Annotated in this window: 26 protein-coding genes and 1 pseudogene; 11 read left to right on the forward strand and 16 right to left on the reverse strand. The window is 72.3% G+C overall.

Annotation, left to right across the window (positions count from 1 at the left end; all coding sequences use genetic code 11):
- Nucleotides 1–1,311 (reverse strand): annotated as a pseudogene (locus ABZS54_RS23975) (hypothetical protein); the annotation flags it as partial.
- 470 nt (nt 1,312–1,781) lie between these two features.
- Here ABZS54_RS23975 and ABZS54_RS23980 point away from each other — a divergent pair.
- A complete protein-coding gene (locus tag ABZS54_RS23980) occupies nt 1,782–2,714 on the forward strand; it encodes a GntR family transcriptional regulator (RefSeq protein ID WP_355539614.1) in 933 nt (310 codons plus the stop codon).
- Between the two features lie 456 nt (nt 2,715–3,170).
- On the opposite strand, the gene ABZS54_RS23985 is transcribed toward ABZS54_RS23980, so the two are convergent.
- Entirely contained in the window at nt 3,171–3,902 is a 732-nt protein-coding gene (locus ABZS54_RS23985) for a GntR family transcriptional regulator (protein ID WP_355539617.1), read from the reverse strand.
- A gap of 101 nt (nt 3,903–4,003) precedes the next feature.
- A complete protein-coding gene (locus ABZS54_RS23990; RefSeq protein ID WP_355539620.1) occupies nt 4,004–5,536 on the reverse strand; it encodes a glycosyltransferase family 39 protein in 1,533 nt (510 codons plus the stop codon).
- Between the two features lie 238 nt (nt 5,537–5,774).
- Between ABZS54_RS23990 and ABZS54_RS23995 the strand changes: the two genes are divergently transcribed.
- Entirely contained in the window at nt 5,775–6,029 is a 255-nt protein-coding gene (locus tag ABZS54_RS23995; RefSeq protein WP_355539682.1) for a DUF5360 family protein, read from the forward strand.
- Nucleotides 6,030–6,107: 78 nt separating this feature from the next.
- On the forward strand, nt 6,108–6,590 hold the full coding sequence (locus ABZS54_RS24000; RefSeq protein WP_355539623.1) for a peroxiredoxin: 483 nt from the start codon (nt 6,108–6,110) through the stop codon (nt 6,588–6,590).
- A gap of 23 nt (nt 6,591–6,613) precedes the next feature.
- Here ABZS54_RS24000 and ABZS54_RS24005 read toward each other — a convergent pair whose 3' ends face one another.
- Nucleotides 6,614–7,531 (reverse strand): S1 family peptidase, encoded by a 918-nt coding sequence (locus ABZS54_RS24005; protein WP_355539626.1) that lies wholly within the window; start codon nt 7,529–7,531, stop codon nt 6,614–6,616.
- A 242-nt stretch (nt 7,532–7,773) separates the two neighbouring features.
- On the opposite strand from ABZS54_RS24005, the gene ABZS54_RS24010 reads away from it, so the two are divergent.
- Both ABZS54_RS24010 and fes read left to right on the forward strand, forming a co-directional pair.
- Nucleotides 7,774–8,802 carry an iron-siderophore ABC transporter substrate-binding protein gene (locus ABZS54_RS24010; RefSeq protein ID WP_355539629.1) on the forward strand — a complete coding sequence of 343 codons (1,029 nt, stop codon included), beginning with the start codon at nt 7,774–7,776 and terminating at the stop codon, nt 8,800–8,802.
- Between the two features lie 183 nt (nt 8,803–8,985).
- Nucleotides 8,986–10,209: an enterochelin esterase gene (gene fes, locus ABZS54_RS24015; RefSeq protein ID WP_355539632.1), complete on the forward strand. Its 1,224-nt coding sequence runs from the start codon at nt 8,986–8,988 to the stop codon at nt 10,207–10,209.
- Here fes and ABZS54_RS24020 read toward each other — a convergent pair.
- Genes ABZS54_RS24020 through ABZS54_RS24030 form a run of 3 tightly spaced genes read right to left on the reverse strand, consistent with a single transcriptional unit; the run spans nt 10,189 to nt 19,293 of the window.
- A complete protein-coding gene (locus ABZS54_RS24020) occupies nt 10,189–11,610 on the reverse strand; it encodes a DHA2 family efflux MFS transporter permease subunit (protein WP_355539685.1) in 1,422 nt (473 codons plus the stop codon). The two genes, fes and ABZS54_RS24020, sit on opposite strands and share 21 nt — an antisense overlap.
- Before the next feature lie 56 nt (nt 11,611–11,666).
- Nucleotides 11,667–11,882 (reverse strand): MbtH family protein, encoded by a 216-nt coding sequence (locus tag ABZS54_RS24025; protein WP_355539635.1) that lies wholly within the window; start codon nt 11,880–11,882, stop codon nt 11,667–11,669.
- Nucleotides 11,869–19,293 (reverse strand): amino acid adenylation domain-containing protein, encoded by a 7,425-nt coding sequence (locus ABZS54_RS24030; RefSeq protein WP_355539638.1) that lies wholly within the window; start codon nt 19,291–19,293, stop codon nt 11,869–11,871. The genes ABZS54_RS24025 and ABZS54_RS24030 overlap by 14 nt, the downstream gene beginning before the upstream one ends.
- 143 nt (nt 19,294–19,436) lie before the next feature.
- On the opposite strand from ABZS54_RS24030, the gene ABZS54_RS24035 reads away from it, so the two are divergent.
- Nucleotides 19,437–20,618, forward strand: coding sequence for an amidohydrolase (locus tag ABZS54_RS24035; RefSeq protein WP_355539641.1), 1,182 nt, complete (start codon nt 19,437–19,439; stop codon nt 20,616–20,618).
- A 350-nt stretch (nt 20,619–20,968) separates the two neighbouring features.
- On the opposite strand, the gene ABZS54_RS24040 is transcribed toward ABZS54_RS24035, so the two are convergent.
- Nucleotides 20,969–23,884, reverse strand: a complete 2,916-nt coding sequence (locus tag ABZS54_RS24040) for an endonuclease/exonuclease/phosphatase family protein (RefSeq protein WP_355539644.1) — start codon at nt 23,882–23,884, stop codon at nt 20,969–20,971.
- A gap of 498 nt (nt 23,885–24,382) precedes the next feature.
- Between ABZS54_RS24040 and ABZS54_RS24045 the strand changes: the two genes are divergently transcribed.
- Complete coding sequence (locus ABZS54_RS24045) at nt 24,383–25,615, forward strand: serine hydrolase domain-containing protein (RefSeq protein WP_355539647.1); 1,233 nt, start codon at nt 24,383–24,385, stop codon at nt 25,613–25,615.
- Nucleotides 25,616–25,904: 289 nt separating this feature from the next.
- Here the strand turns inward: ABZS54_RS24045 and ABZS54_RS24050 are convergent, their stop codons facing one another.
- From ABZS54_RS24050 to ABZS54_RS24070, 5 genes are all read right to left on the reverse strand, one after another.
- Complete coding sequence (locus ABZS54_RS24050; RefSeq protein ID WP_355539650.1) at nt 25,905–26,135, reverse strand: phosphopantetheine-binding protein; 231 nt, start codon at nt 26,133–26,135, stop codon at nt 25,905–25,907.
- 6 nt (nt 26,136–26,141) lie between these two features.
- Entirely contained in the window at nt 26,142–26,774 is a 633-nt protein-coding gene (locus ABZS54_RS24055) for an isochorismatase family protein (RefSeq protein ID WP_355539653.1), read from the reverse strand.
- 43 nt (nt 26,775–26,817) lie between these two features.
- Nucleotides 26,818–28,491 (reverse strand): (2,3-dihydroxybenzoyl)adenylate synthase, encoded by a 1,674-nt coding sequence (locus tag ABZS54_RS24060; protein ID WP_355539656.1) that lies wholly within the window; start codon nt 28,489–28,491, stop codon nt 26,818–26,820.
- Complete coding sequence (gene dhbC / locus ABZS54_RS24065) at nt 28,488–29,675, reverse strand: isochorismate synthase DhbC (protein ID WP_355539659.1); 1,188 nt, start codon at nt 29,673–29,675, stop codon at nt 28,488–28,490. The genes ABZS54_RS24060 and dhbC overlap by 4 nt, the downstream gene beginning before the upstream one ends.
- 153 nt (nt 29,676–29,828) lie before the next feature.
- The gene (locus tag ABZS54_RS24070) at nt 29,829–30,608 is read right to left on the reverse strand and encodes a 2,3-dihydro-2,3-dihydroxybenzoate dehydrogenase (RefSeq protein ID WP_355539662.1); all 780 of its coding nucleotides are present in this window, start codon (nt 30,606–30,608) and stop codon (nt 29,829–29,831) included.
- Nucleotides 30,609–30,856: 248 nt separating this feature from the next.
- Here ABZS54_RS24070 and fhuB point away from each other — a divergent pair, with 248 nt between their 5' ends.
- Both fhuB and ABZS54_RS24080 read left to right on the forward strand, forming a co-directional pair.
- Nucleotides 30,857–33,127, forward strand: coding sequence for a Fe(3+)-hydroxamate ABC transporter permease FhuB (gene fhuB, locus ABZS54_RS24075; RefSeq protein WP_355539665.1), 2,271 nt, complete (start codon nt 30,857–30,859; stop codon nt 33,125–33,127).
- A gap of 315 nt (nt 33,128–33,442) precedes the next feature.
- A complete protein-coding gene (locus tag ABZS54_RS24080; RefSeq protein WP_355539688.1) occupies nt 33,443–34,234 on the forward strand; it encodes a SigB/SigF/SigG family RNA polymerase sigma factor in 792 nt (263 codons plus the stop codon).
- 153 nt (nt 34,235–34,387) lie between these two features.
- On the opposite strand, the gene ABZS54_RS24085 is transcribed toward ABZS54_RS24080, so the two are convergent.
- Complete coding sequence (locus ABZS54_RS24085; RefSeq protein ID WP_355539668.1) at nt 34,388–34,822, reverse strand: SRPBCC family protein; 435 nt, start codon at nt 34,820–34,822, stop codon at nt 34,388–34,390.
- A 451-nt stretch (nt 34,823–35,273) separates the two neighbouring features.
- On the opposite strand from ABZS54_RS24085, the gene secA2 reads away from it, so the two are divergent.
- Complete coding sequence (secA2, locus tag ABZS54_RS24090; protein WP_355539671.1) at nt 35,274–37,619, forward strand: accessory Sec system translocase SecA2; 2,346 nt, start codon at nt 35,274–35,276, stop codon at nt 37,617–37,619.
- Between the two features lie 148 nt (nt 37,620–37,767).
- Here secA2 and ABZS54_RS24095 read toward each other — a convergent pair whose 3' ends face one another.
- A complete protein-coding gene (locus tag ABZS54_RS24095; protein ID WP_355539674.1) occupies nt 37,768–37,962 on the reverse strand; it encodes a hypothetical protein in 195 nt (64 codons plus the stop codon).
- A gap of 147 nt (nt 37,963–38,109) precedes the next feature.
- Here ABZS54_RS24095 and ABZS54_RS24100 point away from each other — a divergent pair, with 147 nt between their 5' ends.
- A complete protein-coding gene (locus tag ABZS54_RS24100) occupies nt 38,110–38,487 on the forward strand; it encodes an RNA-binding S4 domain-containing protein (RefSeq protein ID WP_355539677.1) in 378 nt (125 codons plus the stop codon).
- Nucleotides 38,488–38,537: 50 nt separating this feature from the next.
- Here the strand turns inward: ABZS54_RS24100 and ABZS54_RS24105 are convergent, their stop codons facing one another.
- A complete protein-coding gene (locus ABZS54_RS24105) occupies nt 38,538–40,160 on the reverse strand; it encodes an APC family permease (protein WP_355539680.1) in 1,623 nt (540 codons plus the stop codon).
- Nucleotides 40,161–40,393 lie beyond the last annotated feature (233 nt).

Consider the following 40,393-nt stretch of genomic DNA (forward strand, 5'->3'; position numbering starts at 1 on the left):
GCTCGGTCGCGCGGCGGCGGCCGGGCTGTACGCGAAGACCGCCGCGGAGTGCAGCACGCTGCCGTCGGCGCGGGTGATGCTGCCGCGCACGGCCGGACCCAGGCCCGCCGCGGGGGGGAAGCCGGCGCTCGACGCGCCGCTCGGTATGGTGCCCAACTCCCGCCAGGAGCCCGCCGATCCGTCTGCGGAGGTGCTCACGGTGACCGGCTCGTGGGCGGCCTCGGCCAATACCACGTGCAGCCCCGCGCCATCCGCCCGCGCGCCGAGCAGCACGAGTTCGGCGCCCGCCGCGACGCCGCGCATCGCGTCCAGGCCGGCGGGCGAGCTGGTCCGGCCGTCGCCGAGCGACAGCACCGGACCGCCAGTGGTGCGCACCGCGAGATCGAGACCGCCGCCGGTTGCCGCGGTGCCGGCGAACCCGGCCCGGGTCAGGTCGGCGTTGCCGGTCAGTGCGAACCACCGGTCGCCGATCCGCCACTGCGCGAACCGGCCGTGGACCAGCCGCTGTTCGGGCAGCACGAGCACGTCGGCGGGACGACCGCCGAGCGCGGAGCGCAGCAGTGCGCCGGTGTGGCCCGACCAGTTCTCGTGCACACCCAACAGCACCCGCTCGGGGGCCAGGCGTGCGATCAGCTCGCGCAGCGTGTCGCCCGCCGGATCCACGGCCGGCGCGTACACGTGCAGCTCCTGCACCGGGCCGGCCGGCACCTGGTCCAGCAGCGAGCGGTCGAGGTTGTCCAGCAGTCGCGCGTCGGGGCCGGGGGCCTCGTCGGCCAGGATGTGCCGCTCGGTCAGCAGCACGGCGATCTCGCGCAGGTACTCGCCGGCCCACGGGGCCATCGCGACGCCGTCCAGCTCGGGCAGCTTGTCCAGCCAGTCGGCCACGTCGGCCAGCAGCGCGTTGGACGCGTCGTCCTCGGTCTCGACCACCGTCCACAGCCGGTCGTCCCCGGCCCAGCCGGGCAGTGCCGGGGTGCCGCCGCCGATCGCGATCCGGCACGCGTGCTCGCCGAGCAGTACGACCAGCTTGGCGCGCAGGCCACCGGGACACACGGTGGGCGCATAGAGGTAGTCACGGCCGGCGCCGCGCACCTGGCCCGGGTCGTGCGCCTCCTGCGCGGCGTCCCCGAAGATCGCGACGCGGGCGGAGAGGCCGCGGGCGAGGGGGACGGCGACGCGCTCCAGGAAGGGCAGGTCGACGTTCAGGCCGAGGAACAGGGCCTCGTGCAGGGCGGCGCCGTCGGTGCGCTCGTGCCATTCCCGCAGGAGCGTGACGGGGGATGCGGATCGGGTGTGCTGCGACGCGGTCATATGTCGATGTCCAAGGTCGTTCGTCCCGAGGGGATGGCGTGCGGGTGCGGCTCGCGGATGCGGTCGGTGGAGCCTTCGACACGCTTCCGATGGTAGGCCCGGTCGCGGGTTGCGGGAGGAGGGCCGACCACCGAAGGGGCGCGCCCCGGATCGGCGCCGGTCGGCGTGCGGGCCGCACGGGTCATCCGAAACCACCTTCCTCGTCGCGAGGATCATCGCAGGAGTCGGCGGTGGCGATGGCAAAGGTCCCACGTCGTGGGCACCATCCGGGAGCGGAGCACCCCCACGTCCTTGTCGCCGACCCGGCTGCCTGAGATATTAGTGCCTTCCGGCATGGGAGTCTCCGTTCGCGTCGAGGCGGATGCGCGAGTCGCCGGGTTCCGCGAACCGGTCGTGGCACCGACTTGCCGATCTTCGCCGATCCTCGTCGCCGACCCCGAAGGCGACCGGGATCCGAGGAGAATCCGGACATGACGCCGAGCCCGACAGCGCGCACCAAGAGCCGGACCGCCCTTGCCCGGGAGGCGATCCGAGGCCGCATCCTGCGCCTGGAGATGCCGCCCGGCACGGTGTTCAGCGAAGGGGACCTGGCGACCGCTCTGGGCATGGGCAAGACGCCGGTGCGCGAGGCGCTCAATCTACTCATCCACGAGAGCCTGGTCGCGGTCGCGCCGCATTCGGGCTACCTGGTCATGCCGGTCACCCTGCGCGACATTCGGGAACTGCTCGAACTGCGCCTGACGGTCGAGACGTTGGCGGCCCGACTGGCGGCCGGCCGGCGCGACGCGGAGGGGCTGCGCGGATTGGACGAGGCGGCGCGAGCGTGGCGGCGCACGGCGATGGGTGGGGCCCCGCCGGCGGGCCGGGCAGCCGGTCCGGCTCTCGGGTCACGCCCCGGTCCGGCCCTCGGCGTGGTACCGGGTTCGGCTCTCGGGCCGGCGGCAGGTTCGGCACCGGGTTCGGCACCGGGTTCGGCTCTCGGGCCGTCGGCGGGGGCCGGAGTACGTGTGGGAGCCGGTGTCGCGTCCGTGCCGCTCGGGTGGCTCGGGTTCGGCGCCGCGCTCGCCGAACGGGCCGGCAACGGGCGGGCCGCCGAGGTCGAGGAGTACGTGCTGCGCCACCAACTGCGACACCTGTGTCTGGCCGTTGTACTCGGCGAGCCGACCTGGCCGACACCCGACCACGGGCCGCTGAGCGCCGCTTTGGCGGCGGGTGACCAGGAGGCCGCGGCCGCCGCCGTCGAGCACGGCATCCGGGCGCTGGGCGCGGCCGTGTTCGGCGCGCTGGTGCCGCCGGTCGCCGCGCACCTGGGCCGCGCGGACGGCAACGGATGCGGCGCCGACCTGCCGGCCGACGTGCTCGACTTGGACCTGGGCGCGCTCCTCCGCCCCGGCGCGAACTGACCCGGCCACCGGGTACGACACTGCGCACGGACGCGGGCCGAGCCCGCCGTTTGCGGCCGGGGTGCGGGCCTTTGCTTCGCAGCGGGGCGGGTCGAGCCGGCCGCCGGCCGCCCGGCTGAGCACGGGTGCCGGGCGAGCTCGCAGCTGCGGCCAAGGTGCGGGCCCTTGCTTCGCAGTGGGGCGGGTCGAGCCGGCCGCCCGGGATCGGGCTGCGCACGCGCGTGTACCGAGCCGTCGCTCACGGTTGGGGCGCGGGCCTTTGCTTCGCAGCGGGGCGGGTCGAGCCGGCCGCCCGGGATCGGGCTGCGTACGGACGCTTTCCGAGCCCGCCGCCCAGGCCGGGCGCGCGGGGCCCTTGCTTCGCGCCGAGGCTGGTCGAGCCCGCCCGGGCATGGGCGCCTGCCGCGCCTGTGGCGCGTGGCGCCTGCCGCGTCGCGGTGCGTCGGGCGAGGTCGGTCATGGTCCGGGGGCGGGGCCTGCGATGTTTGCGTCGAGCAGGGCGTCGCTGGACGGGAGTGCGTCGAGTACTCGTTCGCGGCATGCCGTCAGCCGGGTGCGTACCGCGTGCCGGGCCGCGTCCGGGTCGCCCGCCGCGAGCGCGTCCAGCAGTGGCGTGTCGTCACCCGCGATCGAGCACAGGTGCGGCCCGTCCGCGGCCACGCACAGCCGGAGCAGCCGGTGGTGGGCGTGCAGGGTCGCGCCCAGCGCGCGGCGCAGGTGCCGATTGCCCGCCAGCTCGCCGAGCAGCAGATGCAGCCGGGTATACCGGTCCAGCCACGCGTCCGGGCCCTCTACCGGCCGCGCGCTTCGCACCCACGCGCCCTCGCGGGCCACCAGCGCGACGATCTCGGCCGGCCGCCGTGCCACCGCCGCCGCCGCGTCCTGCTCCAGCACCCGGTGCAGGTCGAACAACTCGCGCGCGGAGCGCAGGGTGACCCGGGAGACCCGGTAACCGCTGCGCGGGATCACCTCGACGAAGCCGTCCTCGGCGAGCAGGGCGAGCGCCTCGTGTACGGGCGTCTTGCTCATGCCCAGCTCGCCGGCCACCGCCTTCTCGGTGAATCGTGCGCCGGGCGCGAGTTCCAGGTGCAGTACCCGACGCCGGACCTCCCGGTATGCCGAGCCGGTCAGCGACCCGGGCCGGCCCTCGCCGCCGGTGCGATAGCCGGGCGGACTCGCATTCGCCATGACACTCCTTCCACTGCTCACCGTCCGGCCGCACCCCGGGCGCGGCGCGCGTGCATTCGTGGGCCGGGCCGACCGGGGTACGGCGGGTCGGCCCGGGACGGTCAGTAGAAGTGCCGCAGCTCGGGCCACAGGCGTGACCAGGGCTTGGCCGTGCCCGCGCACAGTTCGACCACCGCGTGCTGCTCCTCGTTGTCGACGCCCTCCCCGTTGTCCACCCGGGCGACCAGCCGGCAGTCGACGAAGTCCCGGAACCGGCCCGTGACTTCGGCCTCACGCACGATCACCACCGGACCGTCGGCGCGATCCGGCGGCGGGCCCCAGTCGGCGAAGGACATGTGGCCCGAATACGGCTTCGGCAGCCCACGGGTGGAGCCGTACCGGTCGAGCGCGCCGGCCTCGCCGTAGTTGCCCGCGAACAACACCGCCCGGTCGCGCTGTTCGGGCGGGATCCGCGCCCAGGCCACCGCCGCCGCGTCGGCCAGTTCGGGCCAGCCGATCTGTTCGCCCTGCTCCGGGTTGATCCCGTTCACCGCGTTCACGCGGCCGGCCGGCAGCAGCGGCAGCGAGATCACCGCGCTGGTGACGGTGGCGACCACGAGCATCGAGCCGACCGGCACCCGCCGACCGGGTCGGGACGCGGCCCACCGCACGGTCGGTTCGCAGCCGGCCGCGACCAGCACCAGGAGCAGCGGCAGCGCGTAGTACGACTTGCCGCCCGAGGCGATCACCAGGGCGCACAGAATCAGGTATCCGGGCAGTATCGAGCGCGCCCAGCGAAGCTGCTCCGAACGCCACAGCCGCACCCCGCCGGCCACCCAGATCGGCACGAAAAGCGGTGACAGGTAAGCGATTTGCAGCGGGACGAACATGATCCGGTTCTCGATACCGTCGTCCGTGCTGATCCCGCCGGCGACGGTGAACTGCGGCCAGCCGTGGCCGGCCTGCCAGATCAGGCCGGGGGCGCTGAGCAGGACGGCGATCGCGATGCCCGCGCCGAGCAGCCGGCTGCGCAACACCTCGCGCGGACCGACCGCGAGCAGGCCGACCAGCAGGGCCACCACGAGATAGCCGACCAGGTACTTGTTCAACATCGCGCCGCCGACGGCCGCTCCCACCGCGAGCCACCAGCGCCCGTTGCCGGTGCGCAGCAGGCGCAGCAGGAACCAAGCCACCATGAGCCAGGCGAGGATGTCCAGCGTCGCGGTGGACCACAGGTGACCGACGCCGAGCACGATTCCGGAGGTGGCCGCGCAGGCCGCGGCGAGCAACTGGCCGGCCCGGCCGGTACCGAACTCACGTGCTATCAGCGTGACGACCAGGACGGTCGCCGCGCACGCGAGCGCGGCGAATATCCGCAGATCCTGCGGCTCGTCCCCGAACAACTCGCCGGACGCGCGGGCGAGCAGCGGAGTGAGCGGAGGTTGGTCGACGTAGCCCCACGCGAGATGCCGGCCGGCCACCACGAAATACAGCTCGTCGCGATGGAAGCCGTAGCGCGCGGAGAGCGCCGCCTGCACCGCGAAGACCGCGATCATGATCAGCGCGATCGGCCGCTTCGCGAGCGGCGGGAGGGCAGCCGGTACGGGTGCGGGCAGCAGCGGTTCGGTCGACGTGCGTTTCTCCACACGGCTCATTACGTCATGGTGCCGGATCCGGGGTCGGTACGGCAGAGACTCGCGCGCGGGTCCATACAAACGAGTCGGGATCGAATTCCGGGGACCACGACATCGATTCGACATCGATCCGGCGAACCCGGGATGTCCGTTTGTGATCCGCACCCGCGGCGGCACGGCGTGATCCCGGGCCTGCTGGTCGGCGGGGCCGATCCGGTCCGGCCTGGGTACGGTCGGCGCGCTGGGCGGCGGTGCGCTGCTGCTCGACCTCGCGGCGGGCGTGACCGGACTGGCCGCGCTACGCCTGGGTCGGCGCACCGGGACCGAGAACGCCCGGCCACTGATGTTGATTTCGCTCGTCCTGACCAGCACCGCCGGTCTCCAGGCCATCGCGTTCTGGGCGCTGCGCGGCGACTTCGCGCTCGAATGGTGGGCGCCGAACCTGTTCCTGCTGCTGTTCCCGCTGCCCGCCATCACGGTGCCGGTGCGGCGGATGGCCCGTCCCCGGCCCTGAGCGATACGGGTAACGTCGCGGTGCGAAGCGCGGCCGGCTTCGCACCGCCACCCCACCCCCGCCCGAGGAGCCCACGACGTGTCCAAGACCCCCGAGATCGGCGCACCGGCACCGGACTTCACCCTCGACGCGGTACACCTGAGCGACGGCGAGGCCCGCCGCGAACCGCTGACCCTGTCCGCGCAGCGCGGTCGTCCGCTCGTGCTGGCCTTCTACCCCGGCGACGACACGGCGGTGTGCACGAAGCAACTGTGCTCGTACTCCTCCGGCTTCGAACAATTCACCGACCTCGACGCCACCGTCTGGGGGATCAGCCCGCAGGACCTGGACAGCCACGAGAAGTTCGCCCGCAAGCACGGCCTGCGCATGCCGCTGCTCGCCGACACCGACCACAGCGTGGTCCGGTCCTACGGCATCGGCCTGGGCGACAACGCGCTGCGCCGAGCCGTCTTCATCATCGACGCCGAGGGCATCCTGCGCTGGAAACACGTAGCCCTCGTCGGCCTCACCTATCGAGGCGTGGACACCCTGACCGCCCAACTGAAGCTCCTGCGCGGCTGAGTGGCGGCGCCCGGGCCGAAGGCTCAGAAGTTCAGTGGTTGAACGAAGGTGGGGGCGCCCTCGGGTGGGCCGCCACTGATCAGGGCGACTCCGGTGTGGCCGATGTGGACCGGGCCGCCGGAGTCGCCGGCGGCGCCGGACTGGGTGCTGCGGGCCAGGCCGGTGACCGCGCCCTCGGGGTAGTTGACGGTGACATCGGTGGCGTCGATGGTGCCGCACCGGGTGCCGCTGGAGGCGCCGGTGCCGCAGACCCGGTCGCGGAGCCGAGGTCGGGCGAAGCCGGTGATCGTGGTGGTGGAGTCGCCGTCGACGATGTCGGTGGCCAGGGTCAGGCCCTCGGCCGCGGGGATGACCGCCCAGTCGGCGCCGGGGAAGCGGGACTGGTCGACGTTGCCGATCAGGGCGCCGGTGTTGTCGTACCAGGTGGGTGCGTCCCGGGCGCAATGGCCCGCCGTGCCGGTCGTGTTCGGGCGGTAGCCGTTGAAGCCTGCGGTGCAGATGAACACCGTGCCGGTGAGCCCGCTGTAGATCGTGCTGCCGCCGTGGAACCCGGTCGCGGCACGGGAGTTCGGGTCGGCGGCCGGTCCCCGGGCCACCCGCGGTCGGATCGCCGCGTCGAGTTCGATGATCTCGGCCAGGGCGGGCACCCGTCGGGCGGTGTTCAGGAAGGCCGAGCCGGCCGGGTCGGCGGCGCCGCGCAGCGTGGCGACGATGAGCGTGCAGCGCCGGTGATCGATGTACCAGTACTGGCTGCCGCCGGCCAGGCCGTCCAGGGCCAGCCCGTCCAACCGGTGCTGGAGTGTGCGCAGTTCGCCCAGTCGATCGACGAGGCAGCCGGCGGCGGGCGGGTCGGACGCGGCCGGGCCGACCTGCGTGGTCAGGACGAGCACGGCCGCTGCGGCCATCGACAACATCGAACGCGTCACGGTGGTCCGCTTCATGCCGGACACCGTACGGACCCATCCCCGGCGCGCGGCGGCCGATCGCGCCGGGGTCACCCGAACGGGCGGACGGGATCCCCCGCCGCGCACCGCGCACCGCCGCCGGGCGTGACGTGCGCCACCCGGGCGGATGGCAGCCCGTTACGTCTTGCGCGACGTATGGAAGGTAAGGCTAACCTAAGTACGACCCTGGGGGTCGTGCCGAGCCCAGCCCCCGTCCTTACTCGTGCCCGGAGCCCCACATGCCCTCATCTCATCGCTCGCTCACGACCGCCCGGCGGCGCGTGGTTCGGCTGCTCGCCGGGGCGGGGGCGGCCGGTTTGCTGCTCACCGGGTGCGGTTCCGACTCCGACTCCAAGTCCGACGCCAAGCCCGCCGCGAGCCAGGGCAACGGCGCGCCGGCAGGCGGCGACTCGGCCGGCGGCACCCGCACCGTCAAGGACGCGACCGGTACCGCGGTCCAGGTGCCGGCGAGCCCCAAGCGCATCGTGGTGCTCACCCAGGAGGACCTGGACGCGGTGCTCGCGCTCGGCGTCAAGCCGGTCGGGATCACCAACGGCCAGGGTCTGGACAAGCCGCCCGCCTACCTGGCCGACAAGGTCAAGGGCATGGAGGTGGTCGGGAACCTACTCCAGCCGGTGATGGACAAGGTGATCGCGGCCAAGCCGGACCTGATCCTGGCCGGCGACATGCAGGATGAGCAGGTGCTCAAGCAGCTGCGCAAGATCACGCCGGCGACGCTGGTCACGATGGCCCCCACGGACGACTGGAAGTTGTCCTTCCGCGGCATCGGCAACGCGGTCAACAAGCTGGACCAGGCGAACAAGGTGATCACCGACTACGAGGCCAAGGCCAAGAAGACCGGCGAGGACCTGACCGCGAACAAGGGCGCCGCGGTGAGCATCGTGCGCTGGAACCCGAACGGCCCGAGCTGGATGGAGAAGCGCCAGTTCGCCAGTGGCGTCGCGCTCGACATGGGGCTGACCCGGCCCAAGGCGCAGGACAAGGACGGCAACGCGCACACTCCCGCGCTCAGCCTGGAGAAGATCGCCGAGATCGACGGGGACTGGCTGTTCCTGGGCACACTCACCGCCGACGGTGCGAGCGCGCTCAAGGAGGTCCAGGAGAAGCCCGCGTACAAGGAGTTGAACGCGGTCAAGAAGAACCACGTGGTCACCGTGGACGGTTCGGTGTGGTCCACCCGGGGCGGTCCGCTGGCTGCCGACGTGGTGCTCGGCGACATCACCAAGGCGCTGTCCGCCACCTCCTGATCCGCCGTCATCGGCAGCGACCGGCCCCGGGACGCCTCGCGCGCCCCGGGGCCGGGCCCGTTTCGGGACCCGGACGCCCCCGGTTCGGCACCGCCGCCCGGACGCCCCGGTTCGATCCGGGCGCCTTGGTTCGACCCCGCCACCCGATCGCCCCTTTCGTCTTCACGCAGAAAGCCGAGCATCATGGACACCCCGATCCTGCACGCGCTGACCGAGGCGGTCGCCGCCGGACGCGCCTACACCCGCGCCGAGTTCTGGGCCCGCGTCGAGGCGGTCGGTGCTCCGCTGGTCGAGCCGGACCCGTCCGACCCCGGACAGCGCCTGGTCACCTTCGTGTGGCGGGACGACCCGGAGGTGCCCGCCGACGACGTGCTCGCGCTGCTGCACACGTTCACCGATCGGGACCGGCACGCGGGCGATCTGACGCCGCATCTGATGCGCCGACTGCCCGGGACCGATGTGTGGGCGCTCACCCATCGGCTGCCCGCTGATCTGCGTGCGTCGTACCAGTTCTTCGTCGGCACCGGTCCGCGCGAGCAGATCCTGCGCACCGACCGTATTGCCTGGCTGGGCGTACTGGATGGCGCGGTGCCCGACCCGTACAACCACGCGCCGACCCTGGCCGCGCGGGACGGCCGCAACCCGTCGTCGGTGCTGGCGCTCCCGGACGCGCCCGTGCAGCCGTGGGTGCGCCGGCGGCCGGGTGTACCGCGCGGGTCGCGGCTGGACACGACGGTGGACGGTCGCCGGGTGAGCGTGCTGGTGCCCGCCGGCATCCCACGAGAGCCCTATCGGGTGGCGGTGTTGCTGGACGGCGAGGTCTGGGGGTCGGTGCTCGACATCGGCGACACGCTGGACAACCTGCACGCCGAAGGCCGGATCCCGCCGACCGTCGCGCTGCTCGTGGACACCATGGGGCGGAATCGGCGGATCGCCGATCTCACGTGCGGCGAGGCGTTCGTGGACTGGCTGGCGGACGTGTTGTTGCCATGGGCCGGTCGGCAGTACGGGGTGGACGCGGATCCCGCGCGCACGGTGATCGTCGGGCAGAGCGCGGGCGGCCTGACCGCTGCCTTCGCGGCTCTGCGTCGACCGGATCGGTTCGGCAACGTGCTGTCCCAGTCCGGGTCGTTCTGGTGGCCCGACCCGGACGAGAGCAACGACGGCCCCGAGTGGCTGACCCGGCGGTTCGCGGCTGCCGAACGGTTGCCGATCCGGTTCCACCTGGAGGTGGGGTTGCTGGAGTGGATGTTGGTCGCCGAGAACCGGCGCCTGCGCGATGTGCTCCTCGAACGCGGCTACCCACTCACCTACACCGAGTTCGACGGCGGCCACGACTACGCCTGCTGGCGCGGCGGGCTCGCCGTCGGACTCGTCGGCCTGCTGTCAGCCTCGGCCGGGGGCTGAGGCGCCGGCCGGATCGGCCCGGGCCGCCTCGGTGTCGTCGTCCCCGAACGGCGGCGGAGCCGGCGCCTCGTGCGGCAGCCGCAGCGCGAACACCGCGCCGAGTGCGACCAGTGCGGCGGTGATCCAGATGGCCGCGCGGTACGGCCCCGGCGAACTCGCGTCGTGGCCCGACCCGCCACCCGCCTCGATCACCGCGGCGCCGGCTGCGATCCCGAGCGAGCCACCGAGCGTGCGCACGATGGTGAACAGGGCCATCGCGTGTCCCATGTCCGGCGGTTCGATCTCGCCGAAGCCGGCGATCTGTACGGTCAGCACCGCGGTGCCGAGCACGAGCCCGACACAGAACATCAACACCCGTACCGCCCAGGCGTTGTCGGCGACCCCGGGCAGGGCCAGCGCGCCGAACACCAGCGCGGCCGACAACAATGCCGGCGTGGCCAGTCGCCGCGGGCCGAGCCGGGGCAGCAGCCGGTCGACCACCTGTGATGCGAACATGAGTCCGACCGCCTCGGGGAAGACTCCCAGGCCCGCGTCCAGCGCGGAGGCGCCGAGTGCCGCCTGATAGAGCAGCGGGAAGACGAACAGCACGCCCATCAGCCCGGCCGAGGTGACCAGGGCCAGTGCGGTCGCCGCGCCGAAGGCCCGGTCGGTCAGCAGTCGAAGTCGCAGCAGCGGTTCGGCCGTGCGCAGTTGGTGGGCGATCGCGACGACCAGCAGGACCAGGCCGAGGATCCCGGAGACCGCGATGGCCGGCGTGCTCCAGCCCTGCGACGGCCCGAAGCCCAACGCGTAGGTGAGCAGTCCGAGCGTGGGCGTGGTGAGCCTGAAGCCGGTCCGGTCGAACGGGCCGACCACACCCGCCCGGTGCTCGCGCAGCCCGAACACGCCGAGCAACACGGCGGCCGTGCCGATCGGCACATTGACCAGGAACAGCCAGTGCCAAGACAGGTGTTCGGTCAAGAAGCCGCCCAGCGGCGGGCCCAGCGCGGGCATCAGCGCGGTCGGCACGATCAGCCACTTGGCCAGCCGCATGCGCTCGTGCGGTGCGAACGCGGTGAACAGGATGGTCATGCCGACCGGAGTCAACAGACCGCCCGCCAAACCCTGTACGACGCGGGCCAGGACCAGGGAGACCAGGTTCTGCGACAGCCCGCACGCGGCCGAGGCCGCGGTGAACACGGCGAGCGAACCGAGGAAGACGCGCTTGGTGCCGAACCGATCGCTCAATCGCCCGGCGACCGGCAGCGCGGCCACCAGGGCGACCAGGAACGCCATCTCGACCGTGTTCGCGGCCACCGCGGGCCGATCGAAGTCCTCCGCGATGGTCAGCAGCGCCGGATTGACGATCGTCGAATCCAGGCCGTTCATGCACATCGCGGCGGTGTAGACGACGATCACGATCCATCCACCGGCGCGTTTCCCGTCCGCCGGTGGAGCGGTTTCGAGGTGTTCCGCGGTCACCGCGCGGCCGGGCTGAGGTCGGTCCAGTGCTCGGTGATCCAATCCAGCGCCACCGAGCGTGCGCACGGCCCGTGCACGCCGGTCCAGCCGTCCGGCACGGCGGCGAAGTCCGGCCACAGCGAGTGCTGCCCGAGGTCGTTCAGCAGAACCAGGAACTCGCCCGTGTCGTCGTCGAACGGGTTCGTCGCGGTTTCGTGGTCACGAGAGGTCATGGGAGTGGCTCTCCAACTCGATGAGGCGGACCTGGACCACACGCGCGATCTGCGCGATCGGGCCGGGCAGGGTCATGTCCTTGTGCGAGCAGGCCACGTTCGTGGTGTCGATCCGACCGCTCACGTACGGGGCCCAGGTGTCGGGGGTGAGGGTCTCGTCGATGGTGTCGACGGTGGCCCGGAAGAACAGCACGTCACCGCGGAACACCCGGTGATCGAAGGCGCGGACGAGGTGGTTGGTATTGAGGTAGATGTCGTTGAGCGCCTCGATCGTGGCCTCGTCCAGCCCGGCCAGCGCGCTGCCCTCGCGGCGCAACACCGCGATCACCTCGGCGAGTTCCAAGGGTTCGCCGGCCAGGCTCTCCGGTCCGTAGCCGCCCATGGTGAGCAGTGCCTCCAGCGCCTCCGCGAGGTCGGGCACCGGCAACTCGCGGAAACCCTCGGCCGGATACGCGTCCAGGATCGCGAGCACCTCCACCTGGTGTCCCAGGTCCTGGAGCCGGGTCGCCATGGCGTGCGCGATGATCCCGCCGGTCGACCAGCCGAGCAGCCGATACGGGCCCTCCCGATGCACCTCGCGCAGCCGGTCGACATAGTGCGCGGCCAACTCCTCCAGCGTTCGAGGCAACGGCTCGCCGGCGGTCGCGGGGCCGACGCCCCGGGCCTGGAGGCCGTACAGCGGCACATCCGTCGGCAGGTTGCGGATCAGGCCCGCGTAGCACCAGGAGAGCCCGCCGGCCGGATGCACGCAGAACAGCGGCGCCCGGTCCGCCGGGCCGGCCGCACGCAGCGGAAGCAGCACGTCCAGCGCGTCGGTGCGATCCGTCGCCTCCAACGCGGCGTCCAGGCCGGCGGCGGTGGGGGCCTGGAAGATCGTGCCGATGCCCACGTCCGCGCCCAGTTCGGACTTGATCCGCCCGGCGAGCCGGACCGCGAGCAGCGAATGGCCACCCAGGTCGAAGAAGTTGTCGTGCACGCCGACCGCGGGCACCCCGAGCACGTCGGCGATCAGCGCGCACAGTCGCTCCTCGCGCGGTCCCCGAGGGGCACGACCGGCGCCGGCCGAGGCGGTGTGGTCCGGGCGTGGCAGCGCCTTGCGGTCCAGCTTGCCGTTCGCGGTCAGCGGCAGTCGGTCGACCACGACGACCGCCGACGGGACCATGTGCGTGGGCAGCGTCGCGGCGGCGTGTTCGCGCAACGCGGGCCCGTCCGCGTCCGAGCCGGTGACCACATAGCCCACCAGTCGTTTGTCTCCGGGAGCGTCCTCGCGCAACACCACGGCGGCGTCGCGGACTTCCGGATGCGCCACCAACACCGCCTCGATTTCGCCGAGTTCGACTCGGAAGCCGCGAATCTTGACCTGCTGGTCGGCCCGGCCGAGATAGTCCAGCGTGCCGTCCGCCCGGCGCCGAGCCAGGTCGCCGGAGCGGTACATCCGAGCCCCGCGCTCGCCGAACCGGGCCGCGTGCGGATCGGCCACGAAGCGGCCCGCAGTCAGCGCGTGCCGACCCAGATAGCCGCGCGCGAGACCCTCGCCGGCGACGTACATCTCCCCGGTCACTCCGGGTGGGACCGGCTGGAGCCGGTGGTCCAGGACGTACACGCGCAGGTCCGGGATGTTCACCCCGATCGTGCTCGCGGTCCCGGCGGCGGCCGATGCGCGGTCCAGCGGGTGGTAGGAGACGTGCACCGTGGTCTCGGTGATGCCGTACATGTTCACCAGGCGCGGCGCGTCGTCGGCGTGTCGCTCGTACCAGTCGGCGAGCCGCCCCGGCTCCAGTGCCTCGCCGCCGAACACCACGTAGCGCAGCGCCAGTTCGCGTCCGGGTTGCTCCCGGTCGGCGGCGATCGACTGGTGGAACGCGGACGGGGTCTGGTTGAGCACGGTGACCCGCTCGCGGGCGAGCAGGTCGAGGAACTCGGCCGGATCGCGGCTGACCAGGTGCGGCACCACGACCAGCCGGCCGCCGAACAGCAGCGCGCCCCAGAGTTCCCAGACCGAGAAGTCGAACGCGTAGGAGTGGAACAGGGTCCATACGTCGTCCGGGCCGAAGCCGAACCAGTGGTCGGTCGCGGTGAACAGCCGGGCCACGTTGTGATGGGTGACCGGCACACCCTTGGGTCGACCGGTGGAGCCGGAGGTGTAGATCACGTAGACCGGATCGCTCGCCCGCAGCGGACGCTTGCGCTGGTGCTGACCCAGGTCGGAACTCGGGTAGGCATCCGCGTCCTTGCCGTCCACCGCAATCCGGGGCAGGTCGTGCGCGGGCAGCCGGCTTTCGGTGGCCGAGTCGGTGAGCAGGGCGACGGGCGCGGCTTCGTCGAGCATGTAGGCGAGCCGATCTGCCGGGTAGTCCGGGTCGAGCGGCAGGTAGGCGGCGCCGGCCTTGGCGACCGCGAGCAGGGCCACCACCAGTTCGGGCGAGCGCGGCAGGGCGAGCGCGACGATGTCGCCGGGCCCGATGTCGCGGGCGACCAGCAGCCGGGCCAGGCGGTTTGCCCGAGCGGACAGTTCGGCATGGCTCAGCGACAGGCCCGCGCAGCTGACCGCGATGCGCTCTGAGTGGGTCCGGGCGGCCTGTTCGTAGCGGGCGACCAGGGTGGCCGACACGGTCGCGGTCGCGGTGGGCCCGGCGTTCCACTCGACGAGCGCGCGGTGCCGCTCGGGTTCGTCGAGCAGCGGCAGCGTGTCGATCGGCGCGTCCGGGTCGGCGACGGCGGCGGTGAGCAGCGCGGTGAGCCGACGGGACAGGCCGAGCACGGTGGCCCGGTCGAACAGGTCGGTGCGGAACTCGACGAAGCCGCCGACGCCGCGCCCGGGTTGCTCGCCCACGTTCAGGGTGAGGTCGAACTTGGCCGTCCCCGACGGCACGGCCGCCATCCGCGCGGTCAGCGGACCGAGTGCGAACTCCGTGTCGGGCAACGACTGCCACGCGATCAGCACCTGGAACAGCGGGTGCCGGGCCGGCGAGCGCGGTGGGTTGAGCTCGTCCACGACCCGGTCGAACGGCACGTCGGCGTGGTCGTACCCGGCCAAGGTCGCGGTGCGCACTCGGCCCAGCAGGGTACGGAAGCTCGGCGCGCCGGAGGTGTCGGTGCGCAGCACCAAAGTGTTCACGAAGAACCCGACCAGATCGGCGGTGGCGTCGTCGTCGCGGCCCGCGACCGGGATGCCCAGCGGGATGTCGGTACCGCAACCGTGCCGGGTGAGCAGCGCGGCCAGCGCGGCCTGCACGGCCATGAACACGCTGGTGCCGGTCGCTCGGGTCAACTCGGCCAGGCCCGCGTGCGCGGTGGCATCGAGGTGGAACGGCACGGTGTCGCCCGCGTACGAGGCGACCTGCGGGCGCGGCCGGTCGGTGGGCAGGTCGAGTTCGTCCGGCAGACCGGCGAGGCTGTGCTTCCAGAAGTCGAGTTGCCGGGCGGCCAGGGGAGTGGGCGCGGCGGCGGTGCCGAGCAGCCGGGCCTGCCACGCGACGTGGTCCGGGTAGCGCACCGGCAGCGGCGTGAACTCCGGTTCGCGACCGGCGACCCGGGCCGCGTAGGCGGTGGCCAGGTCGCGCGCGAGCGGCGTGGTGGAAGCGCCGTCGCAGGCTATGTGGTGCAGCAGCAGGACCAGTGTGTGGGTGTGCTCGTCGGTGCGGAACAGCGTGCCGCGCAGCGGCGGTTCGACCGCCAAGTCGAAGCGGTACCGCACGGCGTCGGCGATCGAGTCGCCCGGGGCCGCGAGATGCAGCCCGGGTCGGGCCTGATCGACGGGCAGAATGCGCTGGTAGGGCTCGCCGGCCTCGCGCACCTCGCCCGCCTCGCGCACCTCGCCCGCCTCGCGCATCGTGCCCGGCGTGTGCGCATCGCCCACTGTGTTTGCCGAGCCCGGTGCGGTCGTCGGGTCCGTCTCGGCCGTCCCATCCGTCGTGTTCGCCTCGCCCGCGCCGCCCGCGCCGCCCGCCTCGACGCCGAGCGTCGGGTAGACCGTGCGCAGCGTCTCGTGGCGCGCCACGAGGTCGACCAGCGCGCGTTCGAGCGCGGTGTGCTCCAGCGGGCCGGTCAGGGTCAGCACGAGCGGGATGTTGTAGGTGGGGCTGGGTCCTTCGAGCCGATACATGAACCACAGCCGCTGCTGGGCGGGGGACAGCGGCAGCCGGTCGGCGGGGTGCGACACCCGTTCCAGTACCGGGCGCGGTTGTGGTGCGGTGCCGGCCCGGACGAGTTCGGCCAGCCCCGCCGGGGTCGGCCGGCGGAACACGTCGGCCAGGCCGATCGGCGCCTCGAAGTTCTCCCGGGCCCGTGCGGCCAGTCGCGCGGCGAGCAGCGAATGGCCGCCCAGTTCGAAGAAGTCGGCGTCCCGGGCCGGTTGTTCGGTCGATTCCAGGACGGCCGCGAACAGATCGCAGAGGATCTCCTCGTGCAGTCCGCGCGGGCCCTCCCGCAGACCGGGCGCGCTCGGCGCCGGGTCGGGCAGCGCGCGCCGATCGATCTTGTCGTTGGCGGTGCGCGGCAGCGCGGCCACCACGAGAACTGCGGCCGGGACCATGTGCTCGGGCAACTCGGCGGCCAGGTACGCCCGGAGCGCGTCGGGAGCCGGGTCGCGGCCGGCGGCCGGTACGGCGTAGCCCAGCAGCCGTTTGCCGTGTGCCGCGTCCCGGGCGATCACCGCGGCCTGCGCGACGTCCGGATGGGCCGCCAACACCGCCTGAATCTCGCCCGGTTCGATCCGGAAGCCGCGGATCTTGACCTGTTCGTCGGCCCGGCCGAGCAGTTCGAGCGTGCCGTCCGCACGGCGCCGGGCCAGGTCGCCGGTGCGGTACATCCGGGCGCCCGGATCGCCGTGCCCGGCCCCGAACGGGTCGGCCACGAACCGCTCGGCGGTCAGGTCCGGCCGGTTCAGGTAGCCGCGGGCCAGGCAGGCGCCGGCGATGTACAGTTCGCCGGTGACGCCGACCGGGGTGGGGCGCAGCGAGCCGTCCAGGACGTAGGCGCGCGAGGCACGGACCGGGCCGCCGGTGCCGTTCGGGCCCCAGAAGTAGGCGTCGACGGTGGTTTCGGTGGGCCCGTACAGGTTGATCGGTCGGCTGCCCGGGATCGCGGCGAGGCGCTGCCACAGCGGCTCGGCGACGCTCTCCCCGCCGACCACCAGCACGGCCGGGTGGTGCCGGTCGGGCGCGTCCAGACCTTCGGCGAGAAGCGCCTCGGCGTAGGTGGGCGTCACGTCCAGGTAGTCGATCCTGTGTTCGTGCAGGTAGCCGAGCAGGGCGAGGGGATCGCGATAGCCGGCGTCGTCGAGCAGGTGCAGCTCGTGGCCGTGCACCATCCACAACACCGGGTCCCACGAGGCGTCGAACGCGAACGACGCGCTGTGGGCGATGCGCAGCCGGGTGCGGCCGGTGCGCTCGACGGCGGGTGCGATGTGGTCGGTGCCGTGGCTCGCGTACAGGTTGGCGAGCGAGGCGTGGGTGACCGCGACGCCCTTGGGCCGGCCGGTGGAGCCGGACGTGTGGATCACGTAGGCGCTCTGCCGCAGGTGGGGCGGTTGCGGGGCGCGATCCGAGTGCGCGGCCAGTCGGGTTCGGGTGGCCGGATCGTCGAGCGACACGGCATGGATGGTGTGCGTGGGCAAGCCGGCGATCGTGTCGGTGGTGCCGATCAGACAGCCCGGCCCGGTGTCGGCCAGCACGTCGCGGATCCGTCGGGCCGGGTGGCCGAGATCGAGGAACTGGCAGACGCCGCCCGCCTTGAGCACGGCGAGCAGGGCGACCACGGTGTCCGCGCCACGGTGCAGCGCGACGGCGACCGGTACCTCGGCGGTCACACCGATGGCGATCAACTCGTGGGCGAGCCGGTTGGCGGCCGACTCGAGCTCGGCGAACGTGCGCGCGTCGGCGCCGGAACGGACCGCGATCGAGTCCGGGGTGCGGGCGGCCCGGCGGGAGTACAGCTCGGGCAGGGTGGTGTCGGCGGGCGGTTCGGCCCGACCGGCGGTGGCCTGCTCGACCTCGCCGGGGGTGAGCAGGTCGATCCGGCCGATCGGCCGCCCGGGTGCGTCGTGCAGCAGGCCGACGAGCTCGTCGAGGTAGCGCAGCAGGCCGAGTTCGTGGCCGGCCAGGGCGACGGCCGAGTAGCGCGCGGGATGGGCGTCCAGATCGATCCGCAAGCCGCCGTCAGCGGTCGGCGCCACACCGACGGCCAGGTCGTCCACCGGACCGGCGGCCAGGTTGTGCACTCGCCCGACCGCTTCGCCCAGGTCCAGGTCGCCCTCGAACGCCTTGATGTTGACCATCGGCCCGTACAGCGGTCGGGCCCGGCTCGTGGCGCCGAGTTCGCGGAGCAGGTCCTCCTGGCGGAAACGCTGGTGGCGTCGCACCGCGCGCAGTTCGAGCACGACCCGGCGGAGCAACTCGGGCGCGGTGTCCCGGGGTTGCACGCTCACCCGGAACGGCAGGATGTTGACCGTCATCGCCGGGGTACGCAGGGCGGTGGGGCTGCGTCGATTGAGCAGCGGGAGGCCGAGCACGATCTCCCGGGCGCCGGTGACGCGGTGCAGATAACCGGCGGTGGCCGCGATGAGCAGTTCGGCCCACGTGGCCCGGGCGATCGAGGCGGCCTCGGTGAGCCGTGCGGTGCGGGCGGGCGTGAGTTCGATGCTGCGGCGCACGATCGGGCCCGTGGGCAGCGGAGTTGCAGGTGCTCGGGACAGGGTGACCGGTTCGGGATGATCGGCGAGGTGATCGAGCCAGAACGCGCGATCGGTGTCGTACGCTTCGCTCCCTCGGTAGTCGGCCTCCTCCGCGACCAGCTCGCGCAGCGTGCCGAACGGGTTGGGGGTGGGCCGGTCATGGCGGGCGAAGGCGGTGTACAACTCGGCGACGCGGCGGCCGAGCAGGGTGAGCGCGTACGCGTCCACCGCGACGTGATGCACGCGCCGGTACCACCAGTGCAGGTCGTCGGCGAGCCGGAACACGGCGTGTGTGACCAGCGGGCCGGCCGTCGGGTCGACGGGTTGGGCCAGGTCCGCGCGCAGCCACGCCCGGGCCTCGGCTGCCGGGTCCTGCGCGTTGCGCAGGTCGAGCAGTCGCACCGGGTGCTCGTGGTCGGTGACGCGTTGGGTCGGGGTGCCGTCGGTGCCCGCCACCACCAGCATGCGCAGCGTCTCGGCCTCGGCCCCCACCCGGCGCAGCGCCCGGGCGAACAGGTCGGCGTCCAGCGAGCCGCGGATCTCGACCCGGTCGCCGGTGTTGTAGCCGGGATCGTCCGGCATCAGGGCCTGCGCGTAGACGATGCCGGCCTGGGCGGCGAGCAGGGGCAGTCGGGCGGTGCCGGTGCCGGTGCCGGCGCGGGCGGGCGCGTCGGCCTCGGCGGGCACGGCAGCCTCGGCGGGATCCGGGACGGTGGTCTCGGCCTGGTGGTGACGCATGGTGTGGAGACTCCCCGGGCGCGACGACGACGGGCGGCACGTACCGACCCTCGGCACGTGAAGTTAGGTAAGCCTAAGCTATCTTTCGAGGGTTCGTCAGGGTGCCCCCGGGGCGAAGAAATCTCGATGAAGCGGAGCGGAACATGAGCGTGGCCGACGTTGTGGACCGACCGGCCTCGGATGCCGACCGGGCCGCGATCCGCGATCGGGTCCGGGAAAACCAGGACGAACTGCTCGCGCTCAGCCGGCGCATCCACGCCCACCCGGAGCCGGCGTTCGCCGAACACCGGGCCGCCGAGTGGTGCGCCGACCTGCTGCGCGCCCACGGCTACGCGGTCACCGCGCCCGCGTACGGCCTGGACACGGCCTTCGTCGCGAGCATCGGCTCGGGCCCGATCACCGTCGCGATCGCCTGCGAGTACGACGCGCTGCCCGGGATGGGCCACGCGTGTGGACACAACCTGATCGCGGCGGCCGGTGTCGGCGCGGCACTCGCGCTCGGGCCTGCCGCGGACCGACTCGGGCTCACCGTGCGCGTGGTCGGCACCCCGGCCGAGGAGCGCGGCGCGGGCAAGGCGTTGCTCCTGGAAGCGGGCGCGTTCGACGGCGTGGACGCGGCGATGATGGTGCACCCGTGCCCGTTCGAGGTGGCCGAGTTCCGCTCCTTCGCGCTCGGCACGCTGTCCGTGGAATACCTCGGCACCGCCGCGCACCCGAGCCTGAATCCACACGAAGGCCGCAGCGCCGCCGACGCACTGACGGTGGCTCAGGTCGCCCTGGGCCTGCTGGGGCGGCAGTTGCCCGCGGACTGGCGGGTACACGGCATCACCACGGCGGCCGGCATCTCGCCCAACGCGGTGCCGGACCGGGCCACCGCCGAATACGAACTGCGCACCACCGACGCGGCCCATCTGGCCGAACTACGCACCCGCGTCGAGGCGTGCTTCCGCGCCGGCGCCCTCGCCATCGGCTGCGAGGTCCGGCTGACCCGCCCGGAGCCGGACTACCTCGACTTCCGCACCGACCCGACCCTGATCGCCCTGTGGCGGGCCAACGCCCGGGAGTTGGGCCGCCCGGACCCGATCGAGCGGCCCCCCTTCGCGTGCACCGACATGGGCAATGTCTCGCACACCGTCCCCACCATCCACCCGGTCCTGGACATCACCGGCGGCACATGCGGCCCACACGAGCCGGCCTTCGCCGAGGCCGCCGTCTCCCCGGCCGCCGACCGCGCCATCCTCGACGGCGCCACCGCCATGGCCTGGACCGCCGCGGACTACGCCCTCCTGCGCCGAGGCGGCGGAGCGGGCGCCACGGGAGGATAGGACCCGGGTGCCCTGTCCCGGTGAGAGCGATCCCGAGATCGGTCTCCGACCTGCGAGGGGCGGAGCGAGTGGGCCAAGGACCGTTTGGTGCTCCCGGTCCATCTGCTCCGGATTGGCAAGGGTCGGGCTTGTGTCTCGCTCCATTCGCCCCGACCGCGTCGGGTGGGTTGTCCGTGGTGGTCGTGGTGTCCTACCGCGTTTGCGGGCGGACTCGTGGCCTTCGAGGGTGCGGTCGCGGATGTATTCGCGTTCCACGCCGGACATCGCGGCGAGCACCGTGAAGATGAAGCAAGAGATCGACGCCGCAGGCGTAGCCCCGTCCCCTCACGAGGGGACGGGGCCGGTATCCGTCAGTTGGTGAACGTGTGCGTGGCAGCCGGCGAACGGTTGCCCGCGGTGTCGATCGCGACCACCGTGAGGCTGTGCGTTCTGCCGGTGGGCAGGTCACTCAGCTGCAGGTCCAGGCTGCCGTGCAGCGCGCTGAGGACGACCGGCGCGCCGCCGTCGAGCCGGTACTCGAACGAGCCGACTCCCGCGCGGACGTCCGACGAGCGCAGCGTGAACCGGGCGGTGGGCCCGCCGACCGCGGACGACGCGGCGGCGACCAGGTTCGTCGTTCCGTTGACGTCGACCGAGACGCTTCCGTCGCGCCGGTGGTACACGTTGCTCGCGACGTGCGGTGCGGCGAGCACGGTGCCCTGGCCCAGGCCGGCGAGATCGGCCGTCGAGCCCGCGGCGGCGGCCGGCTGGGCCACACCGAACCCGCCCGAGCCGTCGCCCGGATGGACCTGCGCGGCGCCCGCCCGGTCGCGTACCAGCAGATCGGCCTTGCCGTCGCCGGTGAACTCGCCGGCGTACACGCCGGTCGCGTCGCGCCAGCCCGGCCCCGACGGCGTGCCGAGGACGGTCGCGGGGCCGATGCCGGACGCGCTGCCCGCGTGCAGCGTCGCGCGCCCGTCGGTGTGGCGCACCACGACGTCGGAGTACCGCGTGCCGCGGAAGGGTGCCGTGACGACGTCGGCGACCGTCGTCCAGTCGACGTCCTTCATCACGGCGCCGGCCGGCTGAAGCACCCCGGGCTGTCCCGGAGTTCCCGGGTAGAGCAGCGCCCCGCCGGACTCGCGCGCCAGAACGTCCGGCGCGCCGTCGCCGTTGACGTCGCCGACGGCGAGGTCGAGGACCTGCGGCCCCCAGTTCGCGGCGATGCCGAGCGTCTTGTCGGCGCCGAAGCCGCCCTTGCCGTCGCTCGGCGCGTACGTCAGGGAACCCGCCGCCGGGCCGGTCACCCGCCGGTTGAGCAGGTCCGCCTTGCCGTCGCCGTTCACGTCCGCGACGAAGGTGCCCGCCGAGGTCGTCCACGTGTTGGTGTACGCGGACTTGAGCCACTTCGGCGCCTCGAAGGCGGTCGGCGTCGTGCCGGTGGCCTTGAGGAGTTCGATCTGTCCCTGACCGGGCACGGTCGCGCCGGCGTACTGGTTCGACCAGCGCACCACCAGGTCCGACCGGCCGGGCGTGGTGAACGCGCCGGCCGTGAAGTCCTCTGCGGCCGCGTACTGCCGTCCCGCGGCCGGCACGGGCGTGAAGCCCGCCCAGTTGCGCCCGTCGGCGATGCCGGTGACGGCGGTCGGGAAGCCGCCCCTGCCGTCGCCCGGGTACAGCGTCAGGCCGCCGGCGGTGTCGCGGACCAGGACGTCGGAGGTGCCGTTGCCGTCGAAGTCCCCGGCCACCAGGTCCGCGGCGTTCGTGAGGTTGTCGGTGCCCGCGAGCGTGAGCGCGACCGGCGCGCTCATGGCGTACGCGCCGCCCGCCGCCTTGGCGACGGTCTGTACGGTGATCCGGCCGTCGTTCCAGCGCACGATCAGGTCGGCGCTGGTGGCGCCGAAGACGTGGGCGAAGGCGACACCGGCCGCGTTCGTCCACGAGTCGACGGGCAGCAGCGGCACCGACGACGTCAGCAAAGCGCCCCTGCCGTCGCCCGGGTAGAACGTCACGTTGCCCGAGTTCCAGCGCACCAGCAGATCTCCGTTGCCGCTGCCGGTGAAGTCGCCCGCGGTGATGCCGGCTGCCTGCGACCATCCGGCCGCCAGCTGCCGTCCCGCGCCGAACGTGCCGTCGGCGTTGGACGGGTAGCGGCGCACGGTGCCGTCGGCGAACCGCAGCACCATGTCGGCCGTCCCGCCCGCGGTGAAGTTGCCCGCGGTACGGTCGACGGCGTTCGCCCAGTCGTTGCCCGGCCGGACGATCGTCGGCGCCACCTGCACCGTCGGCGTGGCCGGCGCTCCCGTGTCGCGGGCTCGGCGCAGCTCCGTGCGGTACATCTGGTGGTCGGACAGGCTGCTGCCGTCCCGTCCCCGCACGTCGAGCGTCTCGGTGAGGCCGGGCACGAAGTCCGCCGCGCCGGCGAAGATGTAGTCGAACTTGCGGCCGGACTCGGCCGGCAGCGTCGTCACCCGACCCGAGCGGCAGGCGGCGAGCGGCCGGCACGCGGGAGTGAAGTGGTCGCGGGCGGTCTCGTCCGCCTCGACGAACGCCCCGATGCCGTCCTGCGCCTGGTAGAGCGCGCCCAGGTTCGGGTCGCCGGGATCCGCGTTGAAGTCGCCGGCGAGGATCGTCGGGATGCCGCGGCCCCAGAACTGCAGCCGGTTCAGCACCTGCGGCACGCCCTGGGACCGCAGCCCGCCGACGCCGCCGTCGAGATGCACGTTGCAGGAGAGGTAGTCCCCCCAGTCGGCGTTGATCGCCTTCGCGCAGATGAGCGGACGCGGCTCCTTCGCCGCGTCGACCGGGTACAACACCTGGCTGTAGAACGTCGGGCTCTGTCCCGCCCGCACCAGCAGCGCGGCGCCGAACGACGTGCCGTCGCCGCCCCACTTGAGGCAGCCCTTCTGGTCGGGCTTGAGCGCGACCGCCTTCAGGTAGCGGACCTGGTAGCCCGGCAGCGCCTGGGTCAGCAGGTCGGCTTGGCCCTGGCACACCTCCTGGAGGTCGACGACGTCCGGGTTGTACGCGGTGATCGCCTGCGTCAACGACGCGGACCAGTCCGCCGGGGACAACTTCGACTGACACTTGGACTGGCCGCAGATGTTGTACGTGACGACCTTGAGCGGCGGAGCGGCGAAGCCGCGACGGGGACCGCTCGCGTCCGCGTTCGGCGTCGACTCCAAGGCGATCGCCACCGCGCCCGCCACCATCAGCAACGAGGCCGAGATCGCGGCGACGGTCCTGGGTTTTGCCCGATGTCGTCCGCGCGCGAACAGACGCTTCATTTCCAGCCTTTCGGAAGGTGCCCGCGACCACCGCATGCCCGGCACGGCCGGCGCGCATTGCGGGACTTCGGCATGCGCTGCCAGCGGATTCTCGCGGATCTCCGGCGCGTGGCGTAGTGGTCCGCGTGATCCGGATGTCCGGCCGAATATTCCGTCCGGTCCTGGGGTGTTCGGGTCGGCTCGATGACCTGCGCGCCCGTCTCACATCGACCCGGCCGCCGCTGGACGAGGGAAATGGGGCTGGTCCTATTGCGTCCCGGACAGCTGCCCTGAACGACCCTGCGGGCTGCCAGGTCGACGCCGCCGATCAGGTCCCGCGTGGCTGATCTCGCGCTCGGCAATGGCCCGGGATCCGTCCCGGATGCCTCATCGGTTCGGTTTGCCACACCCTTCGCGGGCCCGGTTGCACGACCGTGCTTTCGGGTGCTCGCACGGTAGTTGGCGGGTGGGCTTGCGCGGGATGGTGATGCGGTATCGGTGCACCCTTGAGGAGTCGTCGTGTCCGCACGCGTGGTTCATGTCCCTGGCAGCCCCTTCCTCCTGAGCCGTCGGCGGTGTTGTGCGCTGGCCGTGGCGCTCGCCGGATCGGCGGTCGCGGTGGCCACGCCGGCCACCGCCGCCGAGCAGCGGGCGCCCACCCGAGAACGGGTGCACCGCGAGGCGGAGCAGTTGCTCCGGGAGGGCGGCTACGTGAATGCCGCGATCCTGACCCGCGACGGGCGCGAGTGCGCCGAGGGGTATGCGGGACCGGCCGATCTGCGCACCGGGCGGCCCGTACCGCGTGACGCGCAACTGCGGATCGGCAGCGCGACCAAGACGTTCGTGGCCACCGTCGTACTGCAACTGGTCGCGGAGGGACGGTTGTCGCTGACCGACCCGGTGGACAAGTGGCTGCCCGGAGTGGTCGCCGGCAATGGGAACGACGGCCGTCGGGTGACGGTGCGCCACCTGCTCCAGCACACCAGCGGCCTACACAACTACTCGAACGAACTGCCGGACACTGCGGCGGGCTTCGAGCAGGCTCGGTTGCGCGGCAGCGATCCGCACGAGCTGGTGGCGGGCGCGATGCGGTTCGCGCCGAGCTTCCCGCCCGACGACCCGGCGGATCCGGCGCCGAACTGGGAGTACTCGAACACCAATTACGTGCTCGCCGGGATGATCGTCCGGCGGGTCACCGGGCGCTCCTGGGCGGAGGAGGTACGCAGCCGAGTGGTCCGCCCGCTCGGTCTGGCCGACACCTACGCACCCGGCAACGACCCGACGTTGCGCGCGCCGTACGCCCACTCCTATCACCGCTTCGCGGACCGGGGCGCCTGGGTGGACACGACCATCCGCAACATGACGTGGGGCGACGCCGCCGGTGAGATGATCAGCACCCACGCCGACCTGGACCGCTTCTTCACCGCGCTGCTGCGGGGCCGGTTGCTGCCGCCCGCCCAACTCGCCCGGATGTGCGACACCGTGCCGATGCCGGCCGACTTCGAGCAGGTCATGCCGGGAGTGCGATACGGGCTCGGGTTGATGCGCCAACCGTTGCCCGGCGGTGGATTCCGCTGGGGGCACGGCGGCGACATCGAGGGCACGAAGATCCGGATGGGGGTTACCGAGGATGGCCGGCGCAGCGCCGTGATCGTGGTCAACGGCACCTATGCGGACGACGAACACGAGCTGACCGCCGAGGTGTCCGTGCAGCGACTGATCGACCGACTGCTTGCTCCCGTGGCGTCCTGAGCACGTGGGGCACGGGTCCTGAGGCCACCGCCCGCACGCACCCGGAGACCACGTCGACACGCGTCCCGGGGCCGCGTCGGCCTCGCCGCCGGGGCACGACGCCACCGTCGCCGGTTCCGGACGAACCCGGGCGCGGCTCCGTCACGTCCGTGAACTCCCGGGATCCGTTCCGTCCGTGAACCCCCGGGATCCGTTCCGTCCCCGTGCACCCCCGGGTTCCGTCCCGTCCCCGTGCACCCCCCAGGATTCGTCTCGCCCGCGAACCTCGGTCCTGCCCGGCGGCCGACGACTACCGCTTGGGTGAGAGCAGTTCGGCCCATCCCTCCAGGGTGGGCCGTTCCGCGAGGTCGGCGAAGTCCGCGGTCACGCCGTGCTCACGGGTCCAGCGTTCCACCAGGGCCATCACCCGCACCGAGTCGAGGCCGTAGTCGACCAGGTTCTCGTCGTCGGGGATGTCCGCCGGATCCTCGCCGAGGATGTCGGCGACGTCGGTGCGCATCAGTTCGAGGGTCAGGGCCATGGCCGTCTACTTTCCCGCGAACAGCGACTCGGTGTCGGTGACCACCGCGCAGTTCGCGGCGGCCCATTGCAGGGCCATCCGGTGATTGTCCGAGGTGAAGCCGGCCACCGCGTCGGCCACCACGAATGCCTGGATGTCCTGCATCCACGCGTCGCACGCGGTGGTCATCACGCCGATGTGCGCGTACACCCCGACGATCACCAGTTGGTCGCGGCCGAGTTCGCGCATCCACTCGCGCAGCTCGGTGCGGACGAAGGCGCTGTATTTCCACTTGGTCAGCACGGTGTCGGCCGGGCCCGGTGCGACGGCCGGGGCGATCGCCGCCGCGTGCGGGTCGTCGGGCAGTCCCGGCCCCCAGAAGTCCTGTTGCAGGCCGCGCTGTTCGGCGGTCTGGCCGCCGGGCTGCGCGGAGTAGACCACCGGCACGCCGAGTCGGCCGCAGTCGTCCTTGAGCCGGGCGACGTTGGCCAGCAACTCGGTGACCGGCGAGGCGTCCGGTACGAACGCGGACAGGAAGTGGTTCTGCAGGTCGTGCACGAGCAGCACGGCACGAGCCGGGTCGACGACCCAGTCGACCCGGTTGGTCGGCAGCTCGGTCGGGTCCGGCATCGGATAGGGGGCGATGTTCGGCAGTGCCATGGCGGCCTTTCAGGAGAGGGTGCAGGAGGATGAATCGCCCGAATCAGCGTGCTTCGTCGCCCGGTCCGGAGGTGTCGCCCGGTCCGGATGCGTCGGCCAGTCCGGCGGCGATCGCCGCGCGCAGGTCCTTCTTGCTGACCTTGCCGACGCCCGTATACGGGAACGTCTCGACGAACTCGACGTGGTCGGGCACCTTGTAGCCGGCCAGACCGCGTTCGCGTACGAAGCGGCGGATGGCCACCGGCCTGAGCGGCTCGGCGCCGGTGCGCAGAATCACGTACGCACACGTGCGTTCGCCCAGGTAGGCATCCGGTACCGCGACCACGGCCGCGTCGTGCACGGACGGGTGGGCGAGGATGTGGTTCTCCACCTCCTCGGCCGCGACCTTCTCGCCGCCGCGGTTGATCTGGTCCTTGGCCCGGCCCTCGACCACCAGGTGGCCCGAGGGGAGCCGGCGGACCACGTCCCCGGTGCGGTAGAAGCCGTCCTTCGTGAACGATCTCGCGTTGTGCTCGGGCGCGTTCCAGTAGCCGCGAATGGTGTACGGGCCGCGGGTGAGCAGGTGTCCGGTCGCGCCCTCGGGCAGTTCCGTGTCGGCGTCGTCGACGATCCGGATCTCGTCGTCCGGCGAGATCGGTCGACCCTGCGAGGTGACGATCAGCTCGTCCGGGTCGTCCAGCCGGGTGTAGTTGACCAGGCCCTCCGCCATCCCGAACACCTGCTGGAGCGTGCAGCCGATCGTGGGGGTGACCCGGCGGGCCGCCTCCTCGCTGAACTTCGCGCCGCCGACCAGCAGGACACACAGGCTGCTCAGGTCGAAGCCGCCGCGCTCGGCCGCCTCGGTCCAGGCCAGCGCCAGGGGCGGGACCACCCCGGTGATGGTCACCCGTTCGCGCTCGATCAGGGCGAACGCCACGTCGGGGGTGGGCCTGGGGCACAGCACCACCCGGGCGCCCGCGTACAGCGCGCCGAGCGTGCCGGGCGAACTGAGCGGGAAGTTGTGTGCGGCGGGCAGTGCGCACAGGTACACGCTGTCCGCGTCCACCGCGCAGATCTCGTTGGAGCCGCGCAACGAGTAGATGTAGTCGTCGTGCGTGCGCGGGATCAGCTTGGGCACGCCGGTGCTGCCGCCGGACAGTTGCAGGAAGGCGAGTTCGTCCGGGCCGGGCGGATCGGTGACTTCCACCGGGTCGAGCTCGACGTCGGTGAGCGCGGTGTGTTCGCCGGGGTCGCCGACCACCAGGATGTGCTTCAGCGCGGGCAGGTCGGCGCGTACCCTGCTTGCGAGCGCGCGGTGGTCGAAGCCCTCGGACACGTCGGGGATCACATAGGCGACGGCCTCGGTGAACGCGCAGAAGTAGGCGATCTCAGTCTCGCGGTGGGCGGGCAGCGCGAAGACCGGCAGCGCGCCGATCCGAAACAGCGCGAAGACGACGGCGAAGAACTCGGCCACGTTGGGCAGTTGCACCACGACCCGATCGCCCTTGCCGATCCCGCGGGCGAGCAGTCCGGCGGCGAGCCGGTCGGCCCGCTCGTCCAGGTCCGTGTAGCTCCAGCGGCGGTCGCCGTCCACGATCGCGATCCGGTCGGGGTGCGCGGCGGCGCGCTCGCGGAGCATGCCGCCGAACGTCTCGCCGCGCCAGTACCCGGCGGCCCGGTAGCGCTCGGCGAACTCGGCGGGCCAGGTGGGCGCAGGCACGAGGATCGGGGCGCTCACGACCGGCCCGTCACGGCGTGCAGGAGGGTACGGAACTTGGCCTCGGTCTCCGCGATTTCGGCGTCCGGCGCGGAGGCCGTCACGATGCCGGCGCCGGCGTACAGCCGCAGCCTGTCCGCGTCCGCCTCGGCGCAGCGGATGGTGACGACCCATTCGCCGTCACCGTCCGCGTCGCCCCAGCCGACCATGCCGGTGTACAGGCCCCGGTCGAACGGCTCCAGGTCGGCGATGGTGCGGCGGGCGCTCGCGGTCGGGGTGCCGCACACGGCCGGGGTGGGGTGCAGTGCGCAGGCCAACTCCAGCGCGGAGGCCGGGTCCTGGGCCGGCAGCGTGCCGGTGACGGTGGTGGACAGGTGCCACATCGCGGCGGTGCAGACCAGGGTCGGTCGTTCGGGCACCTCCAGCGTCTCGCAGAACGGCGCGAGCGCGGCGCGCACCGCGGCCACCACGACGGCGTGTTCGTGCAGGTCCTTGTCGGATTCGAGCAGGCCGGTCGCGCGGCGCACGTCCTCGGCCAGATCGATGCTGCGCTTGGCCGAGCCGGCCAGCGGGTTGGCCAGCAGGTGCCGGCCGGTGCGGGAGACGAGCAGCTCCGGACTGGCGCCGATCAGCGTGCTGCCGGCTCGTACTCCCGGCACCGCGAAGGTGTAGCCCTGTGGGTCGCGACGGGCCAGGCGCTGCAACAGCACCGGTATGTCCGGTGGTTCGGCCGAGCGCAGTTCCAGGGTGCGGGCCAGCACCACCTTGTCCAGCGTGCCGGCGCGCATCCGCCGGACCGCCTCGGTCACACCGGCCCCGTATGCCTCGGGCGCGGGCACGGGTCGGATGTCCCATGCGGTCGCGATCGGTTCGGGAGCGGCCAGCGCGATCAGCGGGTCGGCGGAAAGCGGCGGTCCCCAGCCGGCCGTCTCCGGGACCACCAGTGCGGTGCGCTCGCCCTGATCGAACGGGATGGCGCCGAGCACGATGGGGCCGCGCCCGCCGACCGGGCTCGCCGCCGCCAGCGTCTCCGCCACCCGAGCAGCCAACGGCCGGTCGTCGTGAGCGACTTCGGCCCGCGTGCCGTGCGCGAGCAGGGTGCGGGTCGGTGAGGCGAAGAAGCGCGCGCTGCCGGGTCGATACGCGTCGAGCAACGCGGTCGCCGCGCCCACTGTGGCGAGGCCGGTGGCTTCTGGGGTGGTCACCTGAGGCTCCTTTGATTCTCCGGCGGGGTGCTGCGGAGGCCGTGCGGCGGCTCGATCGAAGAGCCGAGCCGAACCGGTGCGGGTGCGGGTTGGTGTCCGCCGAGCCGGGGCGGGACGGTGTGGGTCGGGCCCGACGGAGGTGCTGAGGGTCCGTCACACGTGCAGCGTCGCGCCGCCGTCGACGTACATGTTGTGCATGGTGATCTGCCGGGCCCGGTCCGAGGCGAGGAAGACGACCGCCTCGGCGATATCCGCGGGATCGGCGATCCGGCCCAGCGGGATCCCGGTGCGGTAACTGGCGAGATCGCCGTCGAGGACCCGTTGCGGCGCGCCCGCGTCGGTCCACAGGGCGCGTTGCATGGGGGTGTCGGTGGAGCCGGGCGAGACCACGTTGCAGCGCACACCGCTGCGCGCGAGTTCCAGGCCCAGACACATCGTGAACATGGTCGCGGCGGCCTTGGATGCCGCATACGCCGCCATCCCGGTGCGTGGGATGCCGGCCGCGTTGGAGCCGACCGTGACGATGCTGCCCGCACCGCGTTCGGCCATCGGGCCGGCCACCGCGCGGCTGGTGTGGAAGACCCCGGTGCTGTTGACCGCGAACGCGTCCGCCCAGGCCCGGTCGGTGAGTTCGGCCACCGGCGAGGTGTGCAGCACGCCCGCGACGTTGACCAGGATGGCGATCGGTCCCAGGTGTCGCTCGATCGCGGCCACGGTGGCGGTGACCGCCGGAGCGTCGGTGACATCCAGCGGGTAGGCGACCACCGCGTCGGTGTCGTCGTCGGCCATCAGCTTCTTGATACCGACCGGATCGCGGTCGGTGGCGGCGACGATCGCGCCGTGGTCGACGAGGGCCCGGACGACGGCGGCACCGATGCCCTGCGCGGCGCCGGTGACCACCGCGACGCGGCCGGCGAGGTCTGATGGGTGCACGGAAATCCCCTCGGCAAACACGACTCCGACGCTGAAGTTTAGGTGAGCCTAACCTAACTGCACGCGGATGGTCGATGGTGGCCGGGGACATACTCGAATCACCTGAACCCGGGCGCGCGGCCGGACTTCGCCTCCGGAACCCCCCTGTGCGGTGCGCCCCGGATGTCGCCCGAGGTGCCTCCGGGCCGCACGCCGACCCCCTCGGACGTTCCTCGAAGAGCCCTGGATTATTAGGTTAGCCTCACCTTATGACTGTGCATCAGCCGATTCTGCGAAACTCGGCGGGTCTTCCGAGCGATCCCGCCGACGCGATGCCGGAGCCGCCCTCGGACGAACGCCCAGACGCCCTGTCGCGGAACCCGCACGGCCGGCGCACGGTGCTCTTCTCCGGGATCGCGCTGTTCGCCGCGGTGCTGGTGCTGGCCGGCGTCTCGCTCTCGGTGGGCGCCGGTGAGGTCGGCGTCGGCGGCGCGTTCGACTACCTCTTCGACCGGGGCGGCGCGCGCTCGGACACCCATTTGACCCTGGTCATCCGCGATCTGCGGCTCCCCCGCACGCTGACCGCGCTGCTCGCCGGTGCCGCGCTGGGCGTGGCCGGCTGCCTGCTCCAGACGGTCACCCGCAACCCGCTCGCCGAGACCGGCCTGCTCGGCGTCAACGCGGGCGCCTCGCTCGGCGTCGTGCTCGGCATCACGCTGGTCGGCGTGGAGACCGGATACGGCTATCTGCTCTGGGCGTTCGTGGGCTCGGCCGTCGCGGGACTGCTCGTGCTACTGATCTCCGGGCAGCGCGGCGGCGGTTCGCCGATGCGGTTGGTCCTGGCGGGCGCGGCGCTGAGCGCGACGTTCGGCGGCATCACCAACGTGCTGATCGTCAACTCGGCCGAGGCGTACGACACGTTCCGCTTCTGGGTGCTCGGCTCGCTGGCCGGCATCCAGGGCTTCGAGTCGCTCGGCAGCCTGGCCCCGGTGTTCGCGGTCGGCTTCGCGATCGCGCTGCTGACCTCCCGCTCTTTGTCCGCCCTGGTACTCGGCGACGACCTCGCCCGCAGCCTCGGCCACCGCCCCGCACTCACCCGGGTCCTGGTCGCCCTGGCAGTGACCCTGCTCACCGCGTCCTCGGTCGCCCTGGTCGGCCCGATCTCCTTCCTCGGCCTGCTCGCCGGCTTCCTCGCCCGCACCCTGGTCGGCCCGCGGATTCCGGCCCAACTGTGCTTCGCGGCGCTGATCGGCGCGGCCGTGCTGACCGCCGCCGATGTCGCGGCGCGGGTGGTCTCCCGGCCGTTCGAGGCGCCGGTATCGGTGATCGTCGCGCTGATCGGCGCACCGATGCTGATCGGCGTGGTCCGCTCCCGACGACTGGGCGCGCTGGGCCTGACCGACCCGGCGAGCGCCGAGCCGGCCACGCGCGCGGGCGATCGTCGCTCCCCGCTTCGCCGGCTGGGCCTCGCCGTGGCCGCCCGAGTGCCGCGCCGGCTGCGCACGATGCCCGAACACCTGGTGCTGCGCCGCGGCACCCTGTCCCTGCTGCTGCCCGGTCGGGCCGTGCTGACCACGACCGTGCTCGCCGTCGCCCTGCTCGGCGCGATCGTGCTGTCGGTGTATTCCGGCCAACGCGAACTGGGCCTGGTCCGCACCTTCAACGCGGTCTTCGGCCACGGCGACCACTTCGACGTGCTGCTCATCCGGGAGTTCCGGCTCGGTCGCATCATCGCCGGGGCGGCGGCGGGTGCGGCACTGGGCGTCGCGGGCTGCCTGACCCAGACCCTGGCCCGAAACCGGCTGGCCACACCGGAATTGCTCGGCGTCAACGACGGCGCGACCGCGGCCGTGCTGATCTCCGTCACCTTCGGTGCGGGCGGCACCTTCGGCGCGTGGTGGGCCGGCCCGATCGGCGCGATGGTCGCCGTCCTGGTGGTCACCGCGGTCGCCGGCGGCCTGGGCCAACGCGGCTACCGGGTCCTGGTGGTGGGCCTCGCGCTGTCCGCGCTCGCGTCGGCGATCACCCAGGTGGTGCTCTCCCGACGCTCGCTCAACTCGGCGAGCGCGCTGTACGTGTGGAGTTCGGGCAGCCTGAACGGGCGCGGCTACGACGTGGCCGGCCCGGTACTGATCGGGTTGGCCGTGCTGGTCCCGCTCGCGTTGGTGCTCGGCCGCAAACTGGACGTGCTGCGCTTCGACGACTCCACGGCCGCCTCGCTGGGCGTGGATCCGGCCCGGATCCGGCTGGTCTGCCTGATCGCGGCGGTGTGCCTGGCCGGGTTGGCGGTCGGGATCTGCGGGCCGGTGGGCTTCATCGCGCTGGCCGCGCCGGTGATCGCCGGCCGGCTTGCCGGGCCGCTGCGGGTGCCGATCCTGGGCTCGATGCTGGTCGGCGCGATCTTGATCGTGCTGGCCGACATGCTCGGCCGCATCATGCTGGACGGGGCGGAGATTCCGGTCGGCGTGGTCGGTACGGTGCTCGGCGGCCCGTTCCTGCTGTGGGTGCTGCTGGGACGATCGAGCGCGACGCGCGCGTAGTCCTCGGCAGACCTGCGGACGCCGCCCACACCCGCAACCCGAGATATTTGGGTGCATTTGGGCGAGTTTGGATGTATTTGGATGTGCATGCGCGTGTCAGCCCCCGCTTCGGCGCCAAGAAATTACTGCGAACGGGTGTACGCCAAAAGAGGCGGGGCACTATGCCCGGGCACCGAACACCACGCACCGGGTACGACCAAGAGGGGGAAGCCGACCATGAACCCGAGCGCCACGACCGCTTCCACTGCCGCCGCGAAGGCAGCTCACGCCGCTCTTCTCGTCGCGCCGTCGGCGGTCGAACCGCCGGTGGTCGAGATGCCGATCGTCGAAGACATGGCGGAAGTCACCGCGAGCGACGCGCGGGCGATGTCCAAGGTGCTCTTCGACCGGCTGAAGGTGTTGGAGGAAGGCACACACGAGTACCAGTACGTGCGCAACACCCTGATCGAACTCAACATCCCCCTCGTCCGGTTCGTGGCCGCCCGCTATCGCTCACGGCACGAGTCCACCGAGGAGATGGTCCAGGTCGGCACGATCGGCCTGATCAAGGCCATCGACCGGTTCGACGCCTCGTTCGGGACCGAGTTCCCCACCTTCGCGATCCCCACCATTTCGGGCGAGATCAAGCGCTTCTTCCGGGACACCAGCTGGGCCGTGCACGTGCCGCGCCGACTTCAGGAGCTGCGCCTGGAACTGGCCCGCGCCCGGGACGCGTTCACGTGCGAGTTCGACCGCGAGCCGACGCCCGGCGAGTTGGCCGAACGGCTCGGCATCAGCGTCGAGGAGGTCACCGAGGGGCTGACGGCCGCCGCCGGCTACTCGGCCGCCTCGCTGGACGCGCCGGCCGGGGACGACGGTCCCGCCGAGAGTTACGCCGTGCGGTCCTCGTTCGTCGATCCCGGCTACGAGATCGCGGAGAATCTGCACGTGCTCAAGCCGCTGCTGGCGGCGCTGCCGCAACGCGACCGGGACATCGTGTCGATGCGGTTCGGCGAGGAGCTGACCCAGGCTCAGATCGGTGAACGGCTCGGGATTTCCCAGATGCACGTGTCCCGCCTGCTCAATCGCATCCTGACCCGGTTGCGCTCGGAACTGTTGGCCGACTGACCGGCCGGCCGGCTGCCGCCGCGGGCCCGGGGACGCCGTCGGGCGTGATCGGGGCCCGCGGCCTCGGTGAGCGGGGGTGCGGCCTGGTCCGGGTGTATACGTTCAGGCTCGGGCGCCGGTCGGGCCCCGGCTGCCGGTCGGGCCAGCGTGACGTCAGGCCCGGGCTGTCGGCAGAGCCGCCGCGTGGCTCAGGAGTCCGGCCATCGCCTCCGGGAAATCGACCGTGATGGCCGGACCCAGCTCCGGGCCCACCTCGTCGGCCGCCGCGCCGGTGATCTCCAGGCGGTGCGTCACCCGCGCACCACCGGCGGGCAGGCGGGTCAGGGTGTGCGCGAAGCGCAGCACCACACCGCCGAATCCGGTCTCGTCCGCGTAGCGCGCATGCTCCTCGATCTCCACGATCCGCGACCGGATCGGCTCCTGACCGCTGGGAGTCATCAAGACGTGCGAACCGACCTCGAACGGGCCCTCCAGTGAGACCGCCTCCATCGAGGTGTCCCACTGCGCCCAGTTGTCGAGGTCCTTGAGGACGGCCCAGATCGCCTCGACGCCGACTTCGGTCTCGACCGTGTGCTCGTGAGTCCACATGATGTGCCTGCTCCCGGTTCGTTCGGTTCACTGTTCGCTGAGCGATTTAACCTACGCAGAGATTATCTGTGCAACGACTATTTTGCAAGAGCCTCCGGGCCGGCCGCGGCGGGTCTGCGGTGCTGGGACTGCGCTGGGGTCCGCTGCGCTGGGAACGTCTGCCGCGCTGGGAACAGGGTCGGATCCAGCTTCGTTGTTCGATCGGCCGCCTGGTCGAGCTTTCGGGCCGGGTGCGCGCTCGGGTCGGGTACGGGCCGAGGTGGTGGTGCTCGGGGACGTGGTGTGCGGGTACGGGGTGCGGACGCACGTCGCATGTCGTGCGTCGCGTGCCGCCCGGCACGCCAGATGTCGACGACACGGGTGTGCACGCGCCCGCGGAAGTGGAGGCCCAGTGGGCTCGTCCGGTGCTCTCACCCGGTCTGTACGTCGCTTCCTGGGCAGACCCGGGACGATGGGCTCGACCGGCCTGCGCCCGCTGGTCCGGCGCGCGGGAGAGCGGGAGCCGGCCCTGCGCGAACTGACCGACGCGGAGCTGGGCGCGGCGGTGGATGCGCTGCGGAGCCGAGCCCGATCGAGGGGCGGAGCCCAAGCCGGGGGCGGGGCCGAAGCCAGCGGCGGGGCCGGGCGGAAGTCGTCCGCGGCGTCCTGGGACGACGACGCCCTGGTGGAGCTGTGCGCGCTGGGCCGCGAGGCCGCGTTCCGCGCCCTGGGCGAACGCGCCTTCGACGTGCAACTCCTGGGCATGTTGGGCCTGTTGCGCGGCACGGTGGTGGAAATGGCCACCGGCGAGGGCAAGACCCTGGTCGGCGCGCTGGCTGCGGCCGGGTTCGCGGTCCAGGGTCGGCGCGTGCACGTGTTGTCGGTCAACGACTACCTGGCCCGCCGGGACGCCGAGTGGATGCGGCCCGTCTACGAACTCCTGGGCGTACACGCCGGCTACGTGACCCAGGAATCCACCCACGCGGAGCGGCGGGCCGCATACGCCCGGGACGTCGTACACGTCGCGGTCGGCGAGGTGGGCTTCGACACGCTGCGGGATCGGTTGCGCACCGCCGCCTCGGAGTTGGTGCTGCCCGAGCCGGACGTGGCGATCGTCGACGAGGCCGATGCGGTGCTGATCGACGAGGCCCGGATCCCGCTCGTCCTGGCGGGTGGGGTGGCCGCGGGCTCGGACGAGGCGGAGGCCGCCCGGGTGGTCGAGGGTCTGGTCGACGGCCTGCACTTCGAGGCCGAGCCGGACGGGATGACCGTGCATCTCACCGACGCGGGCGTGACCGAGGTGGAACGCGCCCTGGGCGTGGACAACCTCTTCGCACTCGGAATGGACGCCCGGCTCTCGCAGATCAACGTCGCGCTGTACGCGAGCGTGCTGCTGCGCCGCGATGTGGACTACCTGATCCGGGACGGCCGGATCCGCCTGGTGGACGCCAACCGCGGCCGGCTCGCACAGCGGCAACGCTGGCCGGACGGGCTGCATGCGGCGGTGGAGGCCAAGGAGGGCCTGGTCGTCGGGCCACGCGGGGAGGTGCTGGACCAGTTGATCGTCCAGGACCTGATCGGCGGATACCCGACCGTTGCCGGGATGACCGGCACCGCCGTGATCGTGGCCGAGCAACTCCGCGAGTTCTACCGCCTGGAGACCGGCGACCTGCCGCCGAACGTGCCGTGCGTGCGGGTCGACGAGCCGGACCGGCTGTACGACGGCGAAGCCTCGCGCGATGCCGCGCTGATCGACCTGGTCGAGCGCACCCACGCCACCGGTCGGCCGATCCTGGTGGGCACCCGTGATGTCGCCAAGTCCGAGCAGATCGGCGCGGCGCTACGCGAGTTGGGCCTGAACTGCGCGGTACTCAATGCCCGGGACGACAGCCGGGAGGCGGCGATCATCGCCGACGCGGGAGTGGTCGGTGCGATCACCGTGTCCACCCAGATGGCCGGGCGCGGTACGGATATCCGCCTCGGCGGCAGGGACGGGGTGGATTGCGAACGGGTCGCCGGGCTGGGCGGGTTGCTCGTCGTCGGCGTCGGCAGGTATCCCACCCGCCGGCTGGACGACCAGCTTCGTGGCCGGGCCGGCCGGCAGGGCGACCCGGGCACTTCGGTGTTCCTGACCAGCCTGGACGACGAATCGATCACCCGGCACGCGTCCGACCCGCTGCCGCGGTCCGCCCGGGTCGAGGACGACGGGCGAATCCGCGACGCGTCGGTACGGCGCCATGTCGAGCAGGCGCAGCGGGTGGCCGAGGGCGCTTTGCTCGACGGACACCGCACCACGTGGCGGTACAACCGGCAACTCCGGCTCCAGCGCGAGGAGGTGCTCGACCTGCGCCGCCGCGTACTGCACGGCGACGAGGCCGCCCGGGTCCTGGCCGAGCTGCGTCCCGAGCGCTGGGCCGAACTCCTGGACGCGGTCGGCGAATCGGTCCTGGCCGAGGCCGCCCGGCAACTCCTCCTCTACGACCTCGACGCGGCCTGGGGCGAGCACCTGGCCCGCACCGCCGACCTTCGCGAAGGCATCCACCTGCGCGCCCTCGGCCGGCAGAACCCGATCGACGCCTTCCACGCCGAGACACAACGCGCCTTCGTCCCGCTGATCGACCGCGCCCGGGAGGCCGCCGCCGAGCACCTGGACACCGCCCACATCACCGAATCCGGCCTGGACACCGAACGATCCGACGTGCAACGCCCCACCTCGACCTGGACCTACATGGTCCGCGACCACCCCTTCACCTCGATGGACGAGCCGTTCCTGACCGCGATCGGCAAACGCCTTCGCGCGGCGGGGCGGGAGGGCTGACGGGGCGGGAGTCGGGCCGCCGAACGGTCAGGTGGCAGGTTGCGTTCTTCGTGCCGGTGGCCGGCCCCGCTGGTGGCCCGGATGGGGAGCCGTGTCGATCCCGGTTCCCCGCGCCCGTAGACCCGTCGCCGCCGTCCTCAGGGACCGGTCAGGATGTGCCCGCCACGGCCGACGCCGGCATCCGCCGCCACAGGCCGGTGCCGCGGCGCGCAACCCGTTCGTAGGCAACGAGCGGGTCGACCAACGCCTTGCGCCCGGCGGCGTCGAGTCCGCGCAGTGCCGCGCCGACCTCGCGCGGGTCCTGGGCCTCGATCGGCTTGCGCAGCTCCGCCCACTCGGTCATCCGGTCCCCGCCGCTCCGACTTCGCGGGCGCGCCATTGCGCGACCTGGCATACGGTGCCGGCGGGTCCCGACATCGGCCGAGCCCCGGCGTGCGCCACCGGCACCGCTACCGGCCGAAGCCACCGGGTGCGGCATTAGAGTCGGGACATGGCAACGACAGACGAGGGGACCGTACGCGTCGACAGCTGGATCTGGTCCGTGCGCCTGACCAAGACCCGCTCGCTGGCCGCCGCGGCGTGCAAGGCCGGGCATGTGCGGGTCAACGGCGACAAGGTGAAGCCGGCCCAGTCGATCAGGATCGGCGACGAGGTACGGCTGCGCCAGGACGGCCACGAGCGGATCGTCGTGGTCAAACGCATCGTTCGCAAGCGGGTCGGGCCGCCGGTGGCCGCCGAGTGTCTGATCGACAACAGCCCCCCGCCGCCTCCTCGCGAAGAGGTGGTCGCGGTGGCCCGGCGTGATCGAGGCGCCGGCCGCCCGACCAAGCGCGAGCGTCGTGTGCTGGAGCAGTTCCGCGAGCGCTGAGCCATGGTGGGCCCGGCCGTCGGCGTCGGGCCGGGCCCACCGGGCCGAGGTCAGGACTCGCCCGGACCACCGGCCTTGGTGGATCCGGTCGGCGGCCCGGCCGGTGTGCTCAGCGGCTCCCGGGTGGCCACCGCACGCGGCAGCGTCTCGCCGCGGAAGAAGGCCGGCTGTAGGAACCGGTAGGCGAGCATCAGTACCGCCCCCAGGAGCAGCGCGCCGATTCCGGTCAGGAACACTCCGCCCAGTTGCCAGTGCGGCGGGAACGGCAGGGTCCAGTAGGTCGTGCCGTAGTCCTTGTCCGCGTACACGATGCACGCGTCGATGAAGAAGTACGTCAGCAGCGCCCCGCCCAGGCCCGGCATGATGCCCTTGGTGATCAGGTCGCGTCGGCTGCGGGTGAGTACGTGCCGGTAGAACCACACGCACGTGAAGCCGGTGATGCCGTAGTAGAACGCGATGGCCAGGCCGATCGAACCGATCGAGTCGGTGAGCACGTTGGTACTGACCCGGGTGATCGCCACGTAGAAGGCCACCGAGGCGATGCCCATCCCGACCGTGGACCACGTCGGCACCAGGTTCCGGTTGTGCACGCGGGCGAACTTCTCCGGGATGGCCCGGTGCGCGGCCATCGACAGCGCGGTGCGCGCGGTCGGCAGGATCGTGGTCTGGGTGGACGCGGCCGACGAGGTGAGCACCATGAACACGAGCAGCTTGGCCATGAACCAGCCGAACCCCGCGGTGCCGAAGACGCTCGACCCGAGACCGGACAGTACATCCCCGGAGTTGTCCGGATTGGCCAGCCCGTTGCCGGTGTCACCGGCGCCCGCGAAGGCCAGTGCCGAGGTGCTGATCAGTACGTAGATCAGCAGCAGGAGCACGGTCGAGATTACCGCGGCCCGACCCGGAGTGCGCTTGGCGTCCGCGGTCTCCTCGTTGATCGAGACGGCGGTGTCCCAGCCCCAGTAGATGAAGATCGCGGCCAGTACGCCCTTGGTCAGCGCGTCGATCGAGTCGATCTCGAACGGGTTGAACCAGGACCAGCCGATGTGCGTCGAGCCGTCCGGGGCGCTACCGAGGTAGACCTTCCACAGCGCGGTCAGGCCGAGGGCGATCAGCACCACGACCTCGATGGTCAGCAGCACCTTCTGGAGGTTGGCCGACAGTTCGATGCCGACGTAGCAGATCCATGTCATCAGGACGATCCACACGACACCGGCGAACGTCGTCCAGAACGTGTCCTCGGCGAGGCCGTGGGCGCCGATCAGTTGGAAGCCGTACTGGCCGGCGATCTGCGCGAGGTTGGCCATCACGATGACGTCCGCGACGATGATGGCCCAGCCGCCCATCCAGCCGGTCATCGGCCCGAACGTGCGCGATCCCCAGGTGAAGGTGGTGCCGCAGTCCGGGGTGTCCTCGTTCAGTTCCTTGTAGCCGTAGGCGATCAGGAACATCGGGATGAAGGCCAGAACCATCACGATCGGCGACTGCAGGCCCACGCCCGCGACGATGATGCCGAGTGTTGCGGCGATGCTGTAGGCCGGTGCGGTGGAGGCGATTCCGATCACGACGCTGGAGGCGAGGCTCAGCGCGCCGGTCTTGAGGCCCTTCTCGCCGGCTGCGCGACGCAGCGGCGGTTCGGACGAGGCGGGTCTTGCGGGGTCGAAGGTTGCCATGGTGAACCGTCCTGTCCTAGACGGGTGGTTTCTACCCGTTCGACCGAAAACGGACCATCGGAAGCAGGCCATCAGATTAGACCCGCCGGTAACCCGACCGGCAGCCCCGGAGCCCGGGGAAGTCATGGGTACCGACGCCATGTCGGACGCCCTGGCCGCGCCCGGCGACGGTCCCGTCGCAGGACGCGGCGGGACGGTTACGTCGTGGCGCGGCGAGGGGCCGGCGCGGGCCC

Source organism: Embleya sp. NPDC005575 (assembly GCF_040605455.1).
Lineage (GTDB): Bacteria > Actinomycetota > Actinomycetes > Streptomycetales > Streptomycetaceae > Embleya.

Bases quoted from the DNA above. Each gene is read 5' to 3' on its own strand.
- ABZS54_RS23980 (WP_355539614.1), top strand. From the start codon at position 1,782: ATGACGCCGAGCCCGACAGCGCGCACCAAGAGCCGGACCGCCCTTGCC.
- ABZS54_RS23985 (WP_355539617.1), bottom strand. From the start codon at position 3,902: ATGGCGAATGCGAGTCCGCCCGGCTATCGCACCGGCGGCGAGGGCCGG.
- ABZS54_RS23990 (WP_355539620.1), bottom strand. From the start codon at position 5,536: ATGAGCCGTGTGGAGAAACGCACGTCGACCGAACCGCTGCTGCCCGCA.
- ABZS54_RS24005 (WP_355539626.1), bottom strand. From the start codon at position 7,531: ATGAAGCGGACCACCGTGACGCGTTCGATGTTGTCGATGGCCGCAGCG.
- ABZS54_RS24010 (WP_355539629.1), top strand. From the start codon at position 7,774: ATGCCCTCATCTCATCGCTCGCTCACGACCGCCCGGCGGCGCGTGGTT.
- fes (WP_355539632.1), top strand. From the start codon at position 8,986: ATGGACACCCCGATCCTGCACGCGCTGACCGAGGCGGTCGCCGCCGGA.
- ABZS54_RS24025 (WP_355539635.1), bottom strand. From the start codon at position 11,882: ATGACCTCTCGTGACCACGAAACCGCGACGAACCCGTTCGACGACGAC.
- ABZS54_RS24030 (WP_355539638.1), bottom strand. From the start codon at position 19,293: ATGCGTCACCACCAGGCCGAGACCACCGTCCCGGATCCCGCCGAGGCT.
- ABZS54_RS24035 (WP_355539641.1), top strand. From the start codon at position 19,437: ATGAGCGTGGCCGACGTTGTGGACCGACCGGCCTCGGATGCCGACCGG.
- ABZS54_RS24040 (WP_355539644.1), bottom strand. From the start codon at position 23,884: ATGAAGCGTCTGTTCGCGCGCGGACGACATCGGGCAAAACCCAGGACC.
- ABZS54_RS24050 (WP_355539650.1), bottom strand. From the start codon at position 26,135: ATGGCCCTGACCCTCGAACTGATGCGCACCGACGTCGCCGACATCCTC.
- ABZS54_RS24055 (WP_355539653.1), bottom strand. From the start codon at position 26,774: ATGGCACTGCCGAACATCGCCCCCTATCCGATGCCGGACCCGACCGAG.
- fhuB (WP_355539665.1), top strand. From the start codon at position 30,857: ATGACTGTGCATCAGCCGATTCTGCGAAACTCGGCGGGTCTTCCGAGC.
- ABZS54_RS24080 (WP_355539688.1), top strand. From the start codon at position 33,443: ATGCCGATCGTCGAAGACATGGCGGAAGTCACCGCGAGCGACGCGCGG.
- ABZS54_RS24085 (WP_355539668.1), bottom strand. From the start codon at position 34,822: ATGTGGACTCACGAGCACACGGTCGAGACCGAAGTCGGCGTCGAGGCG.
- secA2 (WP_355539671.1), top strand. From the start codon at position 35,274: ATGGGCTCGACCGGCCTGCGCCCGCTGGTCCGGCGCGCGGGAGAGCGG.
- ABZS54_RS24095 (WP_355539674.1), bottom strand. From the start codon at position 37,962: ATGACCGAGTGGGCGGAGCTGCGCAAGCCGATCGAGGCCCAGGACCCG.
- ABZS54_RS24100 (WP_355539677.1), top strand. From the start codon at position 38,110: ATGGCAACGACAGACGAGGGGACCGTACGCGTCGACAGCTGGATCTGG.
- ABZS54_RS24105 (WP_355539680.1), bottom strand. From the start codon at position 40,160: ATGGCAACCTTCGACCCCGCAAGACCCGCCTCGTCCGAACCGCCGCTG.